The 56,459-nt window shown below is 57.2% G+C and carries 53 protein-coding genes and 1 tRNA gene (1 of these 54 running past the window's edge); 29 read left to right on the forward strand and 25 right to left on the reverse strand.

Going from position 1 to position 56,459, the window contains the following annotated elements; all coding sequences use genetic code 11:
• Positions 1 to 57: 57 nt before the first annotated feature.
• On the reverse strand, positions 58 to 2,496 hold the full coding sequence (locus tag PHT20_RS08380; RefSeq protein ID WP_301020150.1) for an N-6 DNA methylase: 2,439 nt from the start codon (positions 2,494 to 2,496) through the stop codon (positions 58 to 60).
• 63 nt (positions 2,497 to 2,559) lie between these two features.
• Between PHT20_RS08380 and PHT20_RS08385 the strand changes: the two genes are divergently transcribed.
• On the forward strand, positions 2,560 to 2,829 hold the full coding sequence (locus PHT20_RS08385) for an AbrB/MazE/SpoVT family DNA-binding domain-containing protein (RefSeq protein WP_301020151.1): 270 nt from the start codon (positions 2,560 to 2,562) through the stop codon (positions 2,827 to 2,829).
• Positions 2,829 to 3,173, forward strand: a complete 345-nt coding sequence (locus PHT20_RS08390; protein ID WP_301020152.1) for a type II toxin-antitoxin system PemK/MazF family toxin — start codon at positions 2,829 to 2,831, stop codon at positions 3,171 to 3,173. The genes PHT20_RS08385 and PHT20_RS08390 overlap by 1 nt, the downstream gene beginning before the upstream one ends.
• 16 nt (positions 3,174 to 3,189) lie before the next feature.
• Here the strand turns inward: PHT20_RS08390 and ruvA are convergent, their stop codons facing one another.
• Positions 3,190 to 3,762 (reverse strand): Holliday junction branch migration protein RuvA, encoded by a 573-nt coding sequence (ruvA, locus tag PHT20_RS08395; protein ID WP_300087875.1) that lies wholly within the window; start codon positions 3,760 to 3,762, stop codon positions 3,190 to 3,192.
• Positions 3,763 to 3,802: 40 nt separating this feature from the next.
• Here ruvA and PHT20_RS08400 point away from each other — a divergent pair, with 40 nt between their 5' ends.
• Entirely contained in the window at positions 3,803 to 4,897 is a 1,095-nt protein-coding gene (locus PHT20_RS08400; RefSeq protein WP_301020153.1) for a PhoH family protein, read from the forward strand.
• A gap of 80 nt (positions 4,898 to 4,977) precedes the next feature.
• Complete coding sequence (ybeY, locus tag PHT20_RS08405; RefSeq protein ID WP_301020154.1) at positions 4,978 to 5,421, forward strand: rRNA maturation RNase YbeY; 444 nt, start codon at positions 4,978 to 4,980, stop codon at positions 5,419 to 5,421.
• Positions 5,422 to 5,482: 61 nt separating this feature from the next.
• On the opposite strand, the gene PHT20_RS08410 is transcribed toward ybeY, so the two are convergent.
• Together PHT20_RS08410 and sbcB are read right to left on the reverse strand one after the other, a co-directional pair.
• Positions 5,483 to 8,356 (reverse strand): DNA methyltransferase, encoded by a 2,874-nt coding sequence (locus PHT20_RS08410; RefSeq protein WP_301020155.1) that lies wholly within the window; start codon positions 8,354 to 8,356, stop codon positions 5,483 to 5,485.
• A gap of 209 nt (positions 8,357 to 8,565) precedes the next feature.
• A complete protein-coding gene (gene sbcB / locus PHT20_RS08415) occupies positions 8,566 to 10,011 on the reverse strand; it encodes an exodeoxyribonuclease I (protein ID WP_301020156.1) in 1,446 nt (481 codons plus the stop codon).
• A 224-nt stretch (positions 10,012 to 10,235) separates the two neighbouring features.
• Here sbcB and PHT20_RS08420 point away from each other — a divergent pair, with 224 nt between their 5' ends.
• A complete protein-coding gene (locus tag PHT20_RS08420) occupies positions 10,236 to 11,450 on the forward strand; it encodes an MFS transporter (RefSeq protein ID WP_301020157.1) in 1,215 nt (404 codons plus the stop codon).
• Between the two features lie 26 nt (positions 11,451 to 11,476).
• Here the strand turns inward: PHT20_RS08420 and PHT20_RS08425 are convergent, their stop codons facing one another.
• Positions 11,477 to 13,720, reverse strand: coding sequence for a bifunctional (p)ppGpp synthetase/guanosine-3',5'-bis(diphosphate) 3'-pyrophosphohydrolase (locus tag PHT20_RS08425; RefSeq protein WP_301020158.1), 2,244 nt, complete (start codon positions 13,718 to 13,720; stop codon positions 11,477 to 11,479).
• A complete protein-coding gene (locus PHT20_RS08430; protein ID WP_301020159.1) occupies positions 13,720 to 14,661 on the reverse strand; it encodes an alpha/beta hydrolase in 942 nt (313 codons plus the stop codon). Before PHT20_RS08430 ends, PHT20_RS08425 begins: the two co-directional genes overlap by 1 nt.
• Positions 14,662 to 14,779: 118 nt before the next feature.
• Between PHT20_RS08430 and PHT20_RS08435 the strand changes: the two genes are divergently transcribed.
• From PHT20_RS08435 to PHT20_RS08450, 4 genes are all read left to right on the forward strand, one after another.
• Positions 14,780 to 15,550 (forward strand): 3-hydroxybutyrate dehydrogenase, encoded by a 771-nt coding sequence (locus PHT20_RS08435; protein WP_300084667.1) that lies wholly within the window; start codon positions 14,780 to 14,782, stop codon positions 15,548 to 15,550.
• A 152-nt stretch (positions 15,551 to 15,702) separates the two neighbouring features.
• Entirely contained in the window at positions 15,703 to 17,178 is a 1,476-nt protein-coding gene (gene rng, locus PHT20_RS08440; RefSeq protein ID WP_301020160.1) for a ribonuclease G, read from the forward strand.
• 8 nt (positions 17,179 to 17,186) lie between these two features.
• Entirely contained in the window at positions 17,187 to 17,936 is a 750-nt protein-coding gene (locus tag PHT20_RS08445; RefSeq protein WP_301020161.1) for a polysaccharide deacetylase family protein, read from the forward strand.
• On the forward strand, positions 17,933 to 19,135 hold the full coding sequence (locus PHT20_RS08450; protein WP_301020162.1) for a glycosyltransferase family 4 protein: 1,203 nt from the start codon (positions 17,933 to 17,935) through the stop codon (positions 19,133 to 19,135). The genes PHT20_RS08445 and PHT20_RS08450 overlap by 4 nt, the downstream gene beginning before the upstream one ends.
• 4 nt (positions 19,136 to 19,139) lie before the next feature.
• Here PHT20_RS08450 and msbA read toward each other — a convergent pair whose 3' ends face one another.
• Both msbA and PHT20_RS08460 read right to left on the reverse strand, forming a co-directional pair.
• Positions 19,140 to 20,924: a lipid A export permease/ATP-binding protein MsbA gene (gene msbA, locus PHT20_RS08455; RefSeq protein ID WP_301020163.1), complete on the reverse strand. Its 1,785-nt coding sequence runs from the start codon at positions 20,922 to 20,924 to the stop codon at positions 19,140 to 19,142.
• Complete coding sequence (locus PHT20_RS08460) at positions 20,921 to 22,207, reverse strand: O-antigen ligase family protein (protein ID WP_301020164.1); 1,287 nt, start codon at positions 22,205 to 22,207, stop codon at positions 20,921 to 20,923. The genes msbA and PHT20_RS08460 overlap by 4 nt, the downstream gene beginning before the upstream one ends.
• 60 nt (positions 22,208 to 22,267) lie before the next feature.
• Between PHT20_RS08460 and PHT20_RS08465 the strand changes: the two genes are divergently transcribed.
• The 7 genes from PHT20_RS08465 (at position 22,268) to PHT20_RS08495 (ending at position 27,439) form a co-directional block, all read left to right on the forward strand.
• A complete protein-coding gene (locus PHT20_RS08465; protein WP_301020165.1) occupies positions 22,268 to 23,074 on the forward strand; it encodes a glycosyltransferase family 2 protein in 807 nt (268 codons plus the stop codon).
• 1 nt (position 23,075) lies between these two features.
• Positions 23,076 to 23,924: a glycosyltransferase family 2 protein gene (locus PHT20_RS08470; protein ID WP_301020166.1), complete on the forward strand. Its 849-nt coding sequence runs from the start codon at positions 23,076 to 23,078 to the stop codon at positions 23,922 to 23,924.
• Between the two features lie 55 nt (positions 23,925 to 23,979).
• A complete protein-coding gene (gene tolB, locus PHT20_RS08475; RefSeq protein ID WP_301020167.1) occupies positions 23,980 to 25,230 on the forward strand; it encodes a Tol-Pal system beta propeller repeat protein TolB in 1,251 nt (416 codons plus the stop codon).
• Between the two features lie 17 nt (positions 25,231 to 25,247).
• On the forward strand, positions 25,248 to 25,784 hold the full coding sequence (gene pal, locus PHT20_RS08480; protein WP_301020168.1) for a peptidoglycan-associated lipoprotein Pal: 537 nt from the start codon (positions 25,248 to 25,250) through the stop codon (positions 25,782 to 25,784).
• 14 nt (positions 25,785 to 25,798) lie between these two features.
• The gene (ybgF, locus tag PHT20_RS08485) at positions 25,799 to 26,566 is read left to right on the forward strand and encodes a tol-pal system protein YbgF (RefSeq protein WP_301020169.1); all 768 of its coding nucleotides are present in this window, start codon (positions 25,799 to 25,801) and stop codon (positions 26,564 to 26,566) included.
• Complete coding sequence (locus PHT20_RS08490) at positions 26,563 to 27,315, forward strand: tRNA threonylcarbamoyladenosine dehydratase (protein WP_301020170.1); 753 nt, start codon at positions 26,563 to 26,565, stop codon at positions 27,313 to 27,315. Before ybgF ends, PHT20_RS08490 begins: the two co-directional genes overlap by 4 nt.
• Before the next feature lie 48 nt (positions 27,316 to 27,363).
• A tRNA-Lys gene (locus tag PHT20_RS08495) sits at positions 27,364 to 27,439 on the forward strand.
• Positions 27,440 to 27,477: 38 nt separating this feature from the next.
• On the opposite strand, the gene PHT20_RS08500 is transcribed toward PHT20_RS08495, so the two are convergent.
• From PHT20_RS08500 to PHT20_RS08520, 5 genes are all read right to left on the reverse strand, one after another.
• Complete coding sequence (locus PHT20_RS08500; RefSeq protein WP_301020171.1) at positions 27,478 to 28,296, reverse strand: sulfite exporter TauE/SafE family protein; 819 nt, start codon at positions 28,294 to 28,296, stop codon at positions 27,478 to 27,480.
• Positions 28,297 to 28,571: 275 nt separating this feature from the next.
• Positions 28,572 to 28,847, reverse strand: a complete 276-nt coding sequence (locus PHT20_RS08505) for a septum formation initiator family protein (protein WP_301020172.1) — start codon at positions 28,845 to 28,847, stop codon at positions 28,572 to 28,574.
• A gap of 8 nt (positions 28,848 to 28,855) precedes the next feature.
• Positions 28,856 to 30,139, reverse strand: a complete 1,284-nt coding sequence (gene eno, locus PHT20_RS08510; RefSeq protein WP_301020173.1) for a phosphopyruvate hydratase — start codon at positions 30,137 to 30,139, stop codon at positions 28,856 to 28,858.
• Positions 30,140 to 30,182: 43 nt separating this feature from the next.
• Positions 30,183 to 31,040: a 3-deoxy-8-phosphooctulonate synthase gene (gene kdsA / locus PHT20_RS08515; RefSeq protein ID WP_301020174.1), complete on the reverse strand. Its 858-nt coding sequence runs from the start codon at positions 31,038 to 31,040 to the stop codon at positions 30,183 to 30,185.
• Positions 31,040 to 32,707, reverse strand: a complete 1,668-nt coding sequence (locus PHT20_RS08520) for a CTP synthase (protein WP_301020175.1) — start codon at positions 32,705 to 32,707, stop codon at positions 31,040 to 31,042. The genes kdsA and PHT20_RS08520 overlap by 1 nt, the downstream gene beginning before the upstream one ends.
• Before the next feature lie 92 nt (positions 32,708 to 32,799).
• On the opposite strand from PHT20_RS08520, the gene coaBC reads away from it, so the two are divergent.
• Positions 32,800 to 34,026 (forward strand): bifunctional phosphopantothenoylcysteine decarboxylase/phosphopantothenate--cysteine ligase CoaBC, encoded by a 1,227-nt coding sequence (coaBC, locus tag PHT20_RS08525; protein WP_301020176.1) that lies wholly within the window; start codon positions 32,800 to 32,802, stop codon positions 34,024 to 34,026.
• Positions 34,026 to 34,472, forward strand: coding sequence for a dUTP diphosphatase (gene dut, locus PHT20_RS08530; protein ID WP_301020198.1), 447 nt, complete (start codon positions 34,026 to 34,028; stop codon positions 34,470 to 34,472). The genes coaBC and dut overlap by 1 nt, the downstream gene beginning before the upstream one ends.
• A 30-nt stretch (positions 34,473 to 34,502) precedes the next feature.
• Here dut and PHT20_RS08535 read toward each other — a convergent pair whose 3' ends face one another.
• A complete protein-coding gene (locus PHT20_RS08535) occupies positions 34,503 to 35,033 on the reverse strand; it encodes an FKBP-type peptidyl-prolyl cis-trans isomerase (protein WP_301020177.1) in 531 nt (176 codons plus the stop codon).
• A 270-nt stretch (positions 35,034 to 35,303) separates the two neighbouring features.
• On the opposite strand from PHT20_RS08535, the gene PHT20_RS08540 reads away from it, so the two are divergent.
• The 3 genes from PHT20_RS08540 (at position 35,304) to PHT20_RS08550 (ending at position 38,135) form a co-directional block, all read left to right on the forward strand.
• Positions 35,304 to 35,531: a hypothetical protein gene (locus tag PHT20_RS08540; RefSeq protein WP_300084648.1), complete on the forward strand. Its 228-nt coding sequence runs from the start codon at positions 35,304 to 35,306 to the stop codon at positions 35,529 to 35,531.
• Positions 35,532 to 35,646: 115 nt separating this feature from the next.
• Entirely contained in the window at positions 35,647 to 36,918 is a 1,272-nt protein-coding gene (locus PHT20_RS08545; RefSeq protein ID WP_301020178.1) for an RsmB/NOP family class I SAM-dependent RNA methyltransferase, read from the forward strand.
• A gap of 26 nt (positions 36,919 to 36,944) precedes the next feature.
• Positions 36,945 to 38,135 carry a fatty acid desaturase gene (locus PHT20_RS08550; RefSeq protein ID WP_301020179.1) on the forward strand — a complete coding sequence of 397 codons (1,191 nt, stop codon included), beginning with the start codon at positions 36,945 to 36,947 and terminating at the stop codon, positions 38,133 to 38,135.
• Between the two features lie 109 nt (positions 38,136 to 38,244).
• Here PHT20_RS08550 and rpmG read toward each other — a convergent pair whose 3' ends face one another.
• The 3 genes from rpmG to trxB all read right to left on the reverse strand — a co-directional run bounded on the left by rpmG (position 38,245) and on the right by trxB (position 39,756).
• Positions 38,245 to 38,415 (reverse strand): 50S ribosomal protein L33, encoded by a 171-nt coding sequence (rpmG, locus tag PHT20_RS08555; protein ID WP_223911267.1) that lies wholly within the window; start codon positions 38,413 to 38,415, stop codon positions 38,245 to 38,247.
• A 27-nt stretch (positions 38,416 to 38,442) separates the two neighbouring features.
• Positions 38,443 to 38,676, reverse strand: a complete 234-nt coding sequence (gene rpmB / locus PHT20_RS08560; RefSeq protein WP_300084645.1) for a 50S ribosomal protein L28 — start codon at positions 38,674 to 38,676, stop codon at positions 38,443 to 38,445.
• 129 nt (positions 38,677 to 38,805) lie between these two features.
• Positions 38,806 to 39,756: a thioredoxin-disulfide reductase gene (trxB, locus tag PHT20_RS08565; RefSeq protein WP_301020180.1), complete on the reverse strand. Its 951-nt coding sequence runs from the start codon at positions 39,754 to 39,756 to the stop codon at positions 38,806 to 38,808.
• A gap of 123 nt (positions 39,757 to 39,879) precedes the next feature.
• Between trxB and PHT20_RS08570 the strand changes: the two genes are divergently transcribed.
• The 3 genes from PHT20_RS08570 to lolA are packed head-to-tail and all read left to right on the forward strand — an operon-like array spanning position 39,880 to position 43,589.
• Positions 39,880 to 40,554 (forward strand): Crp/Fnr family transcriptional regulator, encoded by a 675-nt coding sequence (locus tag PHT20_RS08570; RefSeq protein ID WP_301020181.1) that lies wholly within the window; start codon positions 39,880 to 39,882, stop codon positions 40,552 to 40,554.
• A 16-nt stretch (positions 40,555 to 40,570) separates the two neighbouring features.
• Positions 40,571 to 42,928 (forward strand): DNA translocase FtsK, encoded by a 2,358-nt coding sequence (locus PHT20_RS08575; protein ID WP_301020182.1) that lies wholly within the window; start codon positions 40,571 to 40,573, stop codon positions 42,926 to 42,928.
• Between the two features lie 13 nt (positions 42,929 to 42,941).
• A complete protein-coding gene (lolA, locus tag PHT20_RS08580) occupies positions 42,942 to 43,589 on the forward strand; it encodes an outer membrane lipoprotein chaperone LolA (RefSeq protein ID WP_301020183.1) in 648 nt (215 codons plus the stop codon).
• Between the two features lie 41 nt (positions 43,590 to 43,630).
• Here the strand turns inward: lolA and PHT20_RS08585 are convergent, their stop codons facing one another.
• Both PHT20_RS08585 and PHT20_RS08590 read right to left on the reverse strand, forming a co-directional pair.
• Entirely contained in the window at positions 43,631 to 45,079 is a 1,449-nt protein-coding gene (locus tag PHT20_RS08585; protein WP_301020184.1) for a heavy metal sensor histidine kinase, read from the reverse strand.
• Positions 45,076 to 45,753, reverse strand: a complete 678-nt coding sequence (locus PHT20_RS08590) for a heavy metal response regulator transcription factor (protein WP_301020185.1) — start codon at positions 45,751 to 45,753, stop codon at positions 45,076 to 45,078. Before PHT20_RS08590 ends, PHT20_RS08585 begins: the two co-directional genes overlap by 4 nt.
• Before the next feature lie 249 nt (positions 45,754 to 46,002).
• Here PHT20_RS08590 and PHT20_RS08595 point away from each other — a divergent pair, with 249 nt between their 5' ends.
• Positions 46,003 to 47,544 (forward strand): multicopper oxidase family protein, encoded by a 1,542-nt coding sequence (locus PHT20_RS08595; RefSeq protein ID WP_301020186.1) that lies wholly within the window; start codon positions 46,003 to 46,005, stop codon positions 47,542 to 47,544.
• Between the two features lie 10 nt (positions 47,545 to 47,554).
• Complete coding sequence (locus tag PHT20_RS08600; RefSeq protein WP_301020187.1) at positions 47,555 to 47,914, forward strand: copper-binding protein; 360 nt, start codon at positions 47,555 to 47,557, stop codon at positions 47,912 to 47,914.
• A 189-nt stretch (positions 47,915 to 48,103) separates the two neighbouring features.
• Here PHT20_RS08600 and PHT20_RS08605 read toward each other — a convergent pair whose 3' ends face one another.
• Entirely contained in the window at positions 48,104 to 49,063 is a 960-nt protein-coding gene (locus tag PHT20_RS08605; RefSeq protein ID WP_301020188.1) for a complex I NDUFA9 subunit family protein, read from the reverse strand.
• A gap of 61 nt (positions 49,064 to 49,124) precedes the next feature.
• The gene (gene murB, locus PHT20_RS08610) at positions 49,125 to 50,198 is read right to left on the reverse strand and encodes a UDP-N-acetylmuramate dehydrogenase (RefSeq protein WP_301020189.1); all 1,074 of its coding nucleotides are present in this window, start codon (positions 50,196 to 50,198) and stop codon (positions 49,125 to 49,127) included.
• Positions 50,199 to 50,233: 35 nt separating this feature from the next.
• Between murB and PHT20_RS08615 the strand changes: the two genes are divergently transcribed.
• Entirely contained in the window at positions 50,234 to 50,719 is a 486-nt protein-coding gene (locus PHT20_RS08615; protein ID WP_301020190.1) for a YajQ family cyclic di-GMP-binding protein, read from the forward strand.
• Positions 50,720 to 50,745: 26 nt separating this feature from the next.
• Complete coding sequence (locus PHT20_RS08620) at positions 50,746 to 51,726, forward strand: phosphodiesterase (RefSeq protein WP_301020191.1); 981 nt, start codon at positions 50,746 to 50,748, stop codon at positions 51,724 to 51,726.
• On the opposite strand, the gene glgC is transcribed toward PHT20_RS08620, so the two are convergent.
• From glgC to PHT20_RS08640, 4 genes are all read right to left on the reverse strand, one after another.
• Complete coding sequence (gene glgC / locus PHT20_RS08625; protein ID WP_301020192.1) at positions 51,620 to 52,993, reverse strand: glucose-1-phosphate adenylyltransferase; 1,374 nt, start codon at positions 52,991 to 52,993, stop codon at positions 51,620 to 51,622. The genes PHT20_RS08620 and glgC overlap by 107 nt on opposite strands.
• Before the next feature lie 72 nt (positions 52,994 to 53,065).
• Positions 53,066 to 53,533, reverse strand: a complete 468-nt coding sequence (locus PHT20_RS08630; RefSeq protein WP_301020193.1) for a PaaI family thioesterase — start codon at positions 53,531 to 53,533, stop codon at positions 53,066 to 53,068.
• A gap of 100 nt (positions 53,534 to 53,633) precedes the next feature.
• Positions 53,634 to 55,043, reverse strand: a complete 1,410-nt coding sequence (locus PHT20_RS08635; RefSeq protein WP_301020194.1) for a DUF3422 domain-containing protein — start codon at positions 55,041 to 55,043, stop codon at positions 53,634 to 53,636.
• A 36-nt stretch (positions 55,044 to 55,079) separates the two neighbouring features.
• Positions 55,080 to 55,709: a nitroreductase family protein gene (locus PHT20_RS08640; protein ID WP_301020195.1), complete on the reverse strand. Its 630-nt coding sequence runs from the start codon at positions 55,707 to 55,709 to the stop codon at positions 55,080 to 55,082.
• Positions 55,710 to 55,825: 116 nt separating this feature from the next.
• Between PHT20_RS08640 and PHT20_RS08645 the strand changes: the two genes are divergently transcribed.
• A protein-coding gene (locus PHT20_RS08645; protein WP_301020196.1) for an MATE family efflux transporter crosses the window boundary here: on the forward strand, positions 55,826 to 56,459 show its 5' end (the start). The gene runs 791 nt beyond the window's last position; only the first 634 of its 1,425 coding nucleotides appear in the window; its start codon is at positions 55,826 to 55,828; its stop codon lies beyond the right edge, outside the window.

Raw genomic sequence — 56,459 nt, forward strand, 5'->3', positions numbered from 1 at the left:
CACCTCCAGACTGTTGGATAACCGTATGATTTCAAACGGAATTTCTAATGGTATCCATTAGAAATCTGCACTGGGAGGTTTGCACCACTTTTCTTTTGAAAATCCTAATGGACTATCTGGGTTCAACGATCTAGCGCGCCGAAGCGACCAATCTCTGTTGTCTGCAAGCTCATAACGATCACGGATATCCTGATCTGAAATGCCTTCATTGAAGAAATCATGAATCCGCTTTTGTGCTTCGTCAGCACCGAATGCAACCGCGAAGTGGTCACGATGTGAATTTGGCCCAAGCAAGGTCAGCCCAAAAATTTTCATAAGCGGCCAACCTTTCGCGTACTCTGCCGCATCAGATTCATCGCGTGGCACCAGTAGCAGTTGCGGCAAGGCAGGTTGCAGGCTTTGCCACGGTGTGTCTGACAGGCCATGCTTTTCAAGCCAGCCGTATTTGTACTCGCGGCTGCCCCACAAATCGGCTTGATGAATGCGAGCTTTCAAGGTCACTTTACCGCCCTGGAGTTGGTGATGCTTGTTTTTCTTGGCACCAGATTCGGGCGCGGTAAGTTGAAAGGGTTCTTCAACCGCTGGCGCGACAAATTCGGGGGGTAGCTTCACCAGGAAAGTTATAGACACACCTTCCAGAATGTCGAATACGTTTTTGTCATCGCCCTGAATTTGCAATATTTTCGGAGTCCGTTCGCCCTTGTTGCCATTGCCGTGCAGGTCAAGCACATAAATATCGTCAAAGTCAGCCATCAGTTGTGCCCGCATACCGCGAAAAATAGGGCCATCCAAAAAGCTGTTGCTGCTGATAAAAGCCACGATGCCATGGCCGGTGCGCTTGACTCGGTCGTGCGCAAAGCGGATGAATTTGACGTAATCGTTGTTAATCCACTTGCTGTTGCGCTCTTTGAGCGGGCCACCTTCGGGCTCGGTTTTATAGCTTTGCAGCAGCGCCATGATCCAGTCGCTCTTGTTGCGCGACTCGCCTGAATACGGCGGGTTGCCCACGACCACCACCACGGGTTGGTCGAGCTTGATTTTTTCAGCCCCTTCGTTTTCTTTCGCAATCCACTGGCCCAGCATGGCGGCGGTTTTCTGGTGCAGCTGGTCAAGGGTGTTGGTCAGGTAAACATGCAGGCGCTCGCCCTGGGCAAATTCAAAGCCAGTCTCCGTGAGCTGCAGCGCCAGCTTGAGGTGGGCCACGGTGTAGGGCGCCATCATCAGCTCAAAGCCAAAAATGCGCGGCAGCAACTGGGCGCGCACATAACCCGGCCATGCGCCCGCGCCGTGCTCGGCGTCTACCCGCTGGTGAATCAGGGCGATGACTTTGCGCAAAAAAGTGGCCGTGCCAGTGGCTGGGTCAAGCACCAGCGCGCTGGGGTCGGCCAGACCGGCTGGCAAGCCGAAGCGGTTGACCAGCAGCCAGTCAACACCGCGCACGATGTAGTCCACCACCGGTTCAGGCGAGTAGAAAACGCCGCGTGAGTCGCGCAAGCTGCGGTCGTATTCGGCCAGAAAAGTTTCGTAAAAATGAAACACCGGGTCTTCAAAGCCCTGCTTACGGCTTTGGTGGTGCAGCACTTTGTCCATGTCGGTGTAGCGCAGGCTCTCAGCTATTTGTACTACCAGCCAGCGCAGGTCTTTGTGCAGGCTGGGGCTGGCGATGTGCTGGAAAAATTGCCGCAAAAACGGGTTTGCTTTGGGAATGAGGTAGGCCGCTTGCTCCAGGCTGAAGGCATCGTCTTTTTTAAGGCTGTCAGGCAGCGACTCGGGGTTGCCGCCAAACATGCTGGTGTGCGCAAACACGCGTGCGGTGAACAGCCCGTAGGTGGCAGTTTGCGCGTACATATCGGCAAATTCTTCGGGTTTGAGGTCTGGCACCAGCATGGCGCGAAAACTCTCGTCTTGCGCCATCAGGTCTGCATCGCCCGCAGTCAGCAGCTCCAATGACAAGTCCCGCAGCAGCCGGGTTTGACCCGCCAGGTTTTTGGCCAGTTGCTGCGGGCTTGACACGGTGGGCGTGACTTCGGCCAAAAAACAGGCCATCAACTCGGCCCAGCGGGCTGGGGCGTCTTTGGCGGGGCTGACGTGCAGGCCGTTCAACTCGCCCAGGCTGATTTCCATGCGCTTTTCACCGCCCACGAACCAGATGAAGTCGAGGTAGTTCGTTAACAGCAGGTTCGGCAGCGCTTCAAGGTAACGCTTGAGCTGGTTGGTTTTGAGCGTAGCTTTAAGGCTTTTGTCCACGTCTTTGGCCTCGACAAAGCCCAGCACCGAGGCGCCCTTGCGCACGATGTAATCGGGCTTGTTTTCACGCTGTGTGGCTTTGGGCTCGTTGGTGGCGAGCAAACCGGGCGCAGCAGACTCAATCAAGGCTTTAAGGGCACTGCGGTGCGTGTGCTCTGTGGCGTCGCCGCGCGACAGTTCTTTTTGCAGGGATTGCAAGTAGGCTTGAACGGATAGGGAGGCGTTGGTTTGGGCGTTGCTGAGGGTCATCAACTTATCGTAACAGCGGCCCATAGTTATACTAATGTGTAATATAAATCCCGAGAGTTCACTATGCCCACCGCAACCCTGCGCACTGTTGGCGGCTCTGTCGTCATGGCCATACCCAAAAGATTGCTTGAACTTGTCCACTTGCAGACAGGCGCACAAGTCAACATTGATGTTCAAGACGGCAAACTGATCGTGGCACCGCTCAAAAAAGCGCGCTACACACTGGCTCAATTGCTGGCGCAGTGTGATGGAACTTGCCCCATGACAGAAGAAGACCGCAACTGGCTAGACGCCCCACCAGTTGGGCTTGAAATCATTGAGAAGAGCCACTGATGCGCACCCCTGCACGCGGCGACGTCTGGCTTGTCAGCCTCAACCCCACCTTGGGCAAAGAACAACAGGGGTTGCGCCCGGTACTGGTGGTGTCAGACAAAGCATTCAACAACTTGGGTTTGTGTGTGGTCTGCCCCATCACTCAAGGCGGTTTGCAATCTCGGTTTGCCGGTTTTGCCGTAACCTTGATGGGCAGCGCAAGCGTCTCACAGGGGGTGGTCATGTGCAACCAGCCACGCACCATCGACATGCACGCACGATCAGGCCGCTTTGTCGAAGCTTTGATGTCACGCTTTCTGATGGATGAAGTGCTGGCTCGGCTTCAACCTATTTTTGAGCTTTGACAGCGACTGGCCAAGCCTATTTCCCCAGCGCCCGCAACGCCAGCTTGATGCCTTCGCTCACGCCCACCTCTTTGGGCAGCGCCTTGAGCGCCAAGGCCGCCTCGCGGTCGTTGTAGCCCAGCGCCAGCAGGGCTTGCAAAATGTCAGACTGCGCGTCGCTGGCAACGCTGGCCACCACGCCAATGTCAGGGCCGAGCTTGCCTTTAAGCTCCAGCAACAGGCGCTCGGCAGTTTTCTTGCCAATGCCTGGCACCTTGATCAAGCGCCCGGCCTCTTGCAGCGTGATGGCTTGCGCCAGCTCAGCCACGCTCATGCCCGACAAAATAGCCAACGCAGTACGCGGCCCCACGCCCGAGATTTTGATCAGCTCGCGAAAGCCTTCGCGCTCTTGCGCGCTGGCAAAGCCATACAGCAGCTGCGCGTCTTCACGCACCACAAAATGTGTCAGCAGCGTGACCTTGGCGCCCAGCTCGGGCAAGTTGTAAAACGTGCTCATGGGCACGAACACCTCGTAGCCCACACCGTGGCAATCCAGCACCACCGCGGGCGGGTTTTTGGCATCGAGCGTGCCAGTGAGTTTCGCAATCATTTTTTGCCTATCATGGGGAACAATTTTTGGAATTATCAACGTGATCCTTCGCCACCTCTTCACCCCTCCCAACAACACCCGCCTGGCGCACCTGTGTGGCCCCATGGACGAACACCTGCGCAGCATCGAGCTGGCGCTGCAGGTCAAAATTGCGCACCGGCATGAACAGTTCAAGGTGGATGGCCTCAAGGCCAACGCCAAACGCGGCATGGAAATGCTGCAAGCCTTGTACGAAATGGCGGCGCGCCCGATTGAGCCGCGCACCGTGCAACTGATGCTCTCTGGCGACGGCGATGTGCAGGGCGAAGACAGCCCCTCACTCAAAACCAAACGCGCCGACCTGAAGCCCCGCTCCATCAACCAAGCGCGTTACCTGGACAGCATTGCCAGCCACGACATCACCTTTGGCATTGGTCCGGCCGGCACCGGCAAAACCTACCTGGCGGTGGCCATGGCCGTGGACGCCTTGCAACGCAGCGCCGTGCAACGCATTGTGTTGACCCGCCCAGCGGTGGAAGCAGGCGAGCGGCTGGGTTACCTGCCGGGCGACCTGGCGCAAAAAATTGACCCCTATTTGCGCCCGCTGTACGACGCGCTGTACGACCTGATGGGTTTTGAGGCGGTACAAAAAGCCTTTGAGCGCCAAACCATTGAGATCGCGCCGCTGGCCTTCATGCGCGGGCGCACCCTGAACACCAGTTTTGTGATTCTGGACGAGGCGCAAAACACCACGCCCGAGCAGATGAAGATGTTTCTGACCCGCATCGGCTTTGGCTCTAAAGCCGTGGTGACTGGCGACGTGAGCCAGATTGACCTGCCCACCACCCAGTTCAGCGGCCTGATTGATGCCGAGCGCGTGCTCAAAGGCGTGGCTGGCATTGCCATGTGCCGCCTGACCAGCGCAGATGTGGTGCGCCACCCGCTGGTGGCACGCATTGTGGACGCCTACGACGCACCCGGGCGCATTCACCCACACCCCCGCCACGATGCCCTGCCGGTGCCCGACTTTGAAGCCACCCCCCTGCCCGTGCACACCCCACCCAAACTGCCCCAACGCGCTAAAACCGCCCCCAAAGCCAAGGCAAACGCCAACACGGTGGTGCGCAAACCAGCGCACAAGAAGCCTGTTTTGTAAGCAAATTACTATTGAATACATAGCTACTTATGCTTATAAATAAAGCGCTAAAGGCCAATTTCTTATAAATTTAAAACCCCATGAACCAACTTACCCTGTCTTTGCAATTTGCCCGCTTTGCCGATGCGCCACTGCACCGCGCGGCACTGCCACGCCACAAAGTGGCCAAATGGATTCGCCATGCGCTGCAATTTGATGCCGAAATCACGGTGCGCATTGTGGACACCGAAGAAGGCCAAACGCTCAACCGCGACTACCGAAAAAAAGACTACGCCACCAATGTGCTGACCTTTGACTACAGCCAAGAGCCCATCGTGACAGCCGACCTGGTGCTGTGCGCCCCGGTGGTAGCGGCAGAGGCCAAGGAGCAAAACAAGACCTTGGAAGAACATTACGCCCACCTGCTGGTGCACGGAGCCTTACACGCCCAAGGCTGGGATCACGAAGAAGACGAAGACGCCCAAGTGATGGAGCTGCGCGAGAGCGAGATCATGGCGCGACTGGGGTTTGAAAACCCGTATTGATGGCAATAAATTTCAGGTGATGGCCTGGCAAACTTTCAAGCACGGGCTTTCAGGCGCGCCCTCACACCAGCAAGCTGGTGTAGTGCTGGTACAGCGTGAACAAAAATGCCACCCGTTCGGCATCTGTTTTCAACCCCTTTGTACCGTAGGCAGCGTCTACGGCTTTGTCTAGCGCTTTGTGCGCTGCGGTCAGGTTGGCGGGCATCGTGACCGGGTTGTAAAGGTCAGCCAAGCTGGCCGGGGTTTTGCCTTTTTGGTGCACGGCTCTGGCCTCGAGCACGCCTTGTGCAGCGGTGCTGACGGCGGCGTGCAGCTTGTCACTGACATCCTGTGGCCAGGGGTAATTGTTGTAAACAATACCCGCCGAATAACGAAAATCGCTCTTGAGCCGCCCGCAGGTGTAGCGCACCCAGGCGTTGTGCATGGTCGAGCTGAGCACGCCAAACTCGTACGCCGTGGCGTTGGGCACCACCAAGGCTGCATTGCTGGCCACCACTTTGGGCTGCATGAACCCAATCGGGACAAACTGGCGTTTTTCTGATGACACACTGGGTATGAACAAATAAGCGCTTTGGGGTTGCCGGTCTTCCCCAAACAGCGCAGGCGTGGCAGCCAGCGCCTGGGTGGTGGGGCGAGCGCTGTTGGCACGATGCTGTCGCACACCTTCAAGGCGCTGGCGCACCGCTTTCAATGTGGTCAGGGTTTGCGGCGGGCAGTCTTTGAGCCACAAACACCAGCGCGTGCCGTTGTTGATGAATTCATCTGCGCCCATGAAGCGCCTAAGCCAGGGCGCCGCAGCAGGCTCCACCGCCAGCAGCGCAGCCTTTTCATCTGGCTTTAACAACAAGCCACCGCCATCATTGGGCATGGAGCCAAACACAATGGGGGAGACCTTGCAAATGGGCGCGCGCCGGTTGGGCAGCGCCACCGAGGGCGCATCCACCAGGTAGGGGTTGATGTTTTTGGCGGTCACCTCATGCGCCAACCCTTGGATGTCTTCGTATTCAAACAGCCGGGGCGCGGGCACGGGCTCCATGCCAAACCCCACAATCACACAATGCACCGCCGCCTTGCCAGGCGCGTCGTTGCTCCATTGAAAGGTTCGATGCGCAAACCGAATGCACATGCCCTGCGCCAGCATCCACGCCCACAACACGCCCACTTGCTCGCCTTGGGTAATGCTGTTGGTAGAAACGAATCCGCAGCGAATGGCGCGGCGCTGCTTGACCTCTGCCACTGCAGCCGCGGCAAACATGTCACCCAAACCCTGCCCGAACTTCACATCCTTGAAGTTTTTTCGCCCCTTGTTGGCTTTGGCTGCAATGCCACCAAACCCGTCAGGCGTGCTGCTGATGTATTGCCCGGCCTTGACGAACCAGCCCGCCACAAAATCCAGCACGCCCGCACCGGCCATGCCGTGCGTGACCGATGCCAGTGCCGCTTTTTGCTCGGCTGACTGCATTTGTTTGCCAATAAAAGGCGGGTTGCCCATGATGAAGTTAAGCTGGCGCGGTGGCACAAACTCAGCCCAATCAATTTCCAGGGCGTTACCCTTGCGAATGTTGGCGCTTTTCACCAACGGTATGCGGGTGATGACTTCACCAAACGCCACCCCGGCCATCACATTCATCTGGTGGTCGGTCAGCCACATGGCCACTTGGGCAATTTGCGCTGGAAACTCTTCAATTTCAATGCCGTAAAACTGGTCTACATCCACCTGCAAAAACCCAAACACGCTGCCCACTCGCTGGCCAAACTTGGCGGCGGCACGCAACACCTCAAACTCAAGCTTGCGCAGCTCGCGGTAGGCAATCACCAAGAAATTGCCACAGCCGCAAGCGGGGTCCAAAAAGGTAAGGGTTTGCAGCTTTTTATGAAACTCAAACAGCTTGTCCTGGTTGGTTTTGATTTTTTCAAACTCTGCCTGCAACTCATCCAGGCACAGCGGCCCGAGCAGCTTCAGGATGTTGGCCTCGCTGGTGTAATGCGCCCCCAGCTGGCGGCGGCGGTCGGCAGCTTCCAGCTCGATCACGGTTTGGAACATGGCGCCAAAAATGGCCGGAGAGATGGCACCCCAATTCATGGCGCACAGCGTCAGCAGCTGCTGGCGCATGGCCGTATCAAACTGCGGCGGACGAAAGTGCGCTTCAAACAGTTTGCCGTTCACATAGGGAAACAGCGCAAAATGCTCGGCCAGCCTGCCTTGGCGTTGGCTGGGCTCTTCGTTCAATGTGCTGAACATTTCATCCAACACCGCACCCACGTCAGAGCCGTCGGTGTGGGTGTGAAATTCAATCAGATCATGAAAACTGTCTTTGGGTTGAAAAATGCCGGTGTCGTCAGCAAACAGGCAAAACAGCAGCCGCACCAGAAAGACTTCCAGTTTTTGGCCGGTGTAATTGTCCCGCTTCAAGGCATCATGCAGTTGACCCACTGCCACCACCGCCTCTTGGTTGATCGGGTCAGATTCACGAATGCGCTGCGTGCGGTAACCCGCAATAAAAGCAAAGTGGTGGATGTTTTGCGGCAGCTCTGAAAGTTTGAACTTGTGCACCGGTGCCACACCGTCATCTGGCTCCAAGTCGTGCAACTCAAACCGCTCAAAGTCACACACCAGCACATAACGGGGCAGTTCCTCGGGCTTGAGCCCCGGAAAATAGTCAATGGCCTGCTGGTAAGCCCGATCCAGGTCACGTCCCAGAGATTTGTGCTCAATCAGCAGCGTACCCTTCCAGAGCAGGTCAATCTTGCCCTGCGCCGTGCCCAGCTTGTGCACCCGCTTCTCAAAGCTCGACACCTTGCGTCGGGAAACCCCAAACACATCAAAAAATGCGTCCCAAAAGGGCTTGGCATCAGCATCCTCGCTCTCGGTGCCCTGCCACTCGGCAGCAAAAGTGGTGGCGCGTGCGCGAATTTCGTTCCAGCTTAACGGCATGTTGAGATCAATTTCGTGTGGAGATGAGCCACCCAGTCGGTAGCGGCTTTGTCAAACTGTCTGAGATTGACCGCTCAAAGGTTAGCACGATGTGGCGATACATCACGGCACGCCAACAGGCGTCAACCGGTTGCCGTGTGCTGACCCTACCACGCAGCGCACGCCAGCAGCCGGATGCCAAATTTGAGGTGGCGCAATTCAGCACCGACTCACGCCCCCAACGGCTCCACAAGCTCTTCCACATACTCCGACAAGGCCGCCAAAACGGCTTCGCCACGCGCGTCTACCCCATCGGCCAGCTGATCCATTTGCGCCATCCAATCATCTAATGTCAGGGTGCCTGCCGCACCATCGAGCAGGTATGCCTTGCGGTGGGCTTGCCAGCGCTGTTGCTCTTGGGGACTCAGCGTGGCGGGGAAGTTGCGGGCGCGGTAGCGCCACAGCAGCTCGGGCAGGCGAACATCGTCAAAACTGGGGCGGGCGCTGGCCAGCTCTTGCGGGGTGCGCTGGCGCAAGTCGTTCAGGCGGCGGCGGTCGGCGTTGCCCACAAAACCGCCATACAGGTCTTCGTCCACATCCACTTCACTGGCCGCTTCGCGCTTGAAGACTTCAGCCCACACGCCGCTCATGTCGGGCAAATCACGGGCCACGGCGGCGCGCTCGCACTGCAGCGCCAGGTCAATGCCCCAGCGCTGAGCCTGGGTGGCGTTCAGCACTTTCAGGTTGCTCATGACCATGGGTGACTTGTTCAGGTGCACCGATTTGATCGGCAAACGGCTCACCCCTGCGGGCAAGTCTGCGGTTTTGGTAAACAGGCGCAACCGGATGTCGGCCACGCTCAAACTGGCCAATTCGCTGGGGTCAAACGCCAAGTCCCAGGCCAGCAGCTCGTTTTTGTTGCCGGGGTGCATGGCCAGCGGCCACATCAACGCGGTGCAGCCGCGCTCGGGCGAAAACATGCCCGACACATGCAAAAACGGTTTGGCCTGCGCCCGGGTGGTGGGCAAGCCAAGCTCGGCCATGACTCGGTCTTTTTTGTGCAGACCAAAACAAAAGTCGAACAGTTTTGGCTGTGCGGTTTTGATGAGCCGCGCCAGCGCGATGGTGGCGTGCACGTCGCTCAAGGCATCGTGCGCTGCCTCATGCACCAATCCGTTGGCGGCGGTCAGGTCAGTGAGCTTGAAGCTGGGCTTGCCCTCGGCATTCACTGGCCACTGAACGCCCTCGGGGCGCAGGGCGTAGGCGGTGCGCACCACGTCGAGCAAGTCCCAGCGGCCACAGTCGTTTTGCCACTCGCGTGCATAGGGGTCGATCAGGTTGCGCCAAAACATGAAGCGTGTGATTTCATCGTCAAACCGAATGGTGTTGTAGCCCACACCCACCGTGCCAGGCAGCGCCAGCGCTTGCTCAATGTGGGCGGCAAACTGGTGTTCAGGCAGCCCCTTCTCAAGGCATTCCTGGGGCGTGATGCCAGTGATCAGACAAGCTTGCGGCTCTGGCAAAAAATCATTGGCTGGCTGGCAATACAGCATAAGCGGCTCGCCAATGGGGTTCAGCTCGGCATCGGTGCGGATGGCGGCAAACTGCGCCGGGCGGGCACGCCGGGTGTTGATGCCAAAGGTTTCATAGTCGTGCCAAAGAAAAGTGTGGGTCATAAAAAACCTGGTAGTCACTGTATTTGCTACTTTATAAATAGCTGCTTACGCTTATTCTATAAGGGCTAAAGGCTTATTTTTTATAAATTTAATTTCAATTCACTAAACGTTTACGATGCTTGCAAAGCGTCAAAGGTTGTCATGAAATGGCTACCCCGCTTGCTCGTCCGCATTAACCGCGTCACTTGCTATCGGCGGCATGTGACCCAAAAAAATAGGCTCGTATGGATTTCAAAATTCTCTTTGCAACTCGGATCATCCGGCTTTTTTGCTATGGCTTTCTGTCGCTCATTTTGGCGCTTTATCTTGCACAAGTTGGGCTCACTGGCGCGCAGATCGGTCTGCTGTTTTCGCTCACGCTGGCGGGGGACGCGGCGGTGTCACTGTGGCTGACCACCTCGGCAGACCGGTTTGGCCGGCGGCGCACGCTGCTGATTGGCGCGCTTTTGATGTTAGGCGCGGGACTGGTTTTCATGGTGACGGACAACATTGCCGTGCTGATGGCGGCGGCCATTGTCGGCGTCATCAGCCCGAGCGGGAACGAGATCGGACCGTTTCTGTCGGTTGAGCAGGCCAGCCTGAGCCAGATCGTCCCAGACCAAAAGCGCACGCACGTCTTCGCTTGGTACAACCTGACGGGCTCGTTTGCGACCGCGGCCGGTGCGCTGTGCGGTGGCTGGGTGGCGCAAATTTTGCAGAACCGTGGCTGGCCGGCGCTGGACGCCTACCGCGTGGTGCTGGGCGCTTACGCCGCCGGTGGTCTGCTGCTGGCGCTGCTTTTTCTGAAGCTCTCACCCGCCATCGAGGCGCAGAAAAAAGTGGCCGGCAGCACAAAGCTTGTGCTGGGGCTGCACCGCTCACGCGGCGTGGTGCTGCGCCTGTCGGCCTTGTTTGCGCTAGATGCCTTCGCCGGTGGCCTGATTTTGCAAAGCCTGATGGCGTATTGGTTCCACATCAAGTTTGGTATGGACACCGGGCTGCTGGGAAGCCTGTTTTTTGCGGCCAATGTGCTGGCTGGCATATCGGCCCTGCTGGCCGTGCCGCTGTCGAAGCGTTTCGGACTGATCAACACCATGGTCTTCACCCATGTGCCCTCCAACCTGCTGCTGATGCTGGTGCCGCTGATGCCGAACCTGCCGTTGGCAATCGGCCTGTTGCTGGCGCGTTTCAGCATTTCGCAGATGGATGTGCCAACGCGGCAGTCCTACACCATGGCCGTGGTGGCGCCCGACGAACGCTCGGCAGCAGCGGGTGTGACTGGCATCGCGCGCTCAGTTGGCGCATCACTGTCACCCCTGCTAACCGGCATGTTTCTGGCTAATGCGGCTTGGCTGAGTTTGCCTTTTTTCCTCTGCGGAGGTCTGAAACTCGTCTACGACCTGGCGCTTTACAGAAGTTTCAGCGCAATGAAAGCACCCGAAGAAAATCGGCCCTCATGAGTTCATAGCACCCTGAATAGTGACCTTTATTTTCTGCGCACCGAACGCACACCAGTCAACTCGGCCACCATGCCCAGCACCTTGTGCAGGCGGCCAGCGTCGGCCACTTCCACGGTAAAGATCATCCAGGCGGTGCCTTTGATGGACTGGGTTTGCACGCCGATCACGTTCATTTTTTCTTTGGTGAACACTTCAGAAATATCGCGCAGCAGCCCAGTGCGGTCGTGTGCCTGCACCGCCACGTCCACCGGGTAAACATGGCTGCTGGCGGCTTGACCCAGACCCCATTCAACCTCAATCAAGCGCTCGCCATTTTTGGCCACCATCTCAGCCAGGTTGCTGCAATCGGCGCGGTGCACGCTGACCCCCTTGCCACGCGTGACAAAACCCACAATGGCGTCCGGCGGTGCAGGTTTGCAGCACTTGGCCATTTGCGTCATGAGCGAATCCACGCCCACCACCAGCAGACCACTTTTGCCAGCCTGGTCGCCACTGCGGGGTTTGCGCAGCAAAGGTGCCTGGGCATCAAATTGGGCGGGCTCGTGCGGGCGCAGCAGCTGCTCGATGGGGCGCAGAGAAAACTCGTCTTTGCCAACCGATTCAAACAACGCATCGGCACTGGCAAAGCCCAGTTGGGTGGCCAGGTCTTCAAGCTTGATGGCGGTTTTGCCCTCGCGCTGCAGCAGTTTTTCAACCGCCTCGCGGCCTTTGGCAATGGTTTCGGTCAGCGCCAGCGCGTTGAACCAGGCGCGCACTTTGGTGCGGGCGCGGTGGCTGACCAAGTAGCCCAGCTCGGGGTTGAGCCAGTCGCGCGAGGGGCCGCCTTCTTTGGCGGTGGTCACCTCGACCGTCTGGCCGTTTTTCAATGGGGTTTGCAGTGGCACCATCACGCCGTCGAGCCGCGCGCCGCGGCAGCGGTGCCCCAGACTGGTGTGCACACTGTAGGCAAAGTCCACCGGGGTGGCGCCTTGGGGCAACTCGATGATGGCGGCATCGGGCGTGAGGACGTAAATGTAGTCATCCATCAGCGCCTGGCTGGGGCTGCCCGAGAGGTCGCGCTGCCAGGCCAGCAGCTGGCGCAGCACGGCGATTTTGTTGTCATAGGCGCCGCTGGCCGACACCCCGGCATAGCCCTTGGCACCAGCCTCCTTGTAGGCCCAGTGCGCCGCCACGCCGTTTTCAGCATGGTCGTGCATGGCTTGGGTGCGGATTTGAATCTCAGTAGGCTGGCCGCTGGCGTCACGCACCACGGTGTGCAAAGACTGATAGCCATTGACCTTGGGCTTGGCAATGTAGTCGTCAAACTCTTCGCTGATCGGGTTGAAATGGCTGTGCACCCAGCTCAACGCGGCGTAACACTCAGGCACGTTGGCCACCACAATGCGCAGGGCGCGCACGTCATAAACACGCTCAAAGTCAAGCGACTTGCCGCGCATTTTTTTCACAATGCTGTAGATGTGCTTGGGTCGGCCAGACACTTTGGCCGCCATGTGGTTGGCGTTTAAATCTGACTCCAGTTGGGCGCGCATGCGCTCCACTGAGCGCTCGCGCTCGACCCGGGTTTCATCGAGCAGGCGGGCAATGTGTTTGTAGGTGTCGGGCTCTGAAAAACGAAACGCCAGGTCTTCCATCTCCCACTTCAGCTCCCAAATGCCCAGCCGATTGGCCAGCGGGGCAAACACGTGCAGCGACTCGTCGGCCAGGCCAGCTTGCAGCGGGGTTTTGCTGTTGGCATAAAACCGCAGGGTTTGCAGGCGCGAGGCCAGCCGCAACATCACCACACGCAAATCGCGCGAGAACGCCAGCAGCATTTTGCGCACGTTTTCGGTCTGCATGGCACTGGTTTGCGCCAGCGCCAGCGGTGCGGCATCGGCGGCGGTGCGCATTTGCCGGGCATGGCGCTGCACCCGCACCAGCTTGGTGGTTTCCATGGCCAGCGCGGCAAAGTTGTCACCAAAGGCTTTGGCAATGACCTCTTGGGGCTTGTGCAAATGCTCGCAGGCATAGACCAAGTAGCTTGCCGCCTGCATCGCTTCAGAGCCGCCAATGCCACGCAAAATGGCCGCCACTGCATCGGCATGCGCCAGGATGTTTTCACCGGTGTCAAGGGTTTCGCAGGCCAGCAGCGGCTCGGCAAAGGCGCGCGCCCGGGTCAGGGCGTTGGCCTGCTCTGGCAGGCTGTGGGCGGTGGCAGCTACCACTGGCAGTACCGGCTTGGCACCCGGCGCAAGCGCTGGCACCACCGAGTCAGCAATGTAGAGACTTTTCATCAGGCCAGGCTCACAGGTTCATCCAGTAAAAAAGCCAGCACCGCCTGCACCTGAGGCTCGGCCACAAAGGTGGGCGCGTGCCCGACCCCGGCAAATTCAAGCAGCTGGGCGCGCGGGCCGCGCTGGGTCATGGCCTGGGCAGTTTGCACCGAGAGCAAGTCAGACTGTGCCCCGCGCACCAGCAAGGTTTGTGCTGTGATGCGGTCATAGGCCTGCCACAGCATGGCTTCACCCGCGGCTGCGGCCTCGGGGGTCAGGGCTTTGAAGGGCTCGGCCAGCGCCGGGTCGTAATGAAGGGTCAGGCGGCCGCTGCCGTCTGGCAACGGCTTGAGCAACGGGCGAGTCAGCGCCAGCCACTGCGCCGGGGTGTGCGGGCCAAAGCTGCTGGCAATGGCCCACAAGGCATCAGCAGCTTGCTGCTCAGAGTCAAACACCCCGGTTTTGCCCAAATATTGGCCAATGCGCTGCAGCGCCTGCCATTCAATGCTGGGACCGACATCGTTGAGCACCAAGCGACGCACTTTGGCACAAGCCGGCGGCTCGGGCAGGCTGGCCACTACCAGGCCAATCAGCCCGCCCATGCTGGTGCCCAGCCAGTCAAGGGTGTGGGCATTGAGCTGCTGCAATAGAGTGAGCATGTCGGCGGCGTAGGTGGGCAACTGGTACAGCGCGGGGTCTTTGAGCCAGTCGCTGCGGCCACGCCCGGCCACATCAGGGCAGACCACCCGCAGGGGTCGCCCTTGCTCAGCCGCACGGCGGCACAAGGCCTGCGCCAGCACCGTGAAGTCTTTCCCCACACGGGTCAGGCCATGCACGCACAGCACCACATGCGCACTGTCAGGCTGACCCCACTGCCAGTAGGCCATGCGGTGGCCGCCTTGCGGGTCGGGGCAGGTGACAAATTCAAGCGTGGGTTCGGCAGGTGGGTTGGGGTAAGACATGGGCGGGGGTTGGATAATGAAGTGTGAGGGCAGGTGCTGATGGGGTTTGAGCGCTTGCCAACATCCTAATTCAATCTGCAACACAGACTCCCCGTTTCATTTTTACAAGGAAATTTTCATGCTCAAAGGTAAAACAGCGCTGGTGACCGGTTCCACCAGCGGCATTGGTTTAGGCATTGCCAAGGCGCTGGCCGCCCAAGGGGCGAACATTGTGCTCAATGGGTTTGGAGATGCCGAGGGTCCCAAGGCCGAGGTGGCAGCACTGGGCGGCCAAGTGGCTTACCACGGTGCCGACATGAGCAAACCGGCCGAGATTGAAGCCATGATTGCCTTTGCCGCCGAGCAGTTTGGCCGGGTTGACATTTTGGTCAACAACGCCGGCATTCAGCATGTGGCGCGGGTCGAAAACTTCCCCGTGGAGCGCTGGGACGCCATCATTGCCATCAACATGAGCAGTGCTTTCCATGCCACCCGCGCCGCGCTGCCAGCCATGCAGGCGGCGGGCTGGGGGCGCATCATCAACGTGGCCTCGGTGCACGGGCTGGTGGCCTCGGCTGAAAAATCGGCCTATGTGGCGGCCAAACATGGTGTGGTGGGCTTGACCAAGGTGACTGCGCTGGAGAACGCCACCACCGGCATCACTTGCAACGCCATTTGCCCCGGCTGGGTGCTGACGCCGCTGGTGCAAAAGCAGGTGGACGCCAAAGCCGCTGCCCTGGGCTTGAGCAATGACGAGGCCAAAAAACTGCTGCTGGGTGAAAAAGAGCCATCGCTGCAATTCACCACCCCCGAAGAACTGGGCGCGCTGGCGGTGTTTTTCTGCTCCCCGGCCGCCAACAACGTGCGCGGCGTGGCCTGGAACATGGACGGCGGCTGGGTGGCGCAATAATTCAAAAGCAGCCATCAGGCACACCTGCCCTGCCCCCTTCTCTGGCAGGTTTCCCCATCCAAAGGCTGTGACTCAAACCTCTTGTTTGGTTAATTTTTTATAGCTACTCACGCTTATTCCGTAAGCGCTAGAGGCCAATTTCTTATATAAAAATGCAAGAAGATATTTTGATCAACTGGTCGCCGCAAGAGACGCGGGTGGCGGTGGTGGAAAACGGTGTGCTGCAAGAGCTGCATGTGGAGCGCGCGCTGGAGCGTGGGCTGGTGGGCAATGTGTATTTGGGCAAGGTGGCGCGGGTGCTGCCGGGCATGCAGTCAGCCTTCATTGACATTGGGCTGGAGCGTGCGGCGTTTTTGCATGTGGCTGATGTCTGGCACCCGCCGGCAGAGGGCGAAACCATTGCTACCGCGCGCCATCTGTCCAGCCAAACACCGATTGAAAAACAGGTGTTTGAAGGCCAGAGCCTGATGGTGCAGGTGATCAAAGACCCGATTGGCACCAAAGGTGCGCGGCTGTCCACCCAGATCAGCATGGCTGGGCGCATGCTGGTGTTTTTGCCGCAGGATGACCATATTGGCGTGTCGCAAAAAATCCCGCAGGCGCGCCGCGACGAGCTGCGCACCCACTTGCAAACCCTGGTGGGCGACGCTGGTGGCGGTTTTATTTTGCGCACCAATGGTGAAGACGCCACCGCGCAAGAGTTGGCTGACGATGTGGCTTACCTGCGCAAAGCCTGGCAGCGCATTCGCGACGCTGCCAGCACGCTGCCGCCCAAGTCGTTGCTGCACCAAGATTTGAGCCTGCTGCAGCGTGTGCTGCGTGACCTGTGTACCGAGCACACCCAGTTCATCAAGGTCGACTCGCAGGAGCAATGTGCCGTGATGCTGGCTTTTTGCCAAACCTTCATGCCTGCAACCGCGCAAAAACTGCAGCATTACAAGGGTGAGCGGCCTATTTTTGACCTGTTTGCGATTGACGAAGAAATCGCCAAAGCGCTGGGGCGGCGGGTGGAGTTGAAGTCTGGTGGGTATTTGATCGTGGATCAAACCGAGGCGCTGACCACGTTTGACGTCAACACTGGCGGGTTTGTGGGGGCGCGCAATTTTGACGACACCATTTTCAAAACCAACCTGGAGGCGGCTCAAGCCATTGCCCGGCAGCTGCGCCTGCGCAACCTGGGCGGCATCATCATTGTGGATTTCATCGACATGACGCCACCAGAGCACCAAGAGGCGGTGTTGACCGAGCTGCGCAAACAGCTCGCGCGTGACCATGTCAAAACCATGTGTGGCAGTTTTTCACAACTTGGGCTGGTGGAGATGACGCGCAAGCGCACACGCGAGTCGCTGGCGCACATGCTGTGCAAACCCTGCCCGCTGTGCCAAGGCAAAGGCATGGTGAAAACCCCGCGCAGCGTGGCCTACGACATCTTGCGTGAAATTTTGCGCGAGGCGCGCCAGTTCAACCCCAAAGAGTTCCGGGTGGTGGCATCGCCCAAGGTGATAGAGCTGCTGCTGGACGAAGAAAGCCAGCACCTGGCGGGCTTGAGCGAATTCATAGGCAAGCCGGTGTCGCTGCAAAGCGAGAGTGCCATGGGGCAGGAACAGTACGACATTGTGTTGCTTTAGAGGTGGATATGACTTGGTTTGAGACTGCCAACGCCTCGCCCATTCCCATCTTGGTCTACCACCAGATTGCTGCTGCGCCGCCCAAGGGGGCGCCGTTCAGAAGCCTGTATGTGTCGCCCGGCGCTTTTGCGCGCCAAATGCGCTGGCTCAAGCGGCTGGGTTACCAAGGCTTGAGCATGACCGCGCTGCTGCCCTATGTGCGCGGCGAGCAAGTGGGCAAGGTGGTGGGCATCACGTTTGACGATGGCTATGAGAACAATCTCATCCACGCCTTACCGGTGCTGCAGGGCCTGGGTTTTTCGTCGACCTGCTACTGTGTGAGCCAGCGTTTGGGGCAGACCAATGCGTGGGACGCAGCGCTGGGCGTGGCGCCAGCACGCTTGATGGACGCCGCCCAATTGCGCCAATGGGTGGCGGGTGGGCAAGAGGTGGGGGTGCACACACGCCACCATGTGAACCTGACACAGGTCTCGCCAGCGCTTGCCAAAGAAGAGATTGAACTCTCAAAAACAGAGCTGTCTATGCACGTCAACCAAGGGCTAGAGCACTTTTGTTATCCCTATGGCTGCTACCACTCAGCGCATGTGAACATGGTCAGGCAAGCTGGCTTTGCGTCGGCCACCACCACCCAAAGAGGCCGGGTGCACAGCGGTGCCGACCTGTGGCAATTGCCCCGGGTGCCAGTGCTGCGCGCCACCACCTTGGCCGTGTTTTGGCTCAAAGTTGCCACCCGCTACGAAGACAGGCGCAGCGCATGACCGCCCTCGCCGCTGATCAGGCACCCACTCCAAGACGACTGCGCATTGCGGTGCTGAACCGCCAGTTCTCAGGCACTGGCGGCGGTGCTGAGCGTTACTCGATTGCGCTGGTGGAGCAGCTGGCCGCGCAGCACGATATTCATGTGTTTGCCCAGCACATTGACCATGTCTGGCCAGGCGTGACTTACCACCAGGTGTCTGCGCCGCTGACACGGCCGCGTTGGCTGAACCAGCTGTGGTTTGCCACGGCCACGTGGTGGGCCACCCGCAAAGGCTTTGATGTGGTGCATTCGCACGAGAACACCTGGCACGGTCATGTGCAGACGGTGCATGTGCTGCCCATCAAGTACAACTTGCTGCAGGGTGTGCAGGGCGCACGGCTGGCACTGCGCTGGCTGAACATCATCACCAGCCCACGGCTGCTGGTGTATCTGGCACTGGAGCGCAGCCGGTTTGCAGTGCGCCAGCCACGCGCGCTGGTGCTGACCTCGCAAACGCTGGTGGCGCAAGTGCTGCAGACCTACCCGGCTTGCCAGGCGGCGCTGAGCGTGATCACGCCGGGTGTTGAGCGGGTGGTAGGGGCTGCCAGTGCGGCCGAGCAGGCAGCCGCGCGAGCCCGTTTGGGTTTGCCACTGGAGGGTTTCGGCATTTTGTTTGTGGGCAACGACTACCGCAAAAAGGGCTTGACCAGCTTGATTCAAGCGCTGGCGCAGTTGCCCCGCAGCTGTTTTGTGGCGGTGGTGGGCAACCCGGCGCAGACGGCGCACTTCAAGGTCCAGGCGCAATCTGCCGGGGTGGCGGCACAGGTGTTTTTTTTGGGGTCACTGGCCGATGTGGGCGTGGCTTACCAAGCTGCCGACTGTCTGGCGCACCCCACACTGGAAGACACTTTTGCCATGGTGGTGCTAGAGGCCATGGCGCACGGTTTGCCGGTGGTGGTGAGTGCTGCACGCTACTGCGGCATCGCCGCACTGCTGACCGATGAGGTCAATGCGTTGGTGCTGGCTGATCCGCAGAACGCATGGGCATTAAGTACCGCGTTGAGCCGTTTGCAGCAAGAGGGTGCGCTGCGTCAGCAGCTCAGCCAAGCCGCCCTGGCGTTTGCGCAAAACCACCAATGGTCAGCACTGGCGCAGCGGCAAGCCCAGATTTACGCTGATTTGGCTGACCACAGACAACCAGACACAGGCCGCAGCTGAAGCATCAGCCGGCTACGCCGTCGTGCAAGCCGAGCCGATACAGCCGGGCATACAGGCCGTTTTGTTGCAACAACGCGGCGTGGTTGCCCACTTCTGCAATGCGGCCGTGGTCAAGCACCACAATGCGGTCGGCGTGGTGCACGGTGGACAAGCGGTGTGCAATGACCAGCGTGGTGCGGTGGTTCATCAGCCGCTCCAGCGCCTCTTGCACACTGCGCTCAGACTCGGTGTCAAGCGCCGAGGTGGCTTCGTCCAAAATCAAAATCGGGGCGTCTTTGTAAAGGGCTCGGGCAATGGCCAGGCGCTGACGCTGCCCGCCTGAGAGTTGGGTGGCGTTGTGCCCCACCAGCGTGTCAAGCCCTTGCGGCAGAGCTTGCACAAAGTCTTGCAAGTTGGCCGAAGTCAAACATTGCAGCACGCGCGCTTTGTCCATGGGCAAGCCCAGTGCCACGTTGGCGGCGACACTGTCGTTGACCATCACCACCTGCTGGCTGACCAGCGAAAACTGCGCCCGCAGGGCGGGCAGCTGCCAGTCGCGCAGGTCATGGCCGTCCAGCAGCACCTGGCCTTGGGTCATGTCAACAAAGCGCGTGAGGACATTGACCAGCGTCGTTTTGCCCGAGCCCGAGGCGCCTACCAAGGCCACGGTTTCACCGGCTTCAATCTTGAAATTTTTAATGTTCAAAGCAGGCTCTGAGGCAGATGGATACTGCACCAATAGCTCTGAAAATAAGAGTGACCCAGTGGCTCTGGAAGTGCTGAACGAGCCACTGGACTCGTCTGGCGTGTGCTCGATCAAGGCCAGCGCCCGCTCCAGTGCCACCAAACCCCGGGTGATGGGGCTAGACACTTCAGAGAGTTGGCGCACCGGCGCAATGATCATCAGCATGGCGGTGACAAACGCCACAAAGCCACCCACCGAGGTGCCGCTGCTGGCGCTTTGCACCAGCGCCACCGAGATCACAGCCGAAAGCGCAATGGCCGCCAGCATTTGGGTCATGGGGGTCATGGCCGCCCCAGCCACGGTGGATTTCATGGCCAGATGCCGCAGGGATTCGCTCAAGCCATTGAAGCGGCGAGCCTGGCTGGCCTGGGCAGCGTAGAGCCGAATATCGCGGTGCGCCAACACGTTTTCTTCCACCACATAAGCCAGCTCGTCGGTGGCTTGCTGGGTGGCATGGGTGAGTTTGTGCACGCGCCGTGTCAGCACTTTCATGACCCAGGCCACTGCCGGAAAGATGGCTGCCACGATCAGCGTGAGCTTCCAGTTCAAGTAAAACAGGTAGGCAGTCAAAGCCAGCAGGGTCAAGCCGTTGCGGGTAAGGCTGAGCATGGCGTTGACCAGCATGGTGGCACCGTTTTGCACTTCATAGACCACGGTATTCGACAAAGCGCTGGAGCTTTGCTGTGAAAACAACCGCAATTCAGCTGCTAAAATTTTGCCAAACATGGCTTGGCGCATCAGCAGCAAGCCTTGGTGTGTGATGCGGGTCAGGCCAATTTGCGACAGGTAACCAGCCAGCCCGCGTACCCCGAACAACAGCAGCAACGCGGCCGACACTTCCCAGATTTCAAGCTCGCCACGCTGAAAGCCACGATCAAGCAGCGGTTTGAGCAAGGCCGGAATCATGGGCTCGGTGGCGGCACCGACCACGGCACTCAGCGCCACCATCAGCCAAGTGCCAGGCAAGGTGCCAAAGTAGGGGGCAAAGCGCCGAATGCGCTGGAGCAGCCCTTTGTCAGGGGGGCTGACCTGTGCCCTGGTGTCGTTTGAATCTGGCGTGCTCATGCCGGTAGACCGTTTGAATGGAGGGATAGGGAGCCTGCCAAAGGCGCTTCTGTACGCACCCCCAAGGCCAACAACAGACCCAAGGTGATGCAGAAAAAATCACCAATCAAGGCGTCATACAGCGAAGAATTAAATAAGCAACCCACCACCATCACGGCCACCACAGAGATCAACGCGCGCTGCAGGGGTGGGTCAAATCGCATGGCATCTCGCACCAGGGCTGCCACCCACAGCAGCAACAAAAGGCTGCCCGCCACTCCCAACTCCACGCCCCACAACAAAAATTCCTGGTGCGGGTTGCTGCTGAGTCCGTCGCCAAACACCAGGTTGGCGTTGGCACCTTCGATGCGTTTGACCGTCTGCGTCCAACTGCCCACACCGAAGCCGGTCAAGGGTTGCTCGGCCATGGCTTGCAGCGAGCGGCGCCAGGCGTTCAAGCGAAACCCAGACGAGGAAATGTTGTCGTTTTGGACACTGTAGTTTTGGCTCTCGGTGATGACTTGTGCCACCTTGCCCTGGAATTTGGCCGAGCTGGCATACATCAGCCCGAACATGACCACAGGGAAAACCATCAATGACACCACGCGCCATTGGCGTGGAATGTGCCACATCACCGCCAAGCTCAACACCACCAGCGAGGCCAGGTAGCCAGTTTTACCGACTTGCAAAAACAGGTTGTTGGCAAGGGCCAACACCGCCAGCGTGGCCAGCGTGACCGCGACCCAGGCCGCTTGCGGCCAATGCCGACGCATGTGCCAGCACACTGCGGCAGTGGCGGCAAACATCAGGGTTTGATCCAGGTAAGTGGAATAGACGACCGTTTTGTACTGAGGAATTAAGATGCTGGTGGCCCAAGGCACGCGGTAGCCGGTGGCCATGACCCATGAACTGAGAATGAAAAAGGCTTGGCTCAGACCAAACACCAGCAAGGCCAGGCGGGCTTCACGGGGGGTGCGAATCAACATCACCAGCATGGCAACTTCGAGCAGTTTGCTGTGCTTGACAAAAGCTGTGACGGCCATGTCCAGCGGGGCTTGCGTCCACAACAGGCTAACCGCAAAAGCGGCCAGAATGATGAAAATCAGACGCACCGACCAGAGCGTGTGAAGCGCATCCTGCGCCCTTTTTTGCCGAAAAGTGACAAAAAAATAAACCAGGCACCCCACAAATAGCAGCAGCTTGCCCAAGCTGATCCAGGCCATGGGCAGGCTGACTGATGCGGTGACCAAGCCAACAATAAACAGTCTCAGGCTGAGACCAAAGCGGGTGAGCGAATGGGGCATTTTTTTGAAAAATAGCAGCGCCTGACTTTACCGCATGGTCAAGAGTGAGCCGCTGACGCCATGAGGCTCAACTATGATCATCTGCCTGACTTCATTGAGACCCTGACCATGCGTTTGTCTGCCATCCTGATCACCCACAACGAGCAAGCCCACATCGTGGACTGCCTTAAGGCGCTGGATTTTGCGGATGAAATCATTGTGGTGGACGCTGCCAGCACCGACCAAACGGCTGCGCTGGCGCGCCAGTTGGGCGCACAGGTGCATGTCACCCCAGACTGGCCGGGTTTTGGGGCACAAAAAAACCGTGCGCTGGCGCTGGCCAAGGGCGATTGGGTGCTGTCTGTGGACGCTGATGAGCGCGTGCCGCCCGCACTGCGCGACGAGATTTTGGCCGTGGTGGCGCAAAACCAGGGGGCGCAGGTGTACCGGTTTCCACGGCGTTCGAGTTACTGCGGCCAATTCATGCAGCATTCGGGTTGGTCACCCGATTGGGTGGTGCGCTTGTTCAAGCGCGGCAGTGCCCAATTTTCAAATGATGTGGTGCATGAAAAATTGTGTGTGCAAGGTGCCGTAGGAGATTTGAAAACACCGTTGGTGCACTTGAGCTTTCCAGACTTTGAATCGGTGCTGGACAAAGCCAACCGCTACTCCAGCGCAGGCGCTGTGGCACTGCGTGCGAAGGGTAAATCTGCCACGTTGTGGGGCGCCCTAGGGCATGGTGCATGGGCATTTTTCAGGACTTATGTATTGCGGCGAGGTTTTTTGGATGGGCAGCTCGGGCTGGCGCTGGCCATCTCGAATGCAGAAGGCACTTACTACCGCTATGCCAAACGCTGGCTGATGACGCGCCACGAAATTGGGCAGTGACATGGCTGTGACCACCTGCTTTGTGATCTTGACTTACAACCGGGTCGATGCCTTGGTTCAGGTGTTGCGAGCCTTGGCGCCGCAGTGCACAGCACAGCATGAAATTGTGATTGCAGACGATGGCTCTAGTGCAGCTCATGTGGCGGCGCTGCGTGCGCAACTGCCCAAATTCAGCTGTGCGGTCAGCCATGTGTGGCATCCAGATACTGGCTTTACCGCCTCACAAGCCAGAAACTTGGGCGCCATGGCCAGCCAGGCCGAGTACCTGGTGTTTTTGGATGGCGACTGTGTGCCCAATGCGCACTTTGTCAAGGCCCATGAGGCGCTGGCCGAAGCTGGCTATTTTGTCAATGGCAACCGGGTGTTGCTCAGTGAGCGTTTGACCCAACAGGTGGTCACGGGTGAGGTCGATTTGCTGGCAGCGAGCGCTTGGGATGGCTTGCGTTGGCGCTTTCAAGGGGATACAAATAAGCTGGCGCATTGGGTGTATTGGCCGCAAGCGCCTGGGCGATGTGAGTCGCAATTTCGCTGGAAGCAGATTCGCAGTTGTAACTTTGCGCTGTGGCGAAGTGACTTTATGGCGGTCAACGGTTTTGACGAGTCGTTTGAGGGCTGGGGCCATGAAGATGCTGACCTGGTGTTGAGGCTGCATCACCTTGGCTTGTCTAGAAAAAACGGTTTTTTCAGCACCGAGGTTTTTCACTTGTGGCACCCACAAAACAGCCGCTATGCCGAAAGTGTGAACTACCAGCGGGTGATAGATCGCAGTCACACCAGCATCGTCGAGGCCAGCCGTGGTATCCGCGATAATTTGAGCTCAGAAGGTGTGGTTGTCACTGCCTTGAACTGAGCAACAGGCCTGTAGGCACATGAATTTCAAGATGAGTTATTTCGTTAAATTTTGCATGGTTTGCACCTTGGCCTTGATGGCGCTGTCAAGTCATGCGCAATTCAAAATTGACGTCTCAGGTGTGGGGTTGACCCAATTGCCGGTGACTGTGGCTGCCTTCAAAGGGCAAGAGGCATTGAGTCAGAAGATTTCAGAGATTGTTTTGGCCGATTTGCAGCGCAGCGGCCAGTTTCGCGCCATTGATATCGCTTTGGGGGTGATGGACGAAGCCACCAAACCTGAATTGTCTGCATTGCGCCAGGCCGGTGCCGATGCATTGGCTACCGGCAGTGTGACCAAGCTGGCTGATGGCCGCTTTGATGTGCGTTTTCGGCTCTGGGATGTGGTCAAAGGGCTAGATCAGGGTGGCCAGGGTTTTGTGGTGGCTGCGCTGGATTTGCGCATGGCTGCGCACCGAGTGGCTGACTACATCTACGAAAAGTTAACCGGCGACAAAGGTGTGTTTTCAACCCGCATTGCTTATGTGACCAAGGTGGGGACGCGTTTTCAGTTATGGGTGGCTGATGCGGATGGCGAAAACGCACAGTCTGCTTTGGCCAGCCCAGAGCCCATCATCTCACCAGCGTGGTCGCCCGATGGCAATCAATTGGCTTATGTGTCGTTTGAGTCGCGCAAGCCGGTCATTTATGTGCACAACGTGAGTACAGGCAAGCGCAAATTGATCGCCAACTTTAAGGGTTCCAACAGTGCGCCCGCGTGGTCGCCAGATGGCAAAACTTTGGCGGTGACTTTGAGCCGTGACGGCGGCTCACAACTTTTTTTGCTGAGTGCTGCAGGGGGTGAACCGCGCCGATTGATTCAATCCAGCAGCATTGACACCGAACCAGCTTTTTCACCTGATGGACAAAGCATTTACTTTGTAAGCGATCGGGGTGGCGCACCCCAAATTTACAAAGTAGCGGCCACGGGTGGCAATGTGGAGCGCATCACCTTCACGGGAACCTATAACATTTCTCCCGCCGTCAGCGCCGACGGCCGGTGGCTGGCTTATATTTCGCGCGTCAGTGGTGTTTTTAAATTGCATGTGATGTCGTTGACTGATGGGACAGCAACTGCCCTGACCGATACAGCCGCGGATGAAAGCCCGAGTTTTTCGCCCAACAGCAAATTGCTGGTGTATGCGACCCAGCAGCAGGGGCGAGAAGCGCTGATGACCAGCACGCTCGACGGCCGCGTCAAAGCGCGTTTGAATGGACAAGGTGGTGACATTCGTGAGCCACACTGGGGACCTTTTTTTAAACCTTGATTTTTTGGAGTAACTCAATGATGAACGTGAAAAGTGTTTTGGTTTCAGTGTGCGCAGCTGTGTTGTTGTCTGCCTGTGGCACGTCAGTGCCGTTGAATGATGTGCCTGTGGCTGATGCCACTTCTAAAACGGTTCAGCCCTCTGATGCCAAAGGTTCAGGCGTAGCGGGCAGCGGCGTAGCCCCTGTGGATTTGGGTAAATCATCCATGCCTACCAATGCCTCTTCTGAATCACGTTTGGTGTATTTTGATTACGACAGTTATGTCATCAAACCAGAGTTTCAGTCTGTGATTGCGAACAACGCACGTTTGGCCAAGGCTCAGCCATCGCGCAAACTGGCCATTGATGGCCACACCGACGAGCAAGGCGGCCGTGAATACAACTTGGCTTTGGGACAAAAACGTGCAGATGCAGTGCGCAATGCCTTGGCTATTTTGGGTGTACCGCAAAGCCAGATGGAATCCGTGAGTTTTGGTAAAGAAAAACCAGCCGTATCTGGCTCCGACGAAGCGGCATTTGCGAAGAATCGCCGTACCGAAATTCGCTATCAATGAGTGAGCACTGATCCATGCAATTGAAGCTTAGAGCCGTTGTTTTTTTGCTGGGGTGTGCTTGGGTGGCAAATGCTGCTCAAGCTGCTTTGTTTGAAGATGATGAAGCACGCAAGGCGATTCTTGACCTTCGTCAGCGCGTGGAAGCCATGCGCCAGGATACGGATCAGTCACTCAAATCGACTCAGGAAGAAAAAGATGCGCTGGGTCGAGGGCTGTTGGATTTGCAACGTCAAATGGAGCAGTTGAAGACCAGCGTGGCGGCGCTTCGGGGTGAGAATGAAAAGCTCTTGCGTGATTTGTCTGACCTGCAACGCAGTCAAAAAGACCAGGCCCAAGTGCTGAATGAACGTTTGGCTCAGTTTGAGCCAGTCAAAGTGCAAGTTGATGGCATTGAGTTTTTGGCTGATCCGGCAGAAAAGCGAGACTTTGAGAATGCGCTGGCTGTGTTCAAAAAAGGTGACTTTGTCAACGCACAAAATGCATTGGTTGGCTTTGTTGGACGGTATCCGCTGAGTCAATATGTGCCATCCGCCTTGTTTTGGCTGGGTAACGCACAGTACGCAAGCCGAGATTACAAAGAAGCCATCATCAACTTTCGTGCTTTGATCAGCCGCAATCCAGATCACTTGCGTACGCCAGAGGCGGTGCTTTCAGTGGCTAACTGCCAGTTGGAACTGAAGGACAGCAAGGGCGCGCGAAAAACGTTGACCGATTTAATCAAGGCCTACCCTCAGTCTGAGGCAGCTTTGGCCGCCAAAGAGCGCTTGACTTCACTGAAATGACTGATCGTCGTTTTGGGGGTATCGAGCGCTTGTATGGCGTAGCGGCTGCTCAGCACATCTTCAATGCGCATGTGGCTGTGGTGGGCATAGGAGGGGTCGGTTCATGGGTTGCAGAAGCCTTGGCCAGAAGTGGTGTCGGGCAATTGACCTTGATCGACTTTGATCAAGTGTCAGAGTCCAACATCAACCGCCAAATTCACGCCACACAACATACGCTGGGTATGGCCAAAGTGGATGCCATGCGCGAGCGTATCCATTCATTTTTTCCTGATTGCCAAGTCAATTGTGTGGAGGTTTTTGCCGATCCAGACAATTGGCCAGCGGTATTGCCACAATCTGCGAATGCGGTGGTGGATGCCTGTGACCAAGTGACTGCCAAAGTTGCCATGGCTGGGTGGGCCATTCGCTCTGACGTCCATTTTGTTTTGGTGGGTGCTGCTGGCGGTAAGCGTTTGGCTCAGCATGTTTGCGTTGAAGATTTAAGCCAAGTGACGCATGATCCGCTGCTCGCGAAGGTTCGCTACCAATTACGCAAAGTACACAATGCCCCCCGAGAGGGTAGAAGAATGGGCATCACGAGTGTGTTTAGCCGCGAGGCTGTGGCACCACCAGATGCATCCTGTGGCGTAAGCGGTGATGGCACGCTGAACTGTCATGGTTATGGTTCTTTGGTCACTGTCACTGCGACTTTTGGTCAATGCGCTGCCGGGGTTATTTTGAATAAATTAGCTGGCGTGCCTAAGAGTTAGGCTGAATTTGTTTATAATTTAAGGCTCTTCTTTAAGAGATTAAAGAAAGGGATGTTAGCTCAGCTGGTAGAGCAGCGGACTTTTAATCCGTTTGTCGTGGGTTCGATCCCCGCACATCCCACCACTTTCAAAAGCCTAGTCGTTTCGACTAGGCTTTTTTGTTTACAGACTCAGTAAACCTTTGTAGGCCATGTAAGCGGCCAGTACATACAACACGCTGGCAAAGACTCGTTTGAGTTTTTTTACAGGTAATCGGTGTGCAGCTTTAGCGCCAAAAGGTGCGGTCGTGACGCTGCAGGCAGCAATGATCAACAACCCAGGCAGCCAGATATAACCCAAAGCATAAGGTGGGAGTTCCGTAAGGTGCGCCCCACTCCATGCATAGCCCAAGGCGTTGGACAGTGCAATGGGGAAACCCAAGGCGGCCGAGGTGGCAACCGCGTTATGTATGGCGACGTTGCACCAGGTCATGAAAGGCACGCTGACAAAGCCACCGCCTGCGCCAACCAAGCCAGATAAGAAGCCAATGCCACTGCCAGCACCCAGCAATCCAAAAGTGCCAGGTAGTTGTCTGTTGGCCGCTGGCTTTTTATCCAAGAACATCTGTGTGGCTGAGAAGGCCACAAAAACCGCAAAAAGGATGGCAAGTGTTGACCCTTTCAGCATAGAAAAAATACCGAGGCTGGCTAGGGCCGCCCCCAGAACAATGCCTGGCGCAAGCGCTTTCACAATGTCCCAACGAACCGCACCACGCTGGTGGTGAGCCCGCACACTGGAGAGAGATGTGAATACGATGGTGGCCATAGAGGTGGCAATGGCCATTTTGACGGCGAGCTCAGGACTCACGTTTCTGGCCGACAAAATCGCCGTAACGAAAGGCACCATGACCATGCCGCCACCTATGCCCAAGAGACCGGCTAAAAAACCTGCAGCCAATCCTAGCAGCGCCAATTCAATGATCAATGAAATGTCAAATGGCATAAAGTGGTATCAAGGGTGTCTGCAGCGTAACCTGACCGGCATCCTGAACCGGGGTTCAGGTGGGCGAGGTCAGTGGTTGTTTTGGGTTCATCTAACGCGAGACGATCACGCCAACATCACGATGTTCCAAGCCCTGGCTCAATGAGCATTGGTTCAAGGAAATATAAAGCCAAGCTAACGCTGCAGACAATAAGATTGTAGGACGAACCTGGAGGTGAATGGCGAGCCATGTGACTTGGTATGCAAATCATGAGTTGCGCACCTGTTGGCTTGAATCAGCGCGCAATCTGGATGTAAATTTCGTTGGCTTTGATCATGCCAAGCTCCATTCGAGCCTTCTCCTCAATCATGCTCAAGCCACCTTTAAGGTCATTTATTTCAGTCAGAAGCCGTTTGTTGTCAGCTTTGATTTGCTCATTTTTTAGAAGTTGCGTGTTCAACTTCGAGCGCAATTCAGCAACATTGCTGACGCTGCCGCGACCCAACCACAGTTGACCGTGAAGAATCACGAGCAAAGCGACCAGGGTCACAGGCACAGCGAAACGACTCACGGCATTGATCAACGCAGGTTGTAAAACGCAGAACGACCTGGGTAGGTGGCAATATCACCCAAATCTTCTTCAATACGAAGCAATTGGTTGTATTTGGCCATGCGGTCAGAGCGGCTTAAAGAACCGGTCTTGATTTGCCCGGCATTGGTACCCACGGCAATGTCAGCAATGGTTGAATCTTCAGTTTCACCAGAGCGGTGGCTGATGACGGCGGTGTAGCCGGCTTTTTTAGCCATTTCAATCGCCGCAAAAGTTTCAGTCAACGTGCCGATTTGGTTGATTTTGATCAGAATCGAGTTGGCAATGCCTTTGTCGATGCCTTCCTTGAAGATTTTGGTGTTGGTCACAAACAGGTCGTCACCGACGATCTGAACGTTTTTGCCCAATCGATCGGTCAAGATTTTCCAACCATCCCAATCGCCTTCGGCCATGCCATCTTCAATGCTGATGATGGGGTATTTGTCAACCCAGGTGGCCAGCATGTCAGTCCACTGTTGGGCATCAAGCACCATGCCTTCACCCGCCAGGTGGTATTTGCCGTCTTTGTAAAACTCACTGGCGGCGCAATCTAACCCAATGGCGATGTGTTCACCCGCAACGAAACCAGCCTTGTCGATGGCTTGCAAAATGAGTTGAATGGCGGCCTCATGGTTTTCAACGCTGGGGGTAAAGCCGCCTTCGTCGCCCACCGCTGTGCTCATACCACGTTCGTCAATGATCTTCTTGAGTGCATGGAAAGTTTCGGCACCGTAGCGCAGGGCTTCGCGAAAGCTGGGGGCGCCCACCGGGATGATCATGAACTCTTGCAAGTCCAGGCTGTTGTTGGCATGGGCGCCGCCGTTGATGACATTCATCATGGGCACGGGCAACTGCATGCCACCCATGCCGCCAAAGTAGCGGTACAGCGGCAGTCCAGACTCTTCAGCAGCGGCGCGCGCCACTGCCATGGACACCGCCAACATGGCGTTGGCACCCAGACGGCTCTTGTTTTCAGTGCCATCAAGGTCAATCAAGGTTTTGTCCAGAAAAGCTTGTTCTGACGCATCCAGGCCAAGCACAGCTTCACTGATTTCGGTGTTGATGTGTTCTACGGCCTTGAGCACACCTTTGCCAAGATAACGGCTTTTATCTCCATCACGCAGTTCAATGGCTTCACGGCTGCCCGTGGATGCACCAGAAGGTACAGCAGCACGACCCATGGTGCCACTTTCCAGAAGCACGTCACATTCCACCGTGGGATTGCCACGGGAGTCGAGGATTTCACGTCCGACGATGTCTACGATTGCACTCATTGAATTCTTTCAGTTAAACAAGTTGATAAAGTGAAAACAAAACTCAGACAGTAAAACTGTCTTCCAGAAAAGCCGACCGTTTGGTGACCTGATCCAGCGCCATCAAGGTTTCCAGCAACGCTTTCATGTGTTTCAAAGGTACGGCATTGGGGCCGTCACTCAGTGCCTCATTGGGGTTGGGATGCGTCTCCATAAACAACCCAGCCACACCCACAGCCACGGCTGCGCGTGCCAGCACTGGCACCATTTCACGTTGCCCACCACTGCTGGTGTCTTGACCGCCAGGCAATTGAACTGAATGCGTGGCATCAAACACCACTGGCGCACCGGTTTCGCGCATGATGGCCAGCGAGCGCATGTCGCTCACCAAGTTGTTGTAGCCAAAGCTGGCACCGCGTTCGCAGGCCATGAAGTTGTCCACATTCAGGCCTTTTTCACGGGCGGCAGCACGGGCTTTGTCAATCACGTTTTTCATGTCGCCAGGCGCCAAAAACTGCCCTTTCTTGATATTGACAGGCTTACCAGACTGAGCCACTGCACGAATGAAATCGGTTTGTCGGCATAAAAAGGCTGGCGTTTGCAGCACATCCACCACCGCTGCGACTTGTGCAATTTGGTCTTCAGAGTGGATGTCCGTCAAGATCGGCAAACCCAACTCGCGTTTGACTTTGCTCAAAATCTCCAAGCCTTTTTCAATGCCTGGGCCACGAAAGGTGCTGCCGCTGGAGCGATTGGCTTTGTCGAAACTGCTTTTAAAAATGAATGGGATTCCCAAACTCTGGGTGATCTCTTTCAATGTTCCTGCGGTGTCCATCTGCAATTGCTCGGACTCAATCACGCACGGTCCAGCAATCAAAAAAAACGGGTGCTGTAGCCCAATTTCAAACCCGCAAAGCTTCATCAGGCCACCGCCTTCAGTGGTGTTGCAGACTTTTGATGGTCTAGCGCAGCACGAACGAACGCATTGAACAAGGGGTGCCCCGCCCAAGGGGTTGATTTGAATTCAGGGTGGAATTGAACGCCGACAAACCAAGGGTGAACCTCTTGGGGCAATTCAACAATTTCAGTCAAATGCTCGCGTTGCGTCAAGGCAGAAATGATCAAGCCCGCATTGCGCAGCGTGTCCAGAAAATTCACATTTGCCTCATACCTATGACGATGGCGCTCGGTGACCACATCGCCATAAATTTTGTGTGCCAACGTGCCTGGGGTGACATCTGAACTTTGTGCGCCCAAGCGCATGGTGCCACCCAGGTCAGACGCTTCATTGCGGGTTTTGATGGTGCCGTCTTGATCTTTCCACTCGGTAATCAAAGCGATGACAGGGTTGGGCGTGCCCAAATCAAACTCGGTGCTGTTGGCATTTTTAAGCCCAGCCACATGGCGGGCAAATTCAATTGTGGCCACTTGCATGCCCAGGCAAATGCCCAAGTAGGGCACTTTATTTTCGCGCGCAAATTGCGCTGCGCAAATCTTGCCTTCTACACCGCGAATGCCAAACCCGCCAGGCACCAGCACCGCATCAAATTTGGCCAGTTGAGCCACGTTGTCCGGGGTGATGGTTTCCGAATCGATGTAGTTGATCTTGACGCGCACATGGTTCTTCATGCCAGCGTGGCGCAAAGCTTCATTCAGCGATTTGTAGCTGTCACTCAACTCTACGTACTTACCTACCATGACGATGTTGACATCGCCCTGCGGATGGGCTGTTTCATACACCAGGTCGTCCCAGCGTTTCAGGTTAGCGGGAGGTGTATTCAGGCGCAGCTTGTCACAAATCAGGCCATCCAGACCTTGCTCGTGAAGCATGCGCGGCACTTTGTAGATGGTGTCTACATCCCACATCGAAATCACGCCCCAGGCAGGCACGTTAGAAAAGAGCGAAATTTTTTGTCGCTCTTCATCAGGAATGGGGCGGTCTGCACGACACAACAGCGCATCAGCCTGAATGCCGATTTCGCGAAGTTGTTTGGCGGTGTGTTGTGTCGGCTTGGTTTTGAGTTCACCCGCCGCAGCGATCCAGGGCACATAACTCAGGTGCACAAAAGCGCTGTTGTTGGGCCCGAGTTGCAAGCTGAGTTGGCGAACGGCCTCAAGGAACGGCAGCGATTCGATGTCACCCACGGTACCGCCAATTTCAACAATCGCCACATCCACTGCGTCAGCCGTGCCGAACCCGGCGCCACGCTTGATAAAGTCTTGAATCTCGTTGGTGACATGGGGTATCACCTGCACGGTCTTGCCCAAATAGTCGCCGCGACGCTCTTTTTCCAGCACACTTTTGTAAATTTGGCCGGTAGTGAAGTTGTTGGCCTTCTTCATGCGCGTTTCAATAAAGCGCTCGTAGTGGCCTAAATCGAGGTCTGTTTCCGCGCCATCATCCGTCACAAACACTTCGCCGTGTTGAAAGGGTGACATGGTGCCCGGGTCAACGTTCAAGTAAGGATCAAGCTTGATTAACGTGACTTTCAGGCCGCGCGATTCAAGAATCGCAGCAAGTGAGGCAGAGGCGATTCCCTTGCCCAGGGAAGACACCACACCGCCGGTGACGAAGACAAATTTGGTCATGTCAGAGAGAGCTTTAAACTCGGGGAGCTGGTAAAAAGCGATTATAAGGTTGCGCTTTCGGCTGCAGATAGCTCTCTGTTACATTGCGTTGCATGAAAGATTTAGCCGGAAAACACATCGTTTTGGGTCTCAGTGGCGGGGTTGCTTGCTACAAATCTGCGGAGCTTTGCCGCTTATTCGTCAAGGCAGGTGCCAGTGTTCAGGTGGTGATGAGCGCAGCCGCAGAGCAGTTCATCACACCGGTCACCATGCAGGCGCTGAGCCAGCATGCCGTGTATGGCTCGCAATGGGATGCGCGCGTGCCCAACAACATGGCACATATTCAACTTACCCGTCAAGCCGATCTGTGTGTGATTGCGCCAGCAAGTGCCGACCTGATCGCCAAATTGGCACATGGGATGGCGGATGATTTACTCAGTTTGATGTGTTTGGCGCGGCCAATCGACCGCGTGCCCTTGATGCTTGCACCCGCCATGAACAAAGAAATGTGGCAACACCCAGCCACACAAAGAAATCTGAAACAAGTGGCACTGGATGGCGCGCAAGTGCTGGGAGTTGGGTGTGGTGAACAGGCCTGTGGCGAATCTGGTGATGGCCGCATGCTTGAGCCTGCTGAAACTTTGGACGAAGTGATTGCCATGTTTGTGCCCAAGGTATTGAAAGGGCAGCATGTATTGGTGACCGCCGGCCCAACCTTTGAAGCCATTGACCCGGTACGTGGCATCACCAATTTATCCAGTGGCAAGATGGGATTTGCCATTGCCAGAGCCGCCACCGAAGCCGGAGCCACCGTCACATTGGTGGCAGGGCCGGTAAGCTTGCCAACGCCGCGGGGAGTTCATCGGGTGGATGTGAAATCTGCATTAAATATGCTTGATGCGGTTGAAAATAAAGCGTCAATAGCTAATGTATTTATAGCAACTGCAGCGGTTGCAGATTGGCGCCCTGTGAACGCGTCAGATCGAAAAATCAAAAAAGATGGCGCGGGTCAGCCGCCTGCGCTGGCCTTTGTGGAAAACCCAGACATTCTGGCCCGCCTGGCGCAGTCACCCCGCGGCTTGTCTCAAGAGCTGTATTGCGTGGGTTTTGCGGCAGAAAGCCATGATTTATTGGTCAATGCGCAAGCCAAAAGGCTGCGCAAAGGCGTGCCGCTGTTGATAGGCAACATTGGGCCTGACACATTTGGACAAGATGACAACGCCCTTTTACTGGTGGATGAAACTGGCGCACGCGAACTTTCACGTGATACCAAGCTTTCTCTTGCTAGAAAATTAATAGCTGATATCGCAATAAGAATAAGCGCTGGAGCACAAAAATGATGAAAATCGATGTGAAGGTCATTGACAACCGCATGGCCAACCAGTTGCCTCACTACGCCACGCCTGGCAGTGCGGGTCTGGATTTGCGTGCTTGTCTGGATGCACCGTTGACGCTGCAGGCGAATGCTTGGCAGTTGGTCCCCACTGGCATTGCCATCTATTTGCAAGACCCCAATTTTGCAGCCATGATCTTGCCGCGTTCAGGTTTGGGTCACAAACATGGCATCGTGCTGGGGAATTTGGTGGGGCTCATTGACAGCGATTACCAGGGTCAGCTGATGGTCAGTGCCTGGAACCGCAGTGACGTGCCGTTCACCATTGAACCCATGGAGCGCATTGCCCAACTGGTGATCGTGCCAGTCGTTCAGGCACAGTTCAATGTGGTGACAGACTTTGTGGCCAGTGCGCGTGGCGAAGGTGGCTACGGTTCTACCGGCAAAGCCTGAGTTTTGACTCAAACAGGTTCAATCAACTGCCTATTGAAGCAACTGACTGCCAGGCGCGATTTGAAGCGGCGAAACCTTAAAAAACCCTGTGCCTGCGCTGCGGCAAGCCAGTTCAGCTTCAGTAGCAGCACGAACTGCGCGAATTTGCAGGGTTAAGTTGAGTGCAATGCCTGCCAGTGGGTGGTTGCCGTCCAGCACCACATGCTCTGGGTAAATGTCAGTCACCGTGTAGAGCACATCCTGCGGCATGTGTGGGCTGCAGCCCGCAGGCAAGGCCACCCCTTCAATCGTCATGCCCTCTTCTAGTGCGGAGGGAAAAACGTCTCTTGATTCAAGAAAGATGAGCTGGTCATTGAATTCGCCGAATCCTTGCTCAGGTTCAATGCGCACATTGACCGTGTCACCCACGGTTTTCCCGATCAAAGCAGTTTCAATGACCTCAAACAGATCATCGCCACCGACCAAAAACTCAACAGGCTCATCGAGTACATCCAAAACCTCACCCAAAGTATCTTTGAGCGACCAAGTCAACGCCACAACGCCATCATTTGCAATATTCATGAACGAATTGTCGCAGAGCGATCGCCATGCTTGCGCCATCCCATGAGGTGTTGACGTTGAAAAGAGTGTGGCAAATGTCAGACAAGAGTAAGCCCAAGTCACCCAAAAAGGTGCGTCAGACACTCAGTGCACCGTCGTTAATCAACAAATATGAGGGTTTACACTATAATCGGCTGTTAAGTAAATCAACGTAAAGTTGTTTACTTGATCTTTGTGGCAACACAAAAGCAATTTCCGGAAATTGTCAATTTTTACACTGGGTATTTTCAAATGAACAAATCTCTCGTTCTGATCGCTGTTATCGCTGCTGCTGCCTTGTCTGCTTGTGGCAAAAAAGAAGAAGCTGCTCCTGCCCCCGCACCAGCCCCAGTCGCTGCACCCGCACCTGCTGCCTCTGAAGCGCCTGCAGCTGCACCTGTGGCTGCTGCATCTGAAGCTGCTGCACCTGCTGCTGCCGCTTCTGAAGCCGCCGCACCTGCTGCTGCTGCCTCTAAATAATCAGTTTTTGACTGATTCCAAAAAGCCACCTTCGGGTGGCTTTTTTTCTGGGGCATTTCATTTCAAGAGGTCAGCCCCACCCGTGCACGAGCACACATGGGAAAATCCAAAAAATATGCATCCAAAAGCCCTTCTCGACGCCTGCGCTGAACTGGTCAGACTCACGCTCAAATTTGACCACCCTGCCGATGCCATCGTGTCGCATTTTTTCAGAGATCACCGGGGCTTTGGCCCACGTGAACGTGCCACCATGGCGGAAACGGTTTACACCGTGTTGCGCAAAAAACTGTTGTTTGATCACTTTGCGCCCTCAGGCAGTGGCCCGAAAGAGCGGCGGTTGGCCATTTTGGGGTTTTATGGTCCGGGCGACTTCTTACGCAGTGCATTGACAGATCAAGAAATCAAATGGCTTGACCAATGCCAAAGCATCAAAAGTGAAGACCTGATGGATCGGCACCGCCACAACCTGCCTGAGTGGCTGGTAGATCCGCTCAAAGCGCAACTTGGCGCAGAGTTTTGGCCGCTGGTGGAAAGCTTCAATCAGGGCGCAGGGTTGGACTTGCGTGTCAACACCTTCAAAGCCAAACTGTCCGACGTTCAAAATGAGCTTGCTCGACTGGGTATCAAAGCGGCGCCCACCCCTTTCTCGCCTTGGGGTTTGCGCATTGCCGGAAAACCAGCGCTGAACAAGCATGAGAGTTTCAAACGTGGCGATTTTGAAGTGCAAGACGAAGGCTCCCAACTCTTGGCCATGTTGCTCGATGCCAAACGTGGCGAAATGGTGGTGGATTTTTGTGCTGGCGCCGGCGGCAAAACACTGGCCATCGGTGCGGCCATGCGCAGCACTGGGCGCTTGTACGCGTTTGACACTTCAGCCGGACGACTTGATGCTTTCAAGTCGCGCTTGGCACGCAGCGGTTTGTCTAATGTGCATCCAGCAGCCATTGCACACGAGCGAGATGAACGGGTGAAACGCCTGAGCGGCAAAATTGACCGCGTGCTGGTCGATGCACCCTGTACCGGTTTAGGCACATTGCGCCGAAACCCAGACTTGAAATGGCGGCAAACGCAAGCAGCGGTGGAAGAAATGGCCGTCAAGCAAACGGCTATTTTGCAAAGTGCAGCTCGTTTGGTGAAGTCGGGCGGGCGCTTGGTTTATGCCACCTGCAGTATCTTGCCGCAAGAAAATGAAGCCATTGCCCAAGCCTTTTCTGCGGCCAACCCAGAATTCAGTCCCCTTGATGCTGGCGAAGTGTTGTCAGGGTTAAAAGTTGCTCAAGCCCACACGTTGTGCAGTGGCGGTGATAATGGTCAGCGGTTTTTGCGACTGTGGCCACATCGGCATCAGACCGATGGATTTTTTGCAGCGGTTTGGCAAAAGAAATAAAACTTATTTGAGAGAGACATTGACGTATGAACACATGGTTGGATTGGGCTGCGCATGGGTTTTGGCAATTGACGCTCTGGCAACTGGTGCTGTTCACGCTGGGCGTGACGCACATCACCATGCTGAGTGTGACCATATTTTTGCACCGCCATCAAGCGCATCGGGCGCTTGACCTGCATCCCGCCGCAGCGCATTTTTTTCGCTTTTGGTTGTGGTTGACGACTGGGCAGGTGACCAAAGAATGGGCGTCCATTCACCGCAAGCACCATGCCAAATGCGAGCAACCGGAAGACCCACACAGCCCGCTGGTCTATGGCATCAAAACAGTGCTATTGCAGGGCTATGAGCTGTATCGAAAAGAGGCGAAAAACCCCGAAACCTTGACACGTTATGGCCATGGCACCCCCAACGACTGGCTCGAACAGCAGGTGTACAGCCGGTATTCATTTGCTGGCATTGTGCTGATGCTACTGCTCGACCTGGCGCTGTTTGGCGTGGTGGGCTTGACCGTGTGGGCGGTGCAAATGGCCTGGACGCCGGTGATGGCGGCAGGCATCATCAACGGTGGTGCGCACTACTGGGGGTATCGCAATTTTGAGTCGGCTGATGCCAGCACCAACATCTCACCTTGGGGCGTGTTGATTGCGGGTGAAGAACTGCACAACAACCACCACACCTATCCCACCTCTGCCAAGTTGTCTGTCAAACCCTATGAGTTTGACATCGGCTGGGTATACATCAGCTTGCTGCAGCGCTTGGGCTTGGCACAGGTCAAAAAAACACCGCCGCGTCTGGCTTTTGGTGCTGTTCGCCCAACGGCAGACGAGCAAACGCTGGAGGCCTTGATACAAAACCGTTATGAGTTGATGGCCAGTTATGCGCGCGGCATGCGTGTCGCGTTCAATGAGGAAGTGGTGGCTTTGAAAATGCGTTGTGCAGATGCAGCGGCCATCAAGGCCGGGCGCAGTTGGTTGCATCGTGATGTTGAAAAAGTGCCTGCCGTTTTGGCCACCAAATTGGCCACAGTTCGAGCAGCCTCGCCTGTACTTGACAAGATGGTACTGATGCGTGAAGAACTGCGCCAGCTGTGGCTGAACCGTTCACACACCCGCGAGCAGTTGGCTGCTGATTTACAAGCTTGGTGCGTGCGTGCCGAGGCCAGCGGCATTGCGGCGCTGCAAGAATTCTCCATGCAGTTGCGTGCTGTGCGTGCCTGATTTGAATGATGTTTTAGGCCTCTAGCGCTTATCCAGTAAGCATAGGCTGCTCTACAAAAGATAACAAAAAGCCCGCATCAAGCGGGCTTTTTTGCAAGAGAACACTGAATTACTTCAGTTTCATTTCTTTGTAATCCACGTGCTTGCGAGCTTTTGGATCAAACTTTTTGATCAACATTTTCTCGGGAGTGGTTTTTTTGTTTTTGCTGGTGGTGTAGAAGTGGCCAGTGCCAGCTGTCGATTCCAGCTTGATTTTTTCGCGTCCGCCTTTGGTTGCCATGGTGTTCTTTCTAGTCTGGTGGATGAATTAGGCTTGACCACGAGCGCGCAAGTCTGCGAGCACAGCATCAATACCATTTTTGTCGATCAAACGCAGACCGGCATTGGAGATGCGCAAACGCACCCAGCGGTTTTCTGATTCAACCCAGAAACGGCGGTATTGCAGGTTGGGCAGAAACCGACGCTTGTTTTTGTTGTTGGCGTGAGAAACTGTGTTTCCCACCATGGGCTTTTTGCCCGTTACTTCGCAGACGCGTGCCATGTGGACACTCCGATACTAAAACGGTGCTGATTGACATCAGACACCTCACCTCGCCAAGAAAAGGGTGGCGGTAACCCTGATTTTGCCAACTTAACCTTCACAGATTACAGCAAAGCCCAAAATTATAGCCTAGGCTTGTTCCAGAAACCGCTGTGCGTCTAACGCGGCCATGCAGCCGGTACCAGCGCTGGTAATGGCCTGGCGGTACACATGGTCTTGCACGTCTCCTGCGGCAAAAATACCGGGCACGCTGGTTTGGGTAGCAAAACCCTGGTTGCCACCTTGGGTCACGATGTAACCCCCACTCATGGCCAATTGGCCTTGGAAAATATCGGTATTGGGTGCGTGGCCAATGGCGATGAAACAGCCTTTGAGGGTGATGTCTTCGGTTGCACCGGTGTTCACATCCCTCAAGCGCACACCGGTCACGCCACTGGCATCACCCAGCACCTCGTCGAGCGTGCTAAAGGTTTTAAGCACAATGCTGCCAGCTGCCACTTTGGCCATCAATTTGTCAATCATGATGGGTTCAGCCCGAAATTTGTCGCGGCGGTGAATCAACACCACCTTTTTGGCAATGTTGGACAAATACAGCGCTTCTTCAACGGCTGTGTTGCCGCCGCCCACCACACAGACGTCTTCACCTCGGTAGAAAAAGCCGTCGCAAGTGGCACAACCCGACACCCCGCGCCCCATGAAAGCTTCTTCAGACGGCAAGCCCAAATACTTGGCAGAGGCACCGGTGGCCAAGATCAACGCGTTGCAGGTGTAGCTGCCGCTGTCACCCTTGAGGGTGAACGGGCGCTTAGAAAAGTCAACCTGGTTGATGTGGTCGAACACAATCTCGGTTTTAAAGCGCTCCGCATGCGCCAAAAAGCGCTGCATCAGGTCAGGGCCTTGCACACCATCCACATCGGCCGGCCAGTTGTCGACCTCGGTGGTGGTCATGAGCTGGCCGCCTTGCGCAATGCCGGTGATCAGAAGGGGCTGCAAGTTGGCACGCGCGGCATAGATGGCGGCGGTGTAGCCTGCAGGGCCGGAGCCCAGAATAAGAACTTGAGCGTGTCGGGTGGTTGTCATGAGGATTCTTTCTGAAAGCAAACTTAAAGTGCCCTGGAGTGACCGTGTACAGTTAGGTTTCTAAAACCCGGTCTGTCCCAAGATGGGCTATGTTTGAACAAATGTTGCAAGAAGGATTATCTGATGGCTGTACTTACCAATGTAGATTTGCTGCGCAGAGTCAGTATTTTCTCAGAGTTGACCGAGCATCAGATGGCGCAACTGGCTGATAGCGTGACCAAGCAACGCCTCAAACGCGGCGAACTGATTGTGGAGCAAGGCAAAAAAAGCAACGCCCTTTTTATCATTTTGTCTGGCAAAGCCCGTGTGGTGATGACCGACCGACGCGCCCGTGAAGTGATTTTGGATGTGATTGGTCCAGGCGACTACGTGGGTGAAATCAGTTTGATAGACGGCAAAACCCATTCTGCCAACGTGCAAGCTGAGAGCGTATGCGACGTGTTGGTGTTGGGGCGGGCGCAATTTCACCACTGTTTGCAAGAAAACCATGCCATGGCCAACTCGGTCATCAAAGGCTTGGCGCATCGCCTGCGCAAAGCCGATGAAAAAATCAGTTCACTGGCCTTGATGGATGTGTATGGCCGAGTGGCACAAGCCTTGATTGAAGCCGCGCATGTGGCTGGAGAAAACCACTTGCTTATTCGCGAAAAAATCACCCGCCAAGACATTGCCAAGCGGGTGGGCGCATCACGTGAAATGGTCAGCCGCGTGATGCGCGACTTTGAGGAACAAGGCTTTATCAAAACCAACGAAGATGGCTCGGTGTCTTTGACCGAGCGACGCGCCACCACCCGCTGAAACAGCCACATCTTGCATGTCCTACTCACTTCACACCCTGCACCCTACACGCACCAAACCCGCACCTGTTCAACGCTCAGTCTTGGCACGTTTTGCCAGCGAGCTGACCTTGGCTGTAGGTCTCTTGGCCTGGGTGCTTTGGCTGGTGGCACTGGGCACGTATGCGCTGCAAGATGCCGCCTGGTCCAGCTCTGGCACGGGTGAGCCACTGCGCAACCGGTTGGGCTGGCTGGGTGCCTGGGTGGCCGATGGCAGTTATTTTTTACTCGGCTTTTCGGTCTGGTGGTGCGTGGCAGCGGCCGTGCGCGCGTGGCTCTCGGCGTTGGCGCGCTGGTTGCGCGAGCACGACCTGCTGGCCGCGGGTGAACTGGCTGTGGTGCCCAGCACCCAGCGCTCTGAGCGCCTGCAGCGCCTGACGTTCTGGCTGGGTTTGGTGCTTTTGCTGGTGGCCAGTGCCGCGCTGGAGTGGTCGCGTTTTTACAGTTATGAGGCGCGCCTGCCGGGCCACAGCGGTGGCATTTTGGGCTATCTGGTGGGCCCCTTGGCGATGCACTACTTGGGGTTCACTGGCTCAGGCCTGCTGGCCATTGTGCTGGGTGGCTTGGGTGCGGCCATGGTGTTTCGGTTTTCATGGGTCACGCTCGCCGAGCGCCTGGGTGCCTGGATGTTGGGGCACATTGAAACCCGGCGCGAACAAAAAGAGCTGGCGCAAGACAAAGCCTTGGGCAAGCAAGCCGCCAAGGAGCGTGCCGAAGTGCTGGTGGAAGAGCGCCAAGAGCAAGCCGAGCACCGCCCAGTGCCCATTCGCATTGAGCCCGTGGTGGCTGAAGTGCCCCCCAGCACGCGGGTGGCCAAAGAGCGCCAGCAAGCGTTGTTTGTAGACCCCTCTGACACCAAACTGCCGCAGGTGGATTTGCTCGATGCCGCGTTAAGCCGCCAAGAAACCGTGGCCCCCGAGACGCTGGAGATGACCAGCCGCATGATCGAGAAAAAGCTCAAAGACTTTGGCGTGGATGTGACCGTGGTGCTGGCACAGCCCGGCCCGGTCATCACACGCTATGAAATTGAGCCCGCCACGGGTGTCAAAGGCTCGCAGATTGTGGGCTTGGCCAAAGACCTGGCGCGCAGTTTGAGCCTGGTGTCGATCCGCGTGGTGGAGACCATTCCGGGCAAAACCACCATGGCGCTGGAGCTGCCCAACGCCAAGCGGCAAACCATCAAGCTGTCTGAAATCCTGGGCTCGCAAACCTACCACGAGGGCAAATCCCTGCTGACCATGGGCTTGGGCAAAGACATTATTGGCAAAGCGGTGGTGGCCGACCTGGCCAAAATGCCGCACGTGCTGGTGGCCGGTACCACCGGCTCGGGTAAATCGGTGGGTATCAACGCCATGATTCTGAGCCTGCTCTACAAGGCCGAAGCACATGACGTGCGCCTGCTCATGATTGACCCCAAGATGCTGGAAATGTCGGTGTATGAGGGCATTCCGCACCTGCTGTGCCCGGTGGTGACCGACATGAAACAAGCTGCCAACGGCCTGACCTGGTGCGTGGCCGAGATGGAGCGCCGCTACAAACTCATGAGCAAAATGGGGGTGCGCAACCTGGCCGGTTTCAACACCAAGTGGGACGAAGCCAAGGCGCGTGGTGAATTCATCTACAACCCCTTCAGCCTGACCCCTGAGAGCCCCGAGCCGATCGAGCGCCTGCCGCACATCGTGGTGGTGATCGACGAGCTGGCCGACCTGATGATGGTGGTCGGCAAGAAGATTGAAGAGCTGATCGCCCGGCTGGCGCAAAAAGCCCGTGCCGCCGGTATTCACCTGATTCTGGCCACCCAGCGCCCCAGCGTGGACGTGATCACCGGCCTGATCAAGGCCAATATTCCGACCCGCATTGCGTTCCAGGTGTCAAGCAAGATTGACAGCCGCACCATCCTCGACCAGATGGGGGCCGAGGCCTTGCTTGGCATGGGTGACATGCTCTACATGCCCAGCGGCACCGGTCTGCCGATCCGGGTACACGGCGCGTTTGTCAGTGATGACGAAGTGCACCGCGTGGTCACCTACCTGAAAAGCCAGGGCGAGCCCAACTACATTGACGGCATTCTGGAAGGTGGCACGGTTGACGGTGAAGACGGCGCGGCGGGCGAGGGCGGTGGCGCCGGCAGCGGTGAAAAAGACCCGCTCTACGACCAGGCGGTGGAAGTTGTCCTTAAAAACCGCAAGGCCAGTATTTCGCTGGTGCAGCGCCACCTCAAAATCGGTTACAACCGGGCAGCGCGGCTGGTGGAAGACATGGAAAACGCTGGCTTGGTCAGCAGCATGAGCACCAGCGGTCAGCGCGATATTTTGGTGCCCGCACGCAACGAATAAGTCAAGGATATTCATGAAACGAATTGCTCTTTTATTTATAGCTACTTACGCTTGTATATCAAGCGCTACAGGCCTAAAAAGCTTAGAAGAATTTGTCAAAACGGTAAAAACCGGCAAAGCCGACTTCAGCCAGGTGGTCACAGCGCCCGCCAAAGACGGCATGGCGCCCAAAGTCAAAACCTCGACCGGACAGTTTGAATTTGCCCGCCCCAACCACTTCCGCTTCACGTACACAAAACCTTTTGAGCAAACCATCGTGGCTGACGGCCAAACCCTGTGGCTGTATGACGTGGACTTGAATCAGGTCACGGCGCGTCAGCAAGCCAGCGTGTTGGGCAGCACCCCGGCCGCGCTGATTGCTTCAGCCGCCGATGTGCAAGCCCTCAAGGCTGATTTTGTGCTGACCGATGCGCCCGACAAAGATGGCTTGCAATGGGTCACCGCCACACCCAAGGCCAAAGATGGCCAGTTGCAAACCGTGCGAATCGGCTTCATAGCCGCTGCCGATGCGCCAGGCAGCACGCTGCAGGTGCTGGAAATTTTGGACAATTTTGGCCAGCGCTCAGTCTTGACCTTCAAGCAGTTTCAGACCAACCCGGTTTTGCCCAGCAGCGCCTTCACCTTCAAGCCGCCAGCCGGTGCGGACGTGATCAAGCCCTGAGAACGGCGCCACGTCAGCGCCCTGCCCTGGGCCAAGCCGCTTCAAAAATGCTGCGGGAACACCATGCTGAACGTGGTCATACCGTGGTCTGACTGGGCACTGATGCGCCCGCCATGCGCCTGCACGATAGACTGGGTGATGGCCAGCCCCAAGCCCGTGCCCTCAGCCCTTGCCGCAGGATACAACTCTTGGCCTGCGCGCTGGCGTGCTGGGTCGACCCGAAAAAAGCGGTCAAACACCCGCTCAAGATGTTCCGGGGCAATGGTTTCGCCCTGGTTGGTGACGCTGATTTCAATCTGATCAGCCAGGTTTTGGAGTTCAACCCGGATCACACTGCCCGCCTGGGCATGGCGCACCGCGTTCGATACCAAATTGCTCAGGGCGCGGCGCAGCATCAGCCGATCTGCCCTCAGGCGAGCCTCACCGCTCAACTGCAAAGACAGGTTTTTTTCTTCGGCCAGCATCTCAAAGTAATCCAGCACGGTTCGCACCTCTTGCGCCATGTCAAGCGTTTCAAGCCGCGGCAACACCAGCCCGTGGTCGGCCTTGGCCAGCAGCAACATGTCGGCCATCATGCGTGCCATGCGCTCAAACTCCTCCAGGTTGGACTCCAGCACGTTGCGGTAGTCGTCGGCGCTGCGCGCGCGTGACAGGGCCACCTGGGTTTGCGTCATCAGGTTACTCACCGGCGTACGCAACTCGTGAGCAATGTCAGATGAAAACGCTGACAGCCGCGTGAAGGCATCTTCCAGCCGAGCCAGCATGTTGTTCAATGACTGGGCCAACTCGGCCATCTCCACGGGCAGGTGCTGCAGGTGCAGGCGGTGACCCAACTGCTGCGCTGTGATGCCCTGCGCCTGGGTGCGCATCTCCAGCAGGGGCGCCAGCCCGTGGCGCACCGCCCAGCCACTCAGCACCGCAGTCAGCACCGCCGCACCAGCCACAAACCACCACAGGGTGTGTAAAAACGCCTGCATGAACGCCTGGTGGTGGCCAATGTCAATGCCCGCGGCCACAAACACTTCGGCGCGTTGTCCCTGCGCGTCTTTCACCGCAGTGGGCAGGCGTGCAGCCAATACCCGGTAGGTGTGCGACTCCAGCGGCCACAGCACCGCCCCCGGCAGCGCCTGGCGGGCTTGAGCCACCACTTGTTGCGGGTCAAAACTGGCGTGCGCCGTGGCGAACAACACGCTTTGGTCAGCATCAAGCAGCAGCACCTCCAGCCCATGGTGCCCCACCAGCGAGCGCGCCAGTTGGTGCGCCATCCCGGTCAGGTCTTGTGGCGTGGCGACATGTTGCAAAGCCTGGGTGATCAGCTCCATCTTGCCGGAGAGCACGTCCATGTCCAGGTCTTCAAAGTGCTGCTGCACCGACTGCGCCACCACGGCTCCCAGCCCCAACAACACGGCGCTGGCAATGGCCACAAACAGCAGGGTCAGGCGTTGCGCCAGGGTCAGTGCTTTAAGCCGTGGTGCATGCAGTGCACTCACAGCGGCTGCTCCAGCACGTAGCCCATGCCACGCACGGTGCGAATCAGTTTGGGCTCAAACGCATCGTCCACCTTGGCGCGCAGGCGGCGCATGGCAACTTCGATCACATTGGTGTCACTGTCAAAGTTCATGTCCCACACTTGCGAGGCAATCAGCGAGCGTGGCAGCACCTCGCCTTGGCGGCGCAGCAGCAGCTCCAGCAGGGCAAATTCCTTGGCGGTGAGGTCAATGCGCTGGCCGGCGCGGCTGACGCGTCGGCGCAGCAAGTCCAGCTCCAGATCAGCGGCATGCAAAAACGGTTCGGTGGACGGTTTACCGCCACGACGCAGCAGCGTTCGCACCCGCGCCAGCAGTTCGGAAAAAGCAAACGGTTTGACCAAGTAATCGTCAGCGCCCAGCTCCAGCCCCTTGACCCGGTCGTCGACCGCGTCACGGGCGGTCAAAAACATCACCGGCAGGTCTTTGCCCGCACGGCGGATGCCGGCCAGCACGCCCCAGCCATCCAGCCCCGGCAGCATCACATCCAGAATCGCCAGGTCATAGGCTTCAGTCAAGGCCAAGTGCAAGCCGTCCACGCCATGGCGTGCCAGGTCCACGGTAAAACCGGCCTCGCTCAGGCCCTGTTTCAGGTAGTCACCGGTTTTGGGTTCGTCCTCGACGATCAGGATTTTCATGGGTATTGGTGTGGAATTCGCCTGGCTATTCTGCCTGCATGGCTCGCCACGCTGCTGACTGACGGCACAAGATAACAAACTTGTCACTTTCCCGACAGCTGGCTGTGGGGCGGGACATTGGATACTCACGACAGTAAGTTATTTATGCATTGGATAGCGTTTTAATGCTATTTAATACATAGCTGATTGTGCTTACTATATATGGTCTAGAGGCCTAAAACACTGTAAATTTTTCAAAAAGGATGATGCATGCAACGCCGTCAATTTATCCAAACCAGCAGCTTCGCACTGTCCACCTCGCCCTGGCTGGGCAACGCCTGGGCACAGGGTGACATGCCGCATGACATGAATGCCATGCCCGGTATGGCTGGCATGCACAGCGGCGGCGCAGCCACAGCAGCCGCAGCCGCGCTGGCCCCGGTCGAGGCCATTGCCGCTGGCGCACCCTTGGCTGCTTTGAGAAAACTGGTGAACACCAGCAACCAGCCAAGAGTGTTTCGTGCCACCTTGCGTGCCGCGCCGGTGTCACTGGCGGTGCTGCAAAACGGCTCACCCACCGAGTTCTGGGCCTACAACAACAGCCTGCCCGGCACGCTGATCGAGGTGATGGAAGGCGACACGGTCGAGATTGAATTCATCAACGCCTTGCCGCAGCCGAGCACCATCCACTGGCATGGCCTGCCGGTGCCACCCGAACAAGACGGCAACCCGCAGGATGTCGTGCCAGCGGGTGGACGGCGCGTCTACCGCTTCAAATTGCCCCTGAACTGCGCGGGCACTTACTGGTATCACCCGCACCCACATGGCTTCACTGCCGAGCAGGTTTACCGCGGGCTGGCGGGCCTGTTCATTGTGCGGGCCAAGAACGACCCGCTTAAAAGTATCCCGGAACGGCATTTGGTTTTTTCAGACCTCAAGCTGGGCGCGGATGGCCACATTGCCGCCAACGACATGAACGACGAAATGAACGGGCGCGAAGGCCAGTTTGCGCTGGTGAATGCGCAGCGCCAACCGCTGCTGACGTTTGATGCCGGTGGCCGCGAACGCTGGCGCATCTGGAACGCCAACAGCGCCCGTTATCTGCGCCTGACATTGCCGGGTGCCACGTTCACGCTGGTCGGCACGGATGGTGGCTTGCTGGCGAAACCCGTGACTGGCCTGACCGAGCTGCTGATGACCGCAGCTGAGCGCATGGAGGTGATTGTGGATGCGCCAAAGGGCGGTGGTAAGGTGGGCCTGGTGACCGCGCCGGTGGAGCGCGGCAAGATGGGCGAGGTGCCACCCGAGCGTCCCATCACCCTTTTGGATGTGGATTTTTCAGCCGTCAAGCCTGAGCGTCTGGCCGCCTTGCCCAAGCTGCCTGGCACGTTGCGCCGTATTCAGCCGCTGGGCGCGGTCAAGGCCAAAAAGCGCGTGGTTTTTTCAGAAGAGATGTCAATGGCTGGTGGCGTACACAGCATGAAGTTTTTGGTCAACGGCAAAAACTTTGACATGCAGCGGGTTGATTTCACCAGCCGCATCAACGAAGTGGAGTTGTGGGAAATTGCCAACGACTCTGACATGGATCACCCGTTTCACATCCACGGCACGCAGTTTCAGGTGGTTGAACGCGAGGTTGATGGCAAGGTCACGCCTGAGCCTTTGCTGGCCTGGCGCGACATGGTGAACACCCGTTCTGGTGAAACCGTGCGCATCAAGCTGGTGCAGCGTCACAAGGGCTTGCGCATGTTTCATTGTCACATCCTGGAACACGAAAACGCCGGGATGATGGGGCAAGTCAACGTTATTTAAAGGAAAACACATGAAAGCCCTTGTATTACCTGCGCTGATAGCTATCAATTTTGTATATGCTGGCGCTGCTTTTGCACAGATGGATCACAGCACGCATGGTGCTGCCACCACCTCTGCCACCGCTGCTGCTGCACCCAAGGCGCAGGCCATAGACTTGGGTGAAGGTGTGGTCAAAAAAGTCAACAAAGCCAGAGGCACAGTTACCTTGGCGCACGGCGCACTACCCAACGGCATGCCGCCAATGACCATGGCCTACAAAGTCAAGGACAAAGCTTGGCTGGATCAGTTACAGGCTGGGCAAAACATCCGCTTTGCCACCGACCCTGCCGATGGTGGCATGACGCTGACCCGGTTTGAGCTGGTCAAGTAAATCCAAGCACCGCGGCCCCCGGTGTGGTCGCTGGGTTGATCTAACGCGCTGTTGTCAGCCTATATCTTTGTCAACATCCGAGACCGCGCTATTGGCAGCTATGGGCTAGAACTGAACAGCAGCAAAATTTCCTGGCCTTCTGCCTAAGTTAGCGTACGAATTTGGCCTCGCAAAACGGTAATTGAATACTTACCGCGCAAGATACCCTTGCGCAATCGGCTTCAAGGCGGCAGCCGTGATGCCCAGTGCCGCCAGACCGGGCAGCTGGCCGCTGGCCACGTTGTCTTGCTTCATCGAGTCCAGGTTGTCCAGACTCATCAGTGGCTCGCCGGGCGCCAGGCTCATCATGCTGGCTTGCAAGCGCCCTGCCCATTCCGGCAAACCCAACACCGGGCGGCCGCGTCCACCACACACACCGCTGAGTTGCGCGGACAGTTGCACCAGCTCTTTGAGGGTGTAGACATCTGGGCCCGCCACCTCGATGGTGCGTGGCGAAGGCAATGTACTGACCCCTTGGAGACAAGCCACCACGGCGCTGGCCACATCTTCCACCCAGACCGGCTGAAACCGGGCACTGGCGCCAGCCAGTGGCATCAGCGGAAACACCTTTTGCAATTTGGCAAACAGGTTTAAAAATTTGTCGTTGGCACCAAAAATCACACTGGGGCGAAGAAGACTCAAGTCAAACCCATGGTCGGCTCCGGCACCCGCACTGCCACCCACAGCAGCCTGTATCAACACCGCCTCACCCTCACTTTTGGAGCGCAAATACATCGACGGCAGGCTGTCGGGCTGCTGCGCATTGGCGCCCAAGGCGCTCACATGCACCAGTTGCTTGACCCCGTTGACCAAACACGCACGGGCAATTTTTTGCGGCAAGGCGACATGGGTGTGCGCAAAAGCGGCTTGGTCACCATGCAAGATGGCCACCAGGTTGACCACTGCGTCATGACCGGTCATCGCTTGGGTCAACACAGCCTCGTCATGCACACTGAGCTCTTGCACCGTCAGCCCTGGCAAGTGCTGCACCGCATTGGCGTTGGCTCGGCGGCGCGTGGGCACCGTCACATGCCAGCCCTCGCGCACCAGTTTTTCACACACGTGGGCACCGACAAAGCCGGTACCACCTAAAACAAAGATTTTTTTCATGGCTCAATGATGCGCTTGTTTGGGTTGTCCCCAAGGGCATGGGGTTTAACCGAGAAAACGGCTAAAGAACCACCGGCTCCATCTCCAGCATCAGGCCAAAGCGCTCGTACACACTGGTTTGAATGGCTTTGGCCAGGGTCATGACTTCACCGCCAGTGGCCGCGTCTGCCCCATTGACCGAGCCACGGTTGACCAACACCAGCGCTTGTTTTTCGTACACACCCGCCTGCCCGACCGATTTGCCGCGCCAGCCACAGGCGTCAATCAGCCAGCCAGCCGCCAGCTTGATGGCACCGTCTGCCAGCACGTAATGCACCACCTTGGGGTCGCGGGCAATGATGTCGGCACATTGCTCAACGGAGACCGTGGGATTTTTGAAAAAACTGCCGGCGTTACCGATCAGCGCAGGGTTAGGCAGTTTGGCACGCCGAATCTCACACACCCAGTCAAACACCTGCTGCGCGCTGGGCTGGGGGCAGGCGTGTTCAGCCATTTTTTTCTCAAGGTCGGCATAGCCCAACATCGGCACAAAGCGCTTGGGCAGGCAAAAGCGCACCCGCAAAATCAAAGCACGGTTTTTAAGGCCAATTGGCCTCTGATGCCGGTCTAGACTGCCTGAGCTGCTATGTTTAAAAACAGAATCACGGTAGCCAAAAGCGCATTGCGCTGCGTTCAAGGTGAACACGTGACCAGTGTCAAGGTCGATGGCGTCCAAAGACTCAAAACGGTCTTGCAGTTCCACCCCATAGGCGCCGATGTTTTGCACCGGTGCGGCGCCCACGGTGCCGGGAATCATGGCCATGTTTTCCAGCCCGCTGTAGCCCTGCACCAGCGTCCAGGCCACAAAGTCGTGCCAGTTTTCGCCCGCACCGGCTTCCACAATGAAGGCCTTGGCGGTCTCAGCCACCAGCTTGCGGCCCCCAATCTCCACCTTGAGCACCAGCGGTTTGACATCGCCCGTCAGCACCAGGTTGCTGCCACCACCCAAGACAAATTTATCTGCCCCCGCCCACTGTGGTTGCTGTAGCAGCGCCAGCACGTCGTCTTGGCTGTGAATGCGGCACAGCGCATGCGCTTTGGCCACAATGTGGAAACTGTTCAGGGACTGAAGGGGGACATTTTTCTCGACTAACATCCAAGAATTGTCATTGATTTTTATGAGACCTTTCCATGCCTTCTTTTGATACCGTTTGCGAAGCCAAGCTGGTGGACGTGAAACACGCCGTTGAAAACACCAGCAAAGAAATTGCCACCCGTTTTGATTTCAAGGGCACGCCAGCCGCCATTGAACTCAAAGACAAAGAGGTCACGCTGATTGGCAATGCCGATTTTCAGCTCAGCCAAATCGAAGACGTGCTGCGCAACAAGCTCACCAAACAAAGTGTGGATGTGCGCTTTTTGGACAAGGGCGAGGTGCAAAAAATGGGCGGTGACAAGGTCAAGGTAGTGATCAAAATCCGTGATGGCATTGAGACCGAGCTGGCCAAAAAAATCCAGCGACTGATCAAAGACAGCAAACTCAAAGTGCAAGCCGCCATCCAAGACGGCAAACTGCGCGTGACCGGCAAAGAGCTTGATGCGCTGCAAGCCACCCAGGCCTTGATTCGCAAAGAAATTGCCGACATGCCACTGAGTTTTGACAACTACCGCAGTTAAAACTTAAGTTCAGCCCGCCTCAGCCCATGAGCCTGCTGCTTAGAACCGAAGAAGACTACGAAAACCTGCTCGGGCAGTGGTCTGACCTGGAGGCCAGCCTGGGCGTGATCTTGGCGCACCCCAGCAGCGCCCAAGAGTTTGAAGCCCGGCTGTACCAATATGGCCGCTGGATGCAAGACCTGGTGGCGCACGATGCCAATCTGGCACTGTATTTGTTGTTTCAATTGGCAGTGCAGTCGCCGGTGGGCTACAGCGCCTCACACGCGCTGGCCTGCGCGGTGTTGTGCCACTTGATTGGCCCGAAATTTGCCCTGAACACCCACGAATGCAACAGCCTGGAGCTGGCCGCACTGACCATGAACGTGGCCATGACCGAGATGCAAGACCAGTTGGCCACGCAGCTGGACAAGCCCAACCGCGAACAGCAGGCCGCCATCCACAGCCATGCCGCGCTGGGGGCGGCACTGCTGCAAGAGCTGGGCATTCATAACTCTTTGTGGATGCGCACGGTCGAGCTGCACCACCAAGACATCGACCCTGCCACACCACTGGCTGAACTCACGCCACCGCACCGCTTGGCGCACATCCTGCAAGTGGTGGACCGATACGCTGCCATGATCAGCCCACGCCAGTCCCGCGAAGGCCGCAGCGCGGCCGAATCAGCCCAAAGCCTGCTGGGTCACTCGGCGTCGGCGCCCAATCCGGTGGGGCAAGCGCTGGTGGCACTGGTCGGCAACTATCCACCGGGGACTTATGTGCAGCTTGAGGATGACAAAGTGGCCGTGGTGTTGCGACCCGACGCCCAGCTGGGTCAGCCTGATGTGGCCATTGTGCTCAACAGCCGGGGCGACGTGCTGCGCCCGCCCACCTTACACCGCACCTCAATGGGCAGCCCACGCATCAAGACCGCGCTGTCTGCCTCGAAAATCCAGGAGCGGCTGAACCACCATTTGATTTTGCAGTTGGGTTTGTCAGCTGCTCCAGCATCTCTTTGGTCACCAGGGTGATGCCCGAGGGGGTGACGCGGAAATGCTTTTTATCTTGCGCCGCATCCACACCAATGACAGTGCCTTCGGGCAGTTTGCAATTCTTGTCAACAATGCATTTTTTCAGCACGCAATACCGCCCCACATCCACACCGGGCAGCAGCAAAGTGTCTTCTACCGTGGCGTAGCTGTGCACTTGCACGCCACTGAACAACATCGACCGGCGCACCACGGCGCCGCTGATGATGCAGCCCCCTGAGACCATGGAATCCACCGCCTTGCCACGGCGTGTATCGTCATCAAACACAAATTTGGCCGGGGGTGTTTGCGGCTGCCAAGTCCAGATCGGCCAGTTTTCAGCATACAAATTCAGGTCGGGGGTGACTTGCACCAGGTCAATGTTGGCGGCCCAAAAGGCATCAAGCGTGCCCACATCGCGCCAATAAGCGGGTTTGCCAGGCTCAGTGACGCAGCTGTCTGAGAAATTTTGGGCATAGGTGCGGTAGCGTTTGACACAGTGCGGAATGATGTCTTTGCCAAAGTCGTGGCTGGACTGCGGGTCATCCGCGTCGCGCTGCAGTTGTTCGTACAAAAAGCTGGCATTGAACACGTAAATGCCCATGCTGGCCAGCGCTTTGTCGCTTTGGCCAGGCATGGCGGCAGGTTGCTCGGGTTTCTCGGTAAAGTCCACCACCCTGGACTCGTCATTGACCGCCATCACGCCAAAACTGCGCGCCTCTTCCAAGGGCACTTCAATGCAGGCCACGGTCAGGTCGGCTTTTTTGGCCACATGGGCGGCCAACACGCGGCCGTAGTCCATGCGGTAAATGTGGTCGCCCGACAAGACCAACACATACTCAGGCCGGGCATGGCGGATTTCTCGCAAGTTTTGAAACACCGCGTCGGCTGTGCCCTGGTACCAGTGCTCGCCGCTGGACTGCTGCTGCGCCGGCATGATCTCAATGAACTCGTTGAGCCGGCCATCCAGAAAGCTCCAACCCAGCTGCAAATGCCGAATCAGACTTTGCGACTTGTATTGGGTGGCCACCCCCACCCGGCGCACGCCCGAGTTGACGCAGTTGGACAGGGTGAAGTCAATGATGCGAAATTTGCCACCAAAAGGCACGGCCGGTTTGGCGCGAAAGTCGGTCAACTCATGCAACCGGCTACCGCGCCCACCCGCCAAAATCAGGGCGAAGGTGCTGCGGGTGAGCTGGCTGACAAAGCGCGGGTCATGCCCCGCCTGAACGTGCGCGGGCAGACTGGAAGAGGTGATGGGCTGAACCATGGTGAGTGCTCCTGAATGTGTGAACGGCTTGCCCACACTAGCAAGATTCAGACCCTCAGGTACTGATACAGATCAGCTCACGGTACCAAAATTTTCAGGCATTTGAATGGCCACAATCTCGCCCCGAGCGGTGGCCACACCAGCGGCGTAAACGGTGGCCTCGACCACCACTTTGCGGCCTTTGATTTCTTTGACCCGGCCACGGATTTCAAGTGTTTCAGTGATCGGCGTGGGCTTGAGGTAGTCCACATGCAAAGAACCGGTGACAAAACGAAACGCCGGCAAGGTGTCCATGGCACGACCTTCTTGGCGGTACATGGCGGCAGCGGCCGTGCCGGTGCCATGGCAGTCAATCAGGCTGGCCAGCAAGCCGCCATAGGTGTAGCCCGGCACGGCGGTGTGGTAGGGCTCGGGGGTGAAATGGGTCACGGTCTCGTCGCCATCCCAAAAGGTTTTGATGCGGTGGCCATGCTCGTTTTGGGCGCCACAGCCGTAGCAATGCGCCAGATTTTCAGGGTAATACTCTTGAAATGCTTTCATCAGGGTCTCCGGTTAGTTGAATCGTTGTTATGCTATTGATAGCTGTATGCTCTTTATCCATAAGCTCTAGAGGCCAATTTCTTATATATTATTTAACGCATCAATGGCTGACATGCAGCTTGGCATGAATGCGCTGGGTGGTGCGCCACACCGCCCACAGCACCACCGGCACCAAGGCACCAGCTGCCATTTCGGGGTTGATGGGCAGACCCGCTGCCTTGAGCGCCTTGCCGCCATACAGCAGCAAGCTGATGACGTAGTAGGAAATGGCCGCAATCGACAAGCCTTCCACCGTGCTCTGCAGCCGCAACTGCGTGGCCTGGCCGTGGGTGAGCTGCTCCAGCAGCTGCTGGTTTTGCACCTCGGTGGCAATGTCAACTCGGGTGCGCAGCAAATCGCTGGTACGCGCCACCCGCTCCGACAACGAGGCCAGGCGCTGCGCGGTAGCCGCCACCGTGGCCATGGCGGGTGACAAGCGCCGCTGCATGAATTCGCCAATGGTTTGCGTGCCCGGAATGGCTTTTTCGCGCAGCTCGGTAATGCGTTGCCCGACCAGCGTGTAGTAGGCCTGGGTGGCAGAAAAACGGTAATTGTTTTCAGCCGTGGCGCGCTCCACCCGCGCCGCCAGCGACACCAGGGTATCGAGCAATTCTTGGTCAGAGGCCGACTTGTCTTCTAACTGCGCGGTGATCAGCATCAGCGCCGCTTCGGCTTCGGCCAGCTTGGGTGCCAGCAGTTTGGCCACAGGCAAGCCGCGCAACGCCATCAGGCGGTAGGTTTCCAGCTCCAGCAGGCGCGCGGCAATGCGCCCGGCACGGGTTTGACTGGTGCCCTCAGGGGCAATCACCAGCATGCGCTCAAAGCCGTCGGCCTGCATTCGAAATTGCGTCAGCGCCCACGAGTGCCCCATGGGGTGAGCGTAGCCATGCCGGTTGTTGGGTTCCGTCACTGGCAGCGCCGCCTGGCTTGGGTTGCTGCCCATCAGCGACGCCACCACGGTGCGCCCACCCAGCCAGTTGACGGCCTGTGCCATCAGCACCGTGGCCTCATCCAGCGGCGCGTTCACCATGGCCAACTGCACTGCCGCCACCGTGCGACCGGGAATTTGCGCAAACCACTGTGCAGGCAGCGCCAAGCTGCTCAACAAATCAGGCTCGCTGGCGCCCAGTCCAGCCTCTGGCGGCAGCGGTTGCACGATGGAATAGCGGGTGAACTCGGTGTGCCGCTCCCACTTGACCGTGAACCCATCCAGGCGCAAGCGCAAAAAATTGCTGTTCAGCTGCTCTGGCGCCAGCTCTGCTTGACCCGGCAAGCGGCGCAAATGGGCGCACTCGGCTTGTCGGCTCACGCCGGCATTGAGCACGGCCACATACACAATCAGCGCAGGTAACCGAATGCGTGCGCTAGGGCGCGCATGCACCTCGTTGTGCAGCTCTAGGCGCAGGCTGTCGTCTGGGGGGAGCCAGCTGCGGTCAGCGGCCAAGGAATCAGGGGCAAGGGCTAGGTGCATGGGTCAGATTTTGCCCTCATTCACCTGACATGCTGCTCACAAACTGGTGACAAATGCCGCCACATCCGGGCGCAAACGTGCCGACTTGGCTTTGGACACGGTGCCGAAGTTGATGCAGCACACCGCCAGCTCGTGCGCTTGCAACGCAAACAAGGTGCGCAAGGGCGCTGAAGCCAAGGCCTGGCCGCTGGTCAGACCAGAGCCAAAACCCAGCGCATTGGCCACCAACAGCATGTTTTCAATGGCACAGCCCAATGACACCAGCCGTTCGGCATCACCCACCGCCAACTCACCGGCCAGATGGCGCTTGTCATCTTGCTCGGGGGTGCTGCCGGTCAGCCGGGCAATGGCCAACATCAAAAAGGGGGCACGAAATGCCTTGTCACGGGCGTTTTCAATTTGCTCGGGTGTGGCCGCTGGGTCACGGTCTTGCAACGCCTGGCCAAACACATCGGCCAGGCAACCGCGCTTGTCCAAGGGAACCTGCACAAACCGCCACGGTTGCAGCTGGCCATGGTCTGGTGCAGCGGCAGCGGCAGCCAAAATGTCACTCAGTTGCGCGGCACTGGGGCCAGGTTCCACCAAGCGGCGTGGTGCCACATGCTGACGCGAATGCACCAGCACTTTGGCAAACTCAAAAAAATCCTGGCCCGGTAAAACATCCATTTCTTGCCCCATGGTGAAGTCAATTCAGTGTGCCTTATTTTGGCGTTTTGCTGGTTTACCCTGAGCCACCTCAAACGATGGGACACTATTGCCCCTTGCCACACCGCCGCCACACCTTGATTCGCCCCCTTCAACATCTTTTTCACCACCCCGCAGCTCGCCTGCGCCTTGGCACTGAACTGGCCGGTTTGTGGCAACTGGCCTGGCCCATTTTGGTGGGGCAGCTGGCCTACGTGGGCATGGCGGTGGTGGATGTCGCCATGGCGGGGCATGCCAGCGCGCAAGATTTGGCTGGGGTGTCGCTGGGGGTGTCGATCTGGAACATGCTGATGCTCACCGTGATGGGCATCATGATGGCCATCAACCCGATCGTGGCCCACCAGGTGGGCGCCCGGGAGCACGCCCAAGTGCCCCACATGGTGCGCCAAGCGCTGTGGAGCGCTGCGGGCGTAGGCATGGTGGCGCTGGGCTTGGCCAACCTGTCTGCGCTGCTGTTTGACCACATGCAGCTCGAACCCAAGGTGCATGACATTGCCAAAGATTTTGTGCTGATCTCCAGCCTGGCGTTACCACTGTTTGCCTGCTACCGGGTGCTGTATGGCTACAGCACCAGCCTGAACCAAACCAAACCGCTGATGGTGATTGCACTGCTGTCGCTGGGGCTCAACGTGGTGGTCAACAGTGTGCTGGTGTTTGGGCTGGCCGGTTTTCCGCGCCTGGGTGGAGTGGGCTGCGCTTGGGCCACGCTGC

This window comes from Rhodoferax sp., from assembly GCF_028715765.1.
Classification (GTDB): domain Bacteria; phylum Pseudomonadota; class Gammaproteobacteria; order Burkholderiales; family Burkholderiaceae_C; genus Rhodoferax.

Coding starts and splice junctions, on each gene's coding strand:
- PHT20_RS08380 (WP_301020150.1), bottom strand. CDS start 2,496: ATGACCCTCAGCAACGCCCAAACCAACGCCTCCCTATCCGTTCAAGCC.
- PHT20_RS08385 (WP_301020151.1), top strand. CDS start 2,560: ATGCCCACCGCAACCCTGCGCACTGTTGGCGGCTCTGTCGTCATGGCC.
- PHT20_RS08390 (WP_301020152.1), top strand. CDS start 2,829: ATGCGCACCCCTGCACGCGGCGACGTCTGGCTTGTCAGCCTCAACCCC.
- ruvA (WP_300087875.1), bottom strand. CDS start 3,762: ATGATTGCGAAACTCACTGGCACGCTCGATGCCAAAAACCCGCCCGCG.
- ybeY (WP_301020154.1), top strand. CDS start 4,978: ATGAACCAACTTACCCTGTCTTTGCAATTTGCCCGCTTTGCCGATGCG.
- PHT20_RS08410 (WP_301020155.1), bottom strand. CDS start 8,356: ATGCCGTTAAGCTGGAACGAAATTCGCGCACGCGCCACCACTTTTGCT.
- sbcB (WP_301020156.1), bottom strand. CDS start 10,011: ATGACCCACACTTTTCTTTGGCACGACTATGAAACCTTTGGCATCAAC.
- PHT20_RS08420 (WP_301020157.1), top strand. CDS start 10,236: ATGGATTTCAAAATTCTCTTTGCAACTCGGATCATCCGGCTTTTTTGC.
- PHT20_RS08425 (WP_301020158.1), bottom strand. CDS start 13,720: ATGAAAAGTCTCTACATTGCTGACTCGGTGGTGCCAGCGCTTGCGCCG.
- PHT20_RS08430 (WP_301020159.1), bottom strand. CDS start 14,661: ATGTCTTACCCCAACCCACCTGCCGAACCCACGCTTGAATTTGTCACC.
- PHT20_RS08435 (WP_300084667.1), top strand. CDS start 14,780: ATGCTCAAAGGTAAAACAGCGCTGGTGACCGGTTCCACCAGCGGCATT.
- rng (WP_301020160.1), top strand. CDS start 15,703: ATGCAAGAAGATATTTTGATCAACTGGTCGCCGCAAGAGACGCGGGTG.
- PHT20_RS08445 (WP_301020161.1), top strand. CDS start 17,187: ATGACTTGGTTTGAGACTGCCAACGCCTCGCCCATTCCCATCTTGGTC.
- PHT20_RS08450 (WP_301020162.1), top strand. CDS start 17,933: ATGACCGCCCTCGCCGCTGATCAGGCACCCACTCCAAGACGACTGCGC.
- msbA (WP_301020163.1), bottom strand. CDS start 20,924: ATGAGCACGCCAGATTCAAACGACACCAGGGCACAGGTCAGCCCCCCT.
- PHT20_RS08460 (WP_301020164.1), bottom strand. CDS start 22,207: ATGCCCCATTCGCTCACCCGCTTTGGTCTCAGCCTGAGACTGTTTATT.
- PHT20_RS08465 (WP_301020165.1), top strand. CDS start 22,268: ATGAGGCTCAACTATGATCATCTGCCTGACTTCATTGAGACCCTGACC.
- PHT20_RS08470 (WP_301020166.1), top strand. CDS start 23,076: ATGGCTGTGACCACCTGCTTTGTGATCTTGACTTACAACCGGGTCGAT.
- tolB (WP_301020167.1), top strand. CDS start 23,980: ATGGTTTGCACCTTGGCCTTGATGGCGCTGTCAAGTCATGCGCAATTC.
- pal (WP_301020168.1), top strand. CDS start 25,248: ATGATGAACGTGAAAAGTGTTTTGGTTTCAGTGTGCGCAGCTGTGTTG.
- ybgF (WP_301020169.1), top strand. CDS start 25,799: ATGCAATTGAAGCTTAGAGCCGTTGTTTTTTTGCTGGGGTGTGCTTGG.
- PHT20_RS08490 (WP_301020170.1), top strand. CDS start 26,563: ATGACTGATCGTCGTTTTGGGGGTATCGAGCGCTTGTATGGCGTAGCG.
- PHT20_RS08500 (WP_301020171.1), bottom strand. CDS start 28,296: ATGCCATTTGACATTTCATTGATCATTGAATTGGCGCTGCTAGGATTG.
- eno (WP_301020173.1), bottom strand. CDS start 30,139: ATGAGTGCAATCGTAGACATCGTCGGACGTGAAATCCTCGACTCCCGT.
- kdsA (WP_301020174.1), bottom strand. CDS start 31,040: ATGAAGCTTTGCGGGTTTGAAATTGGGCTACAGCACCCGTTTTTTTTG.
- PHT20_RS08520 (WP_301020175.1), bottom strand. CDS start 32,707: ATGACCAAATTTGTCTTCGTCACCGGCGGTGTGGTGTCTTCCCTGGGC.
- coaBC (WP_301020176.1), top strand. CDS start 32,800: ATGAAAGATTTAGCCGGAAAACACATCGTTTTGGGTCTCAGTGGCGGG.
- dut (WP_301020198.1), top strand. CDS start 34,026: ATGAAAATCGATGTGAAGGTCATTGACAACCGCATGGCCAACCAGTTG.
- PHT20_RS08535 (WP_301020177.1), bottom strand. CDS start 35,033: ATGAATATTGCAAATGATGGCGTTGTGGCGTTGACTTGGTCGCTCAAA.
- PHT20_RS08540 (WP_300084648.1), top strand. CDS start 35,304: ATGAACAAATCTCTCGTTCTGATCGCTGTTATCGCTGCTGCTGCCTTG.
- PHT20_RS08545 (WP_301020178.1), top strand. CDS start 35,647: ATGCATCCAAAAGCCCTTCTCGACGCCTGCGCTGAACTGGTCAGACTC.
- PHT20_RS08550 (WP_301020179.1), top strand. CDS start 36,945: ATGAACACATGGTTGGATTGGGCTGCGCATGGGTTTTGGCAATTGACG.
- rpmG (WP_223911267.1), bottom strand. CDS start 38,415: ATGGCAACCAAAGGCGGACGCGAAAAAATCAAGCTGGAATCGACAGCT.
- rpmB (WP_300084645.1), bottom strand. CDS start 38,676: ATGGCACGCGTCTGCGAAGTAACGGGCAAAAAGCCCATGGTGGGAAAC.
- trxB (WP_301020180.1), bottom strand. CDS start 39,756: ATGACAACCACCCGACACGCTCAAGTTCTTATTCTGGGCTCCGGCCCT.
- PHT20_RS08570 (WP_301020181.1), top strand. CDS start 39,880: ATGGCTGTACTTACCAATGTAGATTTGCTGCGCAGAGTCAGTATTTTC.
- PHT20_RS08575 (WP_301020182.1), top strand. CDS start 40,571: ATGTCCTACTCACTTCACACCCTGCACCCTACACGCACCAAACCCGCA.
- lolA (WP_301020183.1), top strand. CDS start 42,942: ATGAAACGAATTGCTCTTTTATTTATAGCTACTTACGCTTGTATATCA.
- PHT20_RS08590 (WP_301020185.1), bottom strand. CDS start 45,753: ATGAAAATCCTGATCGTCGAGGACGAACCCAAAACCGGTGACTACCTG.
- PHT20_RS08595 (WP_301020186.1), top strand. CDS start 46,003: ATGCAACGCCGTCAATTTATCCAAACCAGCAGCTTCGCACTGTCCACC.
- PHT20_RS08600 (WP_301020187.1), top strand. CDS start 47,555: ATGAAAGCCCTTGTATTACCTGCGCTGATAGCTATCAATTTTGTATAT.
- PHT20_RS08605 (WP_301020188.1), bottom strand. CDS start 49,063: ATGAAAAAAATCTTTGTTTTAGGTGGTACCGGCTTTGTCGGTGCCCAC.
- murB (WP_301020189.1), bottom strand. CDS start 50,198: ATGTTAGTCGAGAAAAATGTCCCCCTTCAGTCCCTGAACAGTTTCCAC.
- PHT20_RS08615 (WP_301020190.1), top strand. CDS start 50,234: ATGCCTTCTTTTGATACCGTTTGCGAAGCCAAGCTGGTGGACGTGAAA.
- PHT20_RS08620 (WP_301020191.1), top strand. CDS start 50,746: ATGAGCCTGCTGCTTAGAACCGAAGAAGACTACGAAAACCTGCTCGGG.
- glgC (WP_301020192.1), bottom strand. CDS start 52,993: ATGGTTCAGCCCATCACCTCTTCCAGTCTGCCCGCGCACGTTCAGGCG.
- PHT20_RS08630 (WP_301020193.1), bottom strand. CDS start 53,533: ATGAAAGCATTTCAAGAGTATTACCCTGAAAATCTGGCGCATTGCTAC.
- PHT20_RS08635 (WP_301020194.1), bottom strand. CDS start 55,043: ATGCACCTAGCCCTTGCCCCTGATTCCTTGGCCGCTGACCGCAGCTGG.
- PHT20_RS08640 (WP_301020195.1), bottom strand. CDS start 55,709: ATGGATGTTTTACCGGGCCAGGATTTTTTTGAGTTTGCCAAAGTGCTG.